44 protein-coding genes, 1 tRNA gene, 1 pseudogene and 1 other annotated feature (1 of these 47 running past the window's edge) are annotated in these 57671 nt (G+C 53.6%); of the genes and pseudogenes, 34 read left to right on the top strand and 12 right to left on the bottom strand.

The features are described 5' to 3' along the window. The 5 genes from EJQ19_RS00325 to EJQ19_RS00305 all read left to right on the top strand — a co-directional run. Positions 1–221, top strand: partial view of an ABC transporter permease gene (locus EJQ19_RS00325; RefSeq protein WP_420901651.1) — the final stretch only. The gene continues 751 nt to the left of window position 1, outside the view; 221 of the gene's 972 nt are visible here — the last part of the coding sequence; its start codon lies beyond the left edge, outside the window; the stop codon is at positions 219–221. Further along, entirely contained in the window at positions 215–1075 is an 861-nt protein-coding gene (locus EJQ19_RS00320) for a carbohydrate ABC transporter permease (protein ID WP_126139220.1), read from the top strand. The genes EJQ19_RS00325 and EJQ19_RS00320 overlap by 7 nt, the downstream gene beginning before the upstream one ends. 103 nt (positions 1076–1178) lie before the next feature. After that, a complete protein-coding gene (locus EJQ19_RS00315) occupies positions 1179–2732 on the top strand; it encodes an extracellular solute-binding protein (RefSeq protein WP_126139219.1) in 1554 nt (517 codons plus the stop codon). A gap of 132 nt (positions 2733–2864) precedes the next feature. Further along, on the top strand, positions 2865–3692 hold the full coding sequence (locus tag EJQ19_RS00310; RefSeq protein WP_126139218.1) for a phytanoyl-CoA dioxygenase family protein: 828 nt from the start codon (positions 2865–2867) through the stop codon (positions 3690–3692). A 26-nt stretch (positions 3693–3718) separates the two neighbouring features. Further along, complete coding sequence (locus EJQ19_RS00305) at positions 3719–4480, top strand: SDR family oxidoreductase (RefSeq protein WP_126139217.1); 762 nt, start codon at positions 3719–3721, stop codon at positions 4478–4480. Positions 4481–4919: 439 nt separating this feature from the next. Here the strand turns inward: EJQ19_RS00305 and EJQ19_RS00300 are convergent, their stop codons facing one another. Next, the gene (locus tag EJQ19_RS00300) at positions 4920–5762 is read right to left on the bottom strand and encodes a sugar phosphate isomerase/epimerase family protein (RefSeq protein ID WP_126139216.1); all 843 of its coding nucleotides are present in this window, start codon (positions 5760–5762) and stop codon (positions 4920–4922) included. Positions 5763–5945: 183 nt separating this feature from the next. Between EJQ19_RS00300 and EJQ19_RS00295 the strand changes: the two genes are divergently transcribed. The 9 genes from EJQ19_RS00295 (at position 5946) to EJQ19_RS00255 (ending at position 18921) form a co-directional block, all read left to right on the top strand. Next, positions 5946–7508, top strand: coding sequence for a response regulator (locus EJQ19_RS00295; RefSeq protein ID WP_126139215.1), 1563 nt, complete (start codon positions 5946–5948; stop codon positions 7506–7508). Further along, positions 7505–9244 carry a sensor histidine kinase gene (locus tag EJQ19_RS00290; RefSeq protein WP_126139214.1) on the top strand — a complete coding sequence of 580 codons (1740 nt, stop codon included), beginning with the start codon at positions 7505–7507 and terminating at the stop codon, positions 9242–9244. The genes EJQ19_RS00295 and EJQ19_RS00290 overlap by 4 nt, the downstream gene beginning before the upstream one ends. A 176-nt stretch (positions 9245–9420) precedes the next feature. Next, complete coding sequence (locus tag EJQ19_RS00285) at positions 9421–10347, top strand: ABC transporter permease (RefSeq protein ID WP_126139213.1); 927 nt, start codon at positions 9421–9423, stop codon at positions 10345–10347. Next, entirely contained in the window at positions 10341–11201 is an 861-nt protein-coding gene (locus EJQ19_RS00280; protein WP_126139212.1) for a carbohydrate ABC transporter permease, read from the top strand. The genes EJQ19_RS00285 and EJQ19_RS00280 overlap by 7 nt, the downstream gene beginning before the upstream one ends. A 38-nt stretch (positions 11202–11239) precedes the next feature. Next, positions 11240–12772 carry an extracellular solute-binding protein gene (locus EJQ19_RS00275; RefSeq protein ID WP_126139211.1) on the top strand — a complete coding sequence of 511 codons (1533 nt, stop codon included), beginning with the start codon at positions 11240–11242 and terminating at the stop codon, positions 12770–12772. A gap of 91 nt (positions 12773–12863) precedes the next feature. Next, positions 12864–14252, top strand: coding sequence for an FAD-dependent oxidoreductase (locus EJQ19_RS00270; RefSeq protein ID WP_126139210.1), 1389 nt, complete (start codon positions 12864–12866; stop codon positions 14250–14252). 41 nt (positions 14253–14293) lie between these two features. Continuing rightward, positions 14294–17104, top strand: a complete 2811-nt coding sequence (locus tag EJQ19_RS00265; protein ID WP_126139209.1) for a polysaccharide lyase family 8 super-sandwich domain-containing protein — start codon at positions 14294–14296, stop codon at positions 17102–17104. A gap of 678 nt (positions 17105–17782) precedes the next feature. Continuing rightward, positions 17783–18301 carry an SAUR-like auxin-responsive family protein gene (locus tag EJQ19_RS00260; RefSeq protein ID WP_126139208.1) on the top strand — a complete coding sequence of 173 codons (519 nt, stop codon included), beginning with the start codon at positions 17783–17785 and terminating at the stop codon, positions 18299–18301. A gap of 17 nt (positions 18302–18318) precedes the next feature. Then, on the top strand, positions 18319–18921 hold the full coding sequence (locus tag EJQ19_RS00255; protein WP_126139207.1) for a PIN domain-containing protein: 603 nt from the start codon (positions 18319–18321) through the stop codon (positions 18919–18921). A gap of 141 nt (positions 18922–19062) precedes the next feature. Here EJQ19_RS00255 and EJQ19_RS00250 read toward each other — a convergent pair whose 3' ends face one another. Then, positions 19063–20988, bottom strand: a complete 1926-nt coding sequence (locus EJQ19_RS00250; protein ID WP_126139206.1) for an arginine--tRNA ligase — start codon at positions 20986–20988, stop codon at positions 19063–19065. A gap of 48 nt (positions 20989–21036) precedes the next feature. Further along, positions 21037–21262: a binding site (T-box leader), on the bottom strand. A gap of 726 nt (positions 21263–21988) precedes the next feature. Further along, positions 21989–23332 carry a S1C family serine protease gene (locus tag EJQ19_RS00245; protein WP_126139205.1) on the bottom strand — a complete coding sequence of 448 codons (1344 nt, stop codon included), beginning with the start codon at positions 23330–23332 and terminating at the stop codon, positions 21989–21991. Positions 23333–23520: 188 nt separating this feature from the next. Between EJQ19_RS00245 and EJQ19_RS00240 the strand changes: the two genes are divergently transcribed. After that, positions 23521–23721 carry a hypothetical protein gene (locus EJQ19_RS00240; protein WP_126139204.1) on the top strand — a complete coding sequence of 67 codons (201 nt, stop codon included), beginning with the start codon at positions 23521–23523 and terminating at the stop codon, positions 23719–23721. A gap of 370 nt (positions 23722–24091) precedes the next feature. Here EJQ19_RS00240 and EJQ19_RS00235 read toward each other — a convergent pair whose 3' ends face one another. Next, positions 24092–24772 carry a TetR/AcrR family transcriptional regulator gene (locus EJQ19_RS00235; protein WP_126139203.1) on the bottom strand — a complete coding sequence of 227 codons (681 nt, stop codon included), beginning with the start codon at positions 24770–24772 and terminating at the stop codon, positions 24092–24094. Between the two features lie 47 nt (positions 24773–24819). Then, entirely contained in the window at positions 24820–25986 is a 1167-nt protein-coding gene (locus EJQ19_RS00230; RefSeq protein WP_126139202.1) for an FAD-dependent oxidoreductase, read from the bottom strand. A 214-nt stretch (positions 25987–26200) separates the two neighbouring features. Between EJQ19_RS00230 and EJQ19_RS00225 the strand changes: the two genes are divergently transcribed. The 10 genes from EJQ19_RS00225 to EJQ19_RS00180 all read left to right on the top strand — a co-directional run bounded on the left by EJQ19_RS00225 (position 26201) and on the right by EJQ19_RS00180 (position 36841). Then, positions 26201–26674: an SRPBCC family protein gene (locus tag EJQ19_RS00225; protein ID WP_126139201.1), complete on the top strand. Its 474-nt coding sequence runs from the start codon at positions 26201–26203 to the stop codon at positions 26672–26674. Beyond that, on the top strand, positions 26671–27183 hold the full coding sequence (locus EJQ19_RS00220; protein ID WP_126139200.1) for a GNAT family N-acetyltransferase: 513 nt from the start codon (positions 26671–26673) through the stop codon (positions 27181–27183). The genes EJQ19_RS00225 and EJQ19_RS00220 overlap by 4 nt, the downstream gene beginning before the upstream one ends. A 257-nt stretch (positions 27184–27440) precedes the next feature. After that, positions 27441–28514: an aromatic ring-hydroxylating dioxygenase subunit alpha gene (locus EJQ19_RS00215; RefSeq protein ID WP_126139199.1), complete on the top strand. Its 1074-nt coding sequence runs from the start codon at positions 27441–27443 to the stop codon at positions 28512–28514. A gap of 36 nt (positions 28515–28550) precedes the next feature. Beyond that, on the top strand, positions 28551–30143 hold the full coding sequence (gene ggt, locus EJQ19_RS00210) for a gamma-glutamyltransferase (RefSeq protein ID WP_126139198.1): 1593 nt from the start codon (positions 28551–28553) through the stop codon (positions 30141–30143). A gap of 572 nt (positions 30144–30715) precedes the next feature. Then, entirely contained in the window at positions 30716–32392 is a 1677-nt protein-coding gene (locus EJQ19_RS00205) for a CocE/NonD family hydrolase (protein WP_126139197.1), read from the top strand. A gap of 26 nt (positions 32393–32418) precedes the next feature. Continuing rightward, positions 32419–33198 carry a cysteine hydrolase family protein gene (locus tag EJQ19_RS00200; protein WP_126139196.1) on the top strand — a complete coding sequence of 260 codons (780 nt, stop codon included), beginning with the start codon at positions 32419–32421 and terminating at the stop codon, positions 33196–33198. Positions 33199–33305: 107 nt separating this feature from the next. Further along, the gene (locus tag EJQ19_RS00195; protein ID WP_126139195.1) at positions 33306–33740 is read left to right on the top strand and encodes a cupin domain-containing protein; all 435 of its coding nucleotides are present in this window, start codon (positions 33306–33308) and stop codon (positions 33738–33740) included. Between the two features lie 34 nt (positions 33741–33774). Beyond that, entirely contained in the window at positions 33775–34974 is a 1200-nt protein-coding gene (locus EJQ19_RS00190; RefSeq protein WP_126139194.1) for an amidase, read from the top strand. A 101-nt stretch (positions 34975–35075) separates the two neighbouring features. Next, positions 35076–35879 (top strand): creatininase family protein, encoded by an 804-nt coding sequence (locus EJQ19_RS00185; protein ID WP_126139193.1) that lies wholly within the window; start codon positions 35076–35078, stop codon positions 35877–35879. 92 nt (positions 35880–35971) lie between these two features. Then, positions 35972–36841, top strand: a complete 870-nt coding sequence (locus tag EJQ19_RS00180; protein WP_126139192.1) for a fumarylacetoacetate hydrolase family protein — start codon at positions 35972–35974, stop codon at positions 36839–36841. Positions 36842–37096: 255 nt separating this feature from the next. Here EJQ19_RS00180 and EJQ19_RS00175 read toward each other — a convergent pair whose 3' ends face one another. Next, positions 37097–37330: a hypothetical protein gene (locus EJQ19_RS00175; RefSeq protein WP_126139191.1), complete on the bottom strand. Its 234-nt coding sequence runs from the start codon at positions 37328–37330 to the stop codon at positions 37097–37099. Between the two features lie 345 nt (positions 37331–37675). Between EJQ19_RS00175 and EJQ19_RS00170 the strand changes: the two genes are divergently transcribed. From EJQ19_RS00170 to cls, 4 genes and pseudogenes are all read left to right on the top strand, one after another. Next, positions 37676–38593, top strand: coding sequence for an aldo/keto reductase (locus EJQ19_RS00170; RefSeq protein ID WP_126139190.1), 918 nt, complete (start codon positions 37676–37678; stop codon positions 38591–38593). A gap of 2101 nt (positions 38594–40694) precedes the next feature. Beyond that, a pseudogene (locus EJQ19_RS32980) lies at positions 40695–40883 on the top strand (DUF2599 domain-containing protein); the annotation flags it as partial. Positions 40884–40915: 32 nt separating this feature from the next. Then, positions 40916–41212, top strand: a complete 297-nt coding sequence (locus tag EJQ19_RS00160) for a hypothetical protein (protein WP_126139189.1) — start codon at positions 40916–40918, stop codon at positions 41210–41212. A 737-nt stretch (positions 41213–41949) separates the two neighbouring features. Then, positions 41950–43398 (top strand): cardiolipin synthase, encoded by a 1449-nt coding sequence (cls, locus tag EJQ19_RS00155; protein ID WP_206438340.1) that lies wholly within the window; start codon positions 41950–41952, stop codon positions 43396–43398. Here the strand turns inward: cls and EJQ19_RS00150 are convergent. Both EJQ19_RS00150 and EJQ19_RS00145 read right to left on the bottom strand, forming a co-directional pair. After that, positions 43393–44025 (bottom strand): hypothetical protein, encoded by a 633-nt coding sequence (locus tag EJQ19_RS00150; protein WP_126139188.1) that lies wholly within the window; start codon positions 44023–44025, stop codon positions 43393–43395. The genes cls and EJQ19_RS00150 overlap by 6 nt on opposite strands. A 164-nt stretch (positions 44026–44189) precedes the next feature. Next, complete coding sequence (locus tag EJQ19_RS00145) at positions 44190–44900, bottom strand: response regulator transcription factor (RefSeq protein ID WP_338143311.1); 711 nt, start codon at positions 44898–44900, stop codon at positions 44190–44192. A gap of 260 nt (positions 44901–45160) precedes the next feature. On the opposite strand from EJQ19_RS00145, the gene EJQ19_RS00140 reads away from it, so the two are divergent. Both EJQ19_RS00140 and EJQ19_RS00135 read left to right on the top strand, forming a co-directional pair. Then, positions 45161–46414, top strand: coding sequence for a GGDEF/EAL domain-containing response regulator (locus EJQ19_RS00140; protein ID WP_126139186.1), 1254 nt, complete (start codon positions 45161–45163; stop codon positions 46412–46414). A gap of 88 nt (positions 46415–46502) precedes the next feature. After that, on the top strand, positions 46503–49709 hold the full coding sequence (locus EJQ19_RS00135) for an ATP-binding protein (RefSeq protein ID WP_126139185.1): 3207 nt from the start codon (positions 46503–46505) through the stop codon (positions 49707–49709). 381 nt (positions 49710–50090) lie between these two features. On the opposite strand, the gene EJQ19_RS00130 is transcribed toward EJQ19_RS00135, so the two are convergent. Next, the gene (locus EJQ19_RS00130; RefSeq protein WP_126139184.1) at positions 50091–50417 is read right to left on the bottom strand and encodes a DUF5658 family protein; all 327 of its coding nucleotides are present in this window, start codon (positions 50415–50417) and stop codon (positions 50091–50093) included. A gap of 210 nt (positions 50418–50627) precedes the next feature. Here EJQ19_RS00130 and EJQ19_RS00125 point away from each other — a divergent pair, with 210 nt between their 5' ends. Then, positions 50628–51506 carry a class I SAM-dependent methyltransferase gene (locus EJQ19_RS00125; RefSeq protein WP_126139183.1) on the top strand — a complete coding sequence of 293 codons (879 nt, stop codon included), beginning with the start codon at positions 50628–50630 and terminating at the stop codon, positions 51504–51506. A gap of 307 nt (positions 51507–51813) precedes the next feature. Here the strand turns inward: EJQ19_RS00125 and EJQ19_RS00120 are convergent. The 3 genes from EJQ19_RS00120 to EJQ19_RS00110 all read right to left on the bottom strand — a co-directional run bounded on the left by EJQ19_RS00120 (position 51814) and on the right by EJQ19_RS00110 (position 54483). After that, a tRNA-Lys gene (locus tag EJQ19_RS00120) sits at positions 51814–51885 on the bottom strand. Between the two features lie 103 nt (positions 51886–51988). Then, on the bottom strand, positions 51989–53545 hold the full coding sequence (locus EJQ19_RS00115) for an ABC-F family ATP-binding cassette domain-containing protein (protein ID WP_126139182.1): 1557 nt from the start codon (positions 53543–53545) through the stop codon (positions 51989–51991). A gap of 182 nt (positions 53546–53727) precedes the next feature. Next, entirely contained in the window at positions 53728–54483 is a 756-nt protein-coding gene (locus EJQ19_RS00110; protein WP_126139181.1) for a spermidine synthase, read from the bottom strand. A gap of 174 nt (positions 54484–54657) precedes the next feature. Here EJQ19_RS00110 and EJQ19_RS00105 point away from each other — a divergent pair, with 174 nt between their 5' ends. Further along, positions 54658–56178, top strand: a complete 1521-nt coding sequence (locus EJQ19_RS00105) for an MDR family MFS transporter (RefSeq protein WP_126139180.1) — start codon at positions 54658–54660, stop codon at positions 56176–56178. 277 nt (positions 56179–56455) lie between these two features. Beyond that, complete coding sequence (locus EJQ19_RS00100) at positions 56456–57445, top strand: aldo/keto reductase (protein WP_126139179.1); 990 nt, start codon at positions 56456–56458, stop codon at positions 57443–57445. The last annotated feature ends 226 nt before the right edge of the window (positions 57446–57671 follow it).

Here is a 57671-nt window from a genome sequence, read left to right as displayed (position 1 = left end):
GTCATATTATGGATGCCGGATTCGATCAGATTTACATTTTGTATAACATTCAAGTATACGCCGTTGCCGATATTTTGGATACCTGGGTGTTCCGGACAGGGCTGCAGCAGTTGAATTTCTCGTTAGGTGCAGCTGTCGGCTTGTTCAAATCGCTGATTGGTCTCGTGCTGGTGCTTGGTTCCAATCAACTATCGAAGAAATGGGGTGAGGGCATATGGTAAGAGGCTGGGAGGACCGAATTGTAAACGCTGTCGTCATCGTTGTGCTGAGTCTTGCCGCTTTGGCAGCCATATTCCCGCTGATGTACGTCGTATCCGTCTCCATCACCCCGTTCTCCGAGGTTTTGAAAAATGGCGGCTTTATCCTGATTCCCAAATCGATTACGTTCACCGCTTATCATAAGCTGCTGACCGAAACGGCAATTCCCCGGGCGTTCTGGGTAACGATTATCATTACGGTCGTCGGCACGGTGGTCAATTTGCTGCTGACGCTGCTGATGGCGTATCCGCTCAGCCGCCGCAATATGCCGGGAAGAAGCCTGCTCCTGCTGATGGTCGTGTTCACGATGTTGTTCAGCGGAGGCATCATTCCGACGTACCTGATCGTCAAATCGTTAGGGCTGCTCGATTCCGTGTGGTCGATGATTTTGCCGAATGCCGTTTGGAGCTTCAATGTGCTCATTATGAAAAGCTTTTTCGAAAATCTGCCCGAAGAATTGTTCGAATCCGCCCGCATGGACGGTGCCAAAGAGTTCCGTATTCTGTGGCAAATTGTGCTTCCGCTGTCCGTGCCTTCGATGCTCACGATTGGCCTGTTCTATATGGTGGGTCACTGGAATGAATTTTTCCAAGCGATTATGTATGTGACCGACCGCAGCCTGTTTCCGCTCCAGGTCGTCATTCGCGAGATTCTGATGATGACGCAGCAGCCGCTTGAAAATGCGGAGAATATGCTCCCGACCGAAACCATGCAAATGGCGGCGGTGGTTGCGGCCAGCGTGCCGATTATCCTGGTGTACCCGTTCATCCAAAAGCATTTTGCCAAAGGCATGCTCATGGGTGCTGTCAAAGGTTGATCCCGTTCGCCAGATGCCCGGGACTGCAGCCTGCGCATTCGGTTACGGCAACATACATGCAAGCAAACTGAATTTTCATTTCTGAAAGAAAGAAGGGGTATCGATGAAAAAGAAACTGCTTGTTCCCGCACTACTTGCCATGACATTTGCAGGAGGCACACTGATTGCCGGCTGCGGATCTTCAACTTCCAGCACATCATCGACGAATACGCCGGCCGATAGCTCCAAAGCGGCCGCTACGACCGCTGCAAGCAGCGGCAAAGCGGTTAAGCTCGACATTATTGAAACCGGAAACGGTCTGCCTTCGCCCGATCAAGACATTATCAAGCAGGAGCTTGATAAAGCGCTGAATACGGAAATTAACCTGACCGTCTACGCTTCCGGCGACGACTACAAGAATCAGGTCAACGTGCGCATGGCTTCGGCCAATTTCCCGGATCTTTTTGCGGTGGACCGCCAGCAGCTCAAGCAATTCTCCGATCAGGGGCTGCTGCTCGACCTCACGCCCTATATGGATAAGCTGAAACAGACGAAGGATTTCATCGGAGACGCCTCGCTCAAGAAGGGGCAGTTGAACGGCAAAACGTATGCGATTTCCAAATCGCCGCAAGTGCCTTATAACACTTACTGGATTCGCAAGGATTGGCTGGATAAGCTGAATCTGAAAATGCCGACAACGCCGGAAGAACTCTATAACGTGGCGAAAGCATTTACGGAGCAGGACCCGGATGGCAACGGCAAAAAGGACACTTTTGGCCTCACCGGAAGCAAATTTGCCGCATTTGAACCGATTTGGGGCGCCTATGGTGTCGCTTATGCGGGCGGTGTCCCCAGCTTGTATGTAAAAGACAACAAGATGGTCAATGCGCTGTATGACCCTAATATGAAAGAAGCGCTTGCCTCCACTCAAAAGCTGGTCGCATCGGGAGCGGTCGATCCCGAGTTAATGGCGAATACAGGTCTTCAGCATCAGCAGAAGGCGATTAAAGGGCAAGCCGGCATCGTATACCTGGACTGGCCGAACGTGACGAAAGATCAGTTCGTCGAGCAGATTAAAGCGGTGAATCCGAATGCGAACTGGGTGCAAGTTGAGGCGCTTAAGGGCCCTGGCGGTCAGTTTGTCAGCGGCTATGATATTGGGGCCAGCGCCGGCATGTACGCGATTCCGAAGTCGCTGGAGAAAAATCCGGAGAAACTGCAAAAGGTGTTCGATCTGCTGAACTACGTATCCGGTAAAGACGGTTCCCCGCTTGTGCAGTATGGCGTGAAAGGCAAGCACTACAATCTGGAAGGCACGAAAGTCGTACCTACCGATCTGATGGGCAAGGAGGGTGGCTACTTCTGGCTATACCAATTTACTGGACGTCCGGAAATGGAGTATCTGACGGTGAAATTTGCGCCGCAGGCGAAATTTATGGAATATGCCAGCAAGCAGCCGCATATCGACGTGCTGAACGGGTTCGTAGACTTCCCGAATGGCTATAACGCTGCCGATGCGAATCGCTACATCGAGGAAGAAATGTCCAAGTTCATCTATGGCAAACGTCCGCTCAGCGAATATGACAGTTTCCTTAAGACACTGGAAAGCTCGATGAACTACAAAACGTATCTGGACGCTGCGGAAAAGAGAATTAAAGAGCTAGGTTACGTAAAATAACGTATAGCTGTGTTGGAGCGTGGAAAGTGAGTGGAAAGTTCTTGAAAAAAGGGCTTTCCTCCTCTTTACAAATAGAATTTACACGTGTAAATTTATAACCAAGAAGTAAAACATCTAAGGAGAGTGGCTGTTATGACAACGCAAACTTTGAACGTACCGGCTTTGATCGAACAATTTCATCGTGATGGGTATTTGATTCTGCGCGGGGTACTCTCGCCGGAGAAAGTGAATCGCTTGAATGCGGCGATTGATCGTATTGTGGCAGGCGAGCCTGAGGCGCTGGCGTACAATATCTACAACAGCGTGGAGCGCGATGATGAAATTGCATCACTTATTGACGAGCCGACGCTGCTGCCGCTGATGGTGGGTCTGCTCGGCTATAACATCCAGCTGCACATCTCGCATCTTACCATTCGCAAGCCGAATCCAAACGATGTGAAGACGGAGTCTCAAAGCTTTATCAACTGGCACCAAGATGGCCCGCATCCGCAATTTCCGAAGCAGAACGGTGTGACCTCGACCTACTACATCAAGACGTGCTATATCCTAAGCGACATGTCGGAGCCGAACCGCGGCAATACCAAAATCATTCCGGGTTCTCACAACAAGCCGTTTCACCCGGGTAACCAGGATGTTCGCGGCGAGGTGGAAGGGGAAGTGCAAGTCTGCGGCAAGCCGGGCGATGTCTTCATTTTCCCGCAAAATCTGTGGCACGCCGGCGCACCGAACCATTCCGAGTTTACCCGCCGCCAACTGTTCCTGGGCTACAGCCCGATCTGGATGCGGCCTATCGACTACCACCAAGCATCGGAGCGCCTGTTAGCAAGTGCATCGCCGTACCGGAAGCAGCTGCTTGGCAGCATCGACAGCAATCCGTTTAAATATTACGTGCCAAACGCGGAGATGGTGCCTTTGAAGGAACTGGCTCAGCCGGAGGGCGGAAAAAGTGTGTACGAATAAAAGTGCGGGTGCGGGAAGAGGCGAAAATGGTGGAATACTTGCAGCAACTGAAAGGAAAAGTAGCTTTGGTCACGGGGGCGTCGCGGGGATTGGGGCGCCACATTGCCACGGCGCTGGCGGCAGCGGGGGCCCGCGTAGCGGTCAATTATGCCAACGCTGCGGGGGATGCGGAGGAAACGGTCCGGCTCATCGCCGCTAACGGCGGTGAAGCCGCGGCCTTTTGCGCGAGCGTAACGGAGCCGAGCGAGGTTGAGGCGCTGGCCGCCCGAGTGGAGTCACACTTCGGGCGCGCCATCGACATCGTTGTCAATAACGCGACAGGCCCGCAGCCGATGTTTACCGTCGAGGACAGCACGTGGGAGACGTATCAGGACCAGCTCGACTTCTTCGTCAAAGCGCCGCTGCTTCTGCTAAAGGCTGTGCTTCCCGGCATGAAGCGCCAGGGAGAAGGGTGCATCGTCAACATCGGCAGCGAGGTTGTCCAGCTTGGCAACGCCAACTTCTCGAGCTACGTCACCGCCAAGTCGGCGATGATCGGCATGACCCGCTCGTGGGCGAGCGAGCTGGGTCCGAGCGGCATCCGGGTCAACCTCGTCGCCCCGGGCTGGATTCCCGTCGAGCGCCACGCCGGCGCCGACACCAGGGGCTACGCGGCGGGCGTCCCGCTCGGCCGCGTCGGCGAGCCGGCGGACATCGCCGCCGCCGTTGTGTTCTTGGCCTCCTCGGGTGCGAAGTTCATCACGGGGCAGTGCCTGTCCGTGAACGGGGGCAACACGTTCGGGATATAGGATTTAAGGCTTTGCGGATGACCGGTCTCCCCTGGGGGAGGCCGGTTTTTTTGGCGAACGAAGCCTGCCTCGTCCCTCCCTACATGCAAAAAGTACAGCTAATTTCCATCAAAACGGTTAATTCGCCGATGATCATGTAAAAACTACAGTAAAAATCCAGCAACAGGCGCTTTTTCATTGGAAATGGGGGGGAGTGCAGCGATTTACCTGTACAAAATACAGGATCTTGGCGGAATCAGCCTATTTTTTGAAAATAAGCTGTAGGAAATGCAGGTTCCCGTAACTCCCCTCCACGACAGCTACACGCGCTGCCGCTTGTGAAGGGCTGCTCATCTCATGAAGCGGCGCCCTTGTCTCATCGTCGAGTGCTGCCAGCACGCTAATCCTGTTTGCGTGTTGCTTCGCAGACACAGACGGCAGTTAGATAAAACATAACGACTCAAGCGCCGCCAGCCCCTAAATAAGGCCCCACAATCCGTCGAACGCGCTCCAGCCCTTCCCACATATCGCCCGGCCCGTCGTAGATCAAGACGTAGGCGCCATCATATCCGCTGGCATGTACGCTGTCCAGACATTGGCGCAGCTCAGCTTCGTCTGGCCGACCTGCTTCGTCATAGTGAGGCTTGACGTGGATCGACCTGCTGTAAGGCGTCGTGGCGGCAATCTCCTCATACTTGAGCGGCCCATGATAATTGCCGAAATCGGTAATCATCGCCACCTGACCGGCTGCCTGCTCCATGACCGTCAAGCAATTCGCGCCGGTGGAGAGAAGCGACTTAAAGTTCTCGGTAACGACCTGGACGCCAATGCGCTCTCCGTATTCGCCGAGCGATCGCAGCGAATGGGCGGAAAGCTGCAGCGACGCTTCGTCAGAAGGGCTTGCTTCCCCTGCGATGATGCGAATTCTTTTCGATCCGCATTTGGCGGCGAGCCGGATCCACTCCTGCATGAAGGCATAGTCGGCAGCACGACGCACTTCATCAGGATGCGTCAGATCGCCGTAATCGAGCAGAATCGTATCCAGTGAAATCCGGGCCGCTGCGAAGCGCTCCCGAAGGTCGTGCAAATACCCGTCGTCTGTTGACGGAAAATGAAAATGACAAAGTTCTAAGGCCTGATAGCCTCTTCGCGCAGCTTCCTGCGGAAGCTCCAGCAGCGAGAGAATCTGCGGTTGATCCTGCTCTTTTACCTCATGCATGCGTGTTTCAGGATTCCATACGGTCCAGCGAAGGGGACCGAGCAGACGATGCAGACTCCAGGTGCTGACGGATAAATAGGACATAGGCACACTCCCTTACAAAATGGTCTTGATATAAGTATTTTACATGAATGGCTAGGACAAGGATAATACATAATCGTGCTGAGTTTATATTGGATTGAGCTACATCTGTAATTCTCATTGTTTTCAATCGGGGGATGGTGTTAAAGTGGGTTCAGATGCACTTGTATAAAGGATTGTGATCCCATGAAAATCATCATTATTGAGGATGAACTGGAAATTCTGCAAGGTATGAAAGAAACGGTCATAGAGGCTGCGGCGGGGAAGCTGGAGATTCTGACTGCTGCCAATGCGGAAGATGCGGAGGTGTTGATTCGTGCACAGCGGCCGGATATTATCGTCTCCGATATTGTGCTGCCTCAGCAGTCCGGCATTGATATGCTGCAAGCGATGCAAATGCCCGATTACGCGCCTAAAATCATTATCGTAAGCGGTTACAGCGATTTTCAATACGCACAGCGCAGCATGCAGTTAGGGGCGATGGATTATTTGCTGAAGCCTTTCTCGAAGGAAGCGTTCTCTACCAAAATTCTGCACCTGCTGGATATGCTGGAGGATGAACGCAAACATCATCAAGAGCTCTCTGGGCAGTTGAAACAGGCTGAACTTGGCAAGAAGCTGCTCAAGGACAAATTCCTGCTCAGTCTGTGCATGACGCCGACAGTCCTGCAGGAGCACATATTTCACCGGCTTCAGATGTGGGAGCTGACCTGGCTGGCCGATACGAATTTTACCGTCATCGCCCTGGATATTGTACGGCAGGATCGGCCCAACCCGCTGGACAGCCAGTCCGATTTGGAGACATTCTCGGTAGGAAACATTACGGAGGAATTGCTGGAAGCTTATCAGCCGTCAGCGTTGTTTAAGAATATCCACCACAATTGGATTCTGATTGTGCCCAGTGAGCTGACCGGGGCGGTTGTCGAGGCGATTCGGGCGGGCGTCAACAAGTATCAGTATTTAACGGTTGGCTTCGGCATCAGCCGGGAGCAGCAAGCGTTCCAGGCGATTTCTACGGCGTACGGGCAAGCTGTCAAAGCGTTGAAAATGGCGCTCATGACACCGGACAGCTATGTGCACAGATACACGGAAGCGTTGTATGCGGACGATGAACCGAACCGCTTGTCCGCGGAGCTTGCAGCCGCCTTGGTGATGGAGGGAGATTTGGAGCAAATCGATACAACGATCGACCTGCTTGTAAGGCATTATGCTACCGCGCAGGAGGTGAAGGACTACCAGGACATTTCTAAGAAGTGTCTGGAGTGGATCTTGAGTTTGCATAGCACGCTTAGGGAGAAATATGGCATTGGACTGAATCAGATTCCTATGGCCTTATGGGAGGAATTGGAGCAATGCGAACGGCTGGAGCAGGTAAAAGAACGGATGCTGCACTACTTGGTAGGAATTGCCAAGAAGGCGGCAGTCAGCCACTCGAATGCCATCATTGCGAAAGCCAAGCAGCTGCTGGAGCAGCAGTTTGCACAGAATATTACGCTGCAAAGCATTGCGGATCAATTGCAGATTCATCCCGTATGGCTCAGCCAGCTCTTTAAGAAGGAGGCCGGGATTAACTTTCTGGACTACGTAACGGACCTGCGTGTGGAGCAATCCAAGAAGCTGCTTCGCGACAGCCAGATGAAAATTTATGAGATTGCGGAATCCGTCGGCTATCAGGATTTGCAGTACTTCGGAAAAGTGTTTAAAAAGCGGACAGGACAGACCCCGAAGGAGTTCCGATACGGAAAATGAATCTATTCCAAAAGCTGCTGCTGCCCTTAATGGCGGCGATACTGATCCCTGTCGCGCTGCTCGGCTATTTATCGTATGAGCGCTCCAAAATGCAAATCGAAGATGTCACTTCCGCCTTTCTGCAAGATAATTTGCAGCATAACACCGCAAAAATTAATGAGTTTCTGGCCGAGCTGGACACGGACGCTTTCCGCGTCATCGCTTCTTCCAAACTGCAGACGATGCTGCAGGGACCGCCGCCGCAGGATTTTTTTCAGGAGACGGAATTTATTAACGTCATGAAAGGAATTACGGAGGAGCTCAAGGGGCCGTTTGAGTTAATGATTTTGCCTAATCATGAGGAGAAATACCCCAATTACATGAACAGCTTCGCCGCATTTGGCCTCGAACTGAACGCCGAGTTGATCTCCAAAGCATACGAATTGGGAGGAAAGCCGTATTGGCTGGTGAAGGGCGACGACAACCATATTGCGACGAATTTGTACTACGTTCGAGGTATCCGGACGCTGACGGATTTTCAAAATGCCGGTGTCATGGTATTTAAAATTTCCAACGCCTGGATCGGCAAACAGTTGATTACGCCGTCGCAATATCCTCGGTTCCGCTTGCTGCTGACCGATCGCAACGCCAATATTTTGACGTACAATCCGGCGGAGAAGCCCGGAAACAGCCTGCCTGCGCCTGCCTCCTTGGGACAAGGGAAGCGCAATTTTGAAACGGAAACGATTCAGGGCAAGCCCTATTATGTCGCTTCGCAAGCCATTGCCGACAGCGGGAAAGAGTTGTGGAATCTCGTGGCGACGATACCGGTCTCCGATCTAACCGACCGGCTGAATGCGATTAAAGCGTTCACGTTCTGGTTGTTTGTTATTTCCCTGCTGGTGATGTTCATCCTGCTGTTTGTGATCGTCCGCCAATTTACCTCGCCGATTCAACAGGTGGTTCGCCACATGCGTCAGGTGCAGCTTGGCCGGCTCGTCTATTTCATGAAATTCGGTGCGCGGAAGGATGAAATCGGGCAGATGGTACGGGGATTTAACGCCATGATCCACGGGATGGAGACTTTGCTCGAAACGACGCGTGAAAGCGAATCGGAGAAGCAGAAACTCCAGCAGCGGATGTTAATTAACCAGATTAATCCTCATTTTCTGTACAACACGCTCGATGCCATTAAGTGGAAAGCGGAATCTGCGCAGGAAGCGAGCATTGCGGAAATGGTGACGACCCTGGCGGATATGCTGCGGTTCAGCATCAATGACGGGGAAGAATGGACAACCATGGAGCGCGAGCTGGAGCATGTGCGCAACTATGTTACGATTGAGCTGCTGCGCAATAATCATGCTTTTCAAGTGCTGTTCCATGTGCAGCCCTCGCTGCTGCAGATGAAGATCTTAAAGCTGCTCATTCAGCCCCTGATGGAAAATGCGGTTAGGCACGGCATGAACAAGCTGACGGAACGCAAAGGGAAGATCATACTGACCATCTACCAGGAAGATCAGGACATGATCATTCTTGTGGAGGATAACGGCAGCGGCTGCGAGCCTGAGCGGCTCATGCCGTATAAATCCGTGTCTTCCGCCCCAGGGGCGGAAGGAGGCATTGGCCTCTACAACGTGCACCGGAGGCTGCAGCTGCATTACGGCCATGCGTACGGCGTAGAGGTGGAGAATGTAGAGCCGTATGGTTTCAAGGCTCAACTGCGGTATCCGATCCAAATCGCCGGCGAAGGCCAATGAGAGATTCAGCCGAAAGCAAGGGAAGCTGCCTTGCTTTTTTGGCATGAAGACAAGCTGAAGACTGCCTTAAAAATGACCTGGTTTTCTTTAATTCTGACCTGTTACCCCCTGTGCCCAAACCCCTTATGATTAAAGTATTCCGAGGAACACATCAGACAGAAGGGAGGAACACAGGGATGCAGCGCACCTATGCACTCACAAGGAAGTTTAAATTAATATGGTCGTTCCGCGTGCTCTACGCGATGCTGCTTCCGGGCTTGGTGTATTACGCCGTGTATCGCTACAGTCCAATGTTCGGCGCGATCATTGCGTTTAAAAACTATAATATTATGCTGGGGGTGTTCGACAGCCCATGGGCGGACCCATGGTACGCGCATTTCAAAACATTCTATGACTCATCTTACTTTTTCCCCTTATTAAGAAATACTTTTCTCATCAGCATCTATAAGCTGCTCTTCGGCATGATTCCGGGCATTCTCCTCGCGACACTGCTTAGCGAAGTCAGGCTGCGCTTCTTCAAACGATTTGTGCAGACGGTTACGTATTTGCCTCATTTTCTCTCCTGGATCATCATTTACGGCATTGCAGCCGCCTTCCTTTCGGAAGCGGACGGATTAATCAATTTATGGGTCAAGGGCCTAGGCGGGGATGCGATTTCCTTCCTGACCTCGACGGCCTGGTTCCGGAGTATCCTGGTCGCCTCGGACGTGTGGAAAGACATCGGCTGGACAGCGATTATCTATCTGGCGGCCATTACCAGCATCGACCCGACGCTGTATGAAGCGGCCCGCATGGATGGGGCAGGCAGGATGCGCATGATTTGGCACGTGACGTTTCCAGGCATTCGTCATGTCATCATTCTGCTGCTGATTCTCAAGCTTGGCCAAATCCTCGATGCCGGCTTCGATCAAATTTATATCATGTACAATGTCCAGGTTTACGAAGTGGCCGACATCATTGATACCTGGGTGTTCCGCACCGGTCTGGAAGAGCTGAACTTCAGTCTCGCTGCGGCGGTCGGATTGTTTAAATCGGTCGTAGGCTTCGCCCTTGTCATCACCGCCAATCGGATCGCTAGAAAATGGGGGGAAGGCGTATGGTAAAAAGTAAAGGAGAAGTGTGGTTCGATATTGGCGTCTATGCGCTTCTCACGCTGCTGGCGTTGTCAGTGATCTTTCCGCTGCTGTATGTCGTATCGGTCTCGCTGACGCCTCTGGCCGAAGTGCTGCGAAATGGCGGGTTTGTCGTATTCCCCAAAAAGCTGACACTGGATGCCTATGCTGCTTTCATCCATGATCCGACGATTCCCAGAGCATACGGAGTCACCATTTTTATCACGGTGGTCGGGACACTGCTGAATCTGATGGTTACGACGATGATGGCGTACCCCTTGAGCAAAAGCCGGCTGCCGGGCAGAAATCTCCTGTTGTTCCTGGTCGCGTTCACCTTGCTGTTCAATGGCGGCGTTGTGCCGACCTATCTGGTTGTCAAAGCAACGGGACTTATCAATTCCCTCTGGTCGTTGATCGTGCCAAGTCTGGTTTGGTCGTTCAATCTGCTGATTATGAAAACCTTCTTTGAAAATCTGCCGGACAGCCTGGATGAAGCGGCTCGCATTGACGGCGCTGGTGAATTGCGCATTCTCAGCCAAATTGTGCTCCCGCTCTCCCTGCCGATTATGGCGACCATCGGTCTGTTTTACGCCGTGGGGCATTGGAACGAATTTTTCCAAGCGATTATGTACGTCAACGACACAAGCAAGTTCCCGCTGCAAGTCGTGCTCAAGACCATCCTGATTAATTCCATGCTCCCGCCGATGGACATTACGAGCGTGCTGCCGACGCAATCGCTGCAAATGGCCGCCGTCGTCCTCTCGGCACTTCCAATCATCGTGGTGTATCCGTTTATTCAGAAATATTTTACCCAAGGCGTACTGCTCGGCGGCATTAAGGGTTAGCCGGATTCAGAATCAATATCGAGAGGGGATCACCTAAAATGAAAAAAATGCTTGCTGCAACCGTATCGACCGCATTGCTCGGCAGTATCCTGCTGGCGGGGTGCGCCGCCAAGACAGACAAAACGCCGGAGGCGTCAGCCAGCGCACCTGGCACGGCCGCATCCGGCAGCCCGGTGAAAATCAATCTGTTCATCAGCGGCTCGAACTATCCCGGCATGGCGGATGATTTTATCCTGAGCAAATTGAACAAGGATCTCAACATGGATTTGCAATTCAATGTCGGGGCAACGGACTATGATCAGCAATTGAATGTCAAAATTGCAGGCGGCTCGGCGCCGGATATTTTCTCGGTCTCCAAGGTACAGCTTGCGAATTATGTCAAACAGGGCATTCTGCTCGACTTGACGCCTTATATGGATAAAATGCCGAACATTAAAGCGAAGCTCAAGGATGTGGATTTAAATAAAGGCAAAGTAGACGGCAAGCAGTATGCCATCGCCAAACGCGCTTATCTGCCGATGTCCAGCTACTGGATTCGGCAGGATTGGCTGGATAAGCTTGGCCTCCAGGCGCCGAAAAACCTGGACGAGTTAAAAGCGGTGGCGAAGGCGTTTACGGAGAAAGACCCGGACGGCAACGGCAAGAAAGATACGTACGGGATTACCGGCATCGGCATCGGTACGCCGGATGCGGTGAACACGCCGAGCACGTTTGATCCGGTTTTCTCCGCATTCGGTGTAGCCTCCCCGGGCCAGTTCATGATCAAGGACAACAAAGTCGTGTATTCCACGGTGCAGCCAGAGACGAAGCAAGCGCTGACGTACATTAAGGATTTGATCAGCGAGGGCTTGGTCGATCCGGAGTTCATGACGAACAAGGGGCTCAAGCACCAGGAGAAAGCATTTAAAGGCCAAGCGGGCATCTTGTATATTAACTGGGGCGAGATGACGAAGGAAGACTATATTGCGCAGTACAAGAGCGTAAATCCCGCTGCGAATTGGGTGCAGATGGACGCATTAAGCGGTCCTGGAGGCAAGTATCAAGGCTATTTTGATATCAGCGCGACGGGCGGACGGTTTGCCGTTTCCAAGGAAGTGGCGAAGGATCCGGCCAAGCTGAATAAGATTTTGGACTATTTTAACTACATTGCCGATGGTCCTGGTTATTTGACGACGATGTATGGGATTGAAGGCACGCATTACAAAATGGAGAACGGCATTCCGGTTGTCACCGACAGCTCCAAAACGGGTTTTGCCTTTAATCATCAGCTAACGGGCCGCGACGAGAAAAATTATTTGAAGGCCAAATTTACGAAGCAGCTTCCTTTCATTGATTTTGCTGAAAAACAGCCGCGCATCGAAACGTATACGGAGATGATTCCGAATCCGGAAGGGGTGTCGGTCAGCGACAAGAACCGTTTTGAGAGCGAAGAGATTACGAAGTTTATTTTTGGCAAAAATTCGTTGGACAATTTCGATGCTTTTACGAAAGCGTTGGAGACGAACTATCAGCTGCCCAAATATGTAGAGCAAGGCACGCTGGTGCTGAAACCGCTTGGTTACATCAAATAGGGATGCCAGGCAAGGAGGTGAGGGTTGGAGCAAGGCTGCGAGAGCTTTCGCTTCAACTCTTTTTACTGTAGAGAGAGGGAGAAGATGAGAGATGAACACACGTGGATTTATTCAGGAAGAGGCGAAATCGGTTCCCGTCATCTATGAGGCGGATATTTGTGTGCTGGGCGGCAGCTGTACAGGGGTTTTTGCAGCGGTGCGGGCAGCCAGGCTCGGCGCGAGCGTTGTCATCGTCGAGAAACAGAACAGTTTCGGCGGCGTTGCGACGTCGGGGCTGGTGAATATTTGGCACAGCTTGTACGATACGACGTTCGAGCAGCCGATTATCGGCGGCCTTACCGCCGAGACGGTAGCGCGGTTGGGCAAGCGCGGAGCGGTAGCGGAAGAGAAGAAGAGCCACTCCGTCGGGTACGTGCTCAATACCGAGGAACTGAAGATCGAGCTGGATGAGTTGATCACGGAAGCGGGTGTGCAGCCGTTTCTGCACACGATGTTCGTCGCGCCTGTTCTGGAAGACGGGCAGCTGACGGCAATCATGGTGGAGAACAAGTCCGGTCGCGGGGCGATCAAAGCCAGCATGTTCATTGATGCGACAGGCGACGGCGACTTGTGCGCACGGTTGCAGCTGCCACTCACGAACGGTGATAGGCGTCAGCCGCCGACGACCTGCGCCAAGATCGGCGGCTGGGGTTCAGGCAGAGGCTTCGATGATGTGACGGGGTTCAACTCGCTGCAGGGGCTCGATTTAAACCAGGCGCTGCTGCAGCATAAGGCGGAATTCGACTTGCCGGAAGGTTTCGGCTGGGGCCGTTTCGTGCCGGGCTCGAAGGACGTGTATATGTATGCCGGCACCAGGGTTTATCATGCCGACTGCCAGGATGGGCTTTCGCTGACGCAAAGCGAGATCGAGGGCAGACGTCAGGTTAGAGCCATCATGGATATGGTGCGCAAGTACGGGCCGGATAATCAATTGACGCTGCTTTCCTTGCCGTCTTATATCGGCATCCGGGAGACCCGGCATATCCACTGCGCGTATCGGCTGACGGGGACAGACGTGCTCCATGGCGTCCGTTTTGATGACGCGATTGCCAACGGCAGCTATCGGGTTGATATTCATCATTCGGATAAGCCGGGGATTACGTTCCAATATTTGAACGGAGAGCAGGCTTACGTACGTCCAGGGTATCCGGTGGAGGTCGGCAGATGGCGGGAAGAATCGGCGGAGAATCCGACATTTTATCAAATTCCGTATCGCTGCCTGATTCCGGGCACATATACAAATCTGCTGGTCTGCGGCCGCATGATCGACGTAGATCCTGTTGCTTATGGCGCTGTACGCGTCATGGTGAATATGAATCAGACCGGCGAAGCAGCGGGGGTAGCGGCATATTTGGCGCTTCGTGCGGAGCGGAGCGTTAGCGACGTGGACCCGCAGGAGCTTCGCGCTGTGCTGCGAGAGGGGGGATCCATCATTTTGTAGGAATGTCACAGGTAAGTTGATAAGAAGAGAGGAGATGCTCCATGGGTAAAGGAAGAGGACGACGGGCAGGCTGCGTGTGCCTGATCATGCTGATGGTCGTTGCACTGATCGGAGGGTTAACGCCGCAAAGCGCGCACGCTGCGGATGAATTCGATGGATTACGTGCCAAATGGCGGGAGATGCTGACGGGCGGAACTGCCTATGATACGGCCGATAGCGCTATTGCTTCGGCAATTGCTGCCATATCAGCGAAAGCCAAGGCGAATTGGGATAGCATGAACAAGACGCCGGCGGAGCCGAATAACTTCTTATGGAATGATCTGACCGCCGGAACCCGCACATCCAGCCAAGTGACCGCCGGATTCCGGCGGATTAAGGAAATCGCGCTGGCGACCCAGACTTATGGTTCTGAATACTATGGCAACACCGCTATGATCGCGGATGTCATTATGGCGCTGGATTGGATGAATGCCAATCGCTACAACTCAACCAAAGCTTCCTATGATAATTGGTGGGATTGGCAGATCGGCGCGCCGACCGCGCTGAACGATACCGTTATTCTCATGTACGACTACCTGACGCCAACACAGATTACGAACTACATGGACGCCGTGAATAAATACTTGCCAGCCGTTAACAAAGCGGGAGCCAATCTGTCCTGGCAAGCGGTCGTTGTTGCGCTGCGCGCGGTCATTATCAAGGACAGCACGAAGCTTACAGCTGCGCGGGATGCCTTAACGACACTGTTTCCCGATGTCGTTTCCGGCGACGGTTTTTATGCGGACGGATCGTTTATCCAGCATACCTATTATGCCTATACCGGTGGTTACGGGGCGAATTTGCTTGTAGATACGGCAAATCTGATGTATCTGCTGAAGGGCTCAACCTGGGAGATTACGAATGCCAATCAGGCCAATGTGTATCAATGGATCTACAAATCGTATCAGCATTTCCTATATAAAGGCGCGATGATGGACATGGTGCGAGGCAGAGAGATCGTCAGGTATACCTCGCAAGACCGGGATGCAGGCCATTTCATCATTCAGGGCGTGATCCGGTTGTCCCAGATCGCACCGGCGGCGGATGCCCTTGCGTTCAAGCAGATGATCAAAGCTTGGATTGGCGCGGAGACGGCGGGGGGAACGAGCAACACCTTTTACACGGATGCGCCGATGAACATGATTGTGCTTGCGAAAGCGATTATGAATGATGGGGGGATCACGGCTGCCAGCGAACTCGTGAAGTACGCGCAATTCCCAACTATGGCACGCGCGGTCCAGCTTCGCCCGGGTTTCGGCTTCGGGATCTCCATGTTCTCCCCCAAGATTCTAAACTATGAAGCGGCGAACAGCGAGAACGCCAAAGGCTGGTATACGGGGCTGGGCATGACGTATCTCTATAACAACGACCTGAACCAGTACAGCGAGGATTTCTGGCCGACCGTCGATTTATACCGATTGGCCGGTACGACAGTTACGACTGATACGTATGTCGCCAGCCAATTTAACACGAAGAACTGGGTGGGCGGAACGGATCTGCTGGGGTTGTATGGCACGACAGGCATGGAAATGAATGTGACCGCTACCTCGAAGAACGCGCCGGTTACGACCAGTACGCTGGCTGCGAAAAAATCCTGGTTCCTGTTCGATGACGAAATCGTTGCGCTTGGCGCCGGAATCACAAGTACAGATGCCAAAGCAGCCGAAACGATTGTGGAGAACCGCAAGTTGAACAGCACAGGCAATAATGCGCTGACCGTTAACGGCACGGTGCAGTCCGCTAGCCTGGGCTGGTCACAAGCGCTGTCATCTGTGAACACCATTCATCTGGCCGGGAATACGTCCGGTGCGGACATCGGATACTACTTCCCGACAGCGCCAACCGTTCAGGCAAAGCGCGAGGCTAGAACGGGCAACTGGAAGCAAATCAAAACGACCGGGGTCACTTCGGGTACCAATATTACGAAAAATTATTTGTCGCTTGCGCTGAATCACGGTGGCAATGCGAATAACCAATCGTATCAGTATGTCATTCTCCCTGGTAAAACCAGCGCCGAGTTAACCAGCTACGCCGGCAACCCGGACATTACGGTGTTGGCCAATACCGCTGATGTGCAGGCCGTGAAGGAGATGACGTTGAATGTCATCGGCTCGAACTTCTGGAACGATGCGATTGCGACCGTGGATTTCATCACCTCGAACAAGAAAGCGTCTGTGATGACCAAGGAAACGTCTTCTGCATTGGAAATTTCCGTTTCTGATCCGACCCAGGCCAATACGGGTACCATTCAGCTGGAATTGAATCGAGCAGCCACCGGCACCATCTCGGCGGATGCCGGCGTTACCGTGACGCAGCTCAGCCCGACGATCAAGCTTAGCGTCAACGTTAATGCCGCCAAAGGGAAGGCGTTTAAAGCTAAACTCGCGTTGACGCCGGCAGCGACGACCGTCATCGTGGATAACGCCGATACCAGCGGCGTCACGCTTGTCGGCGGCTGGGCCATCGGCACGAACCTGACGAACAAATACGGCGTGGATTACATTCACGACGGCAACGTCAGCCATGGCTTGAAGAGCGTCACCTTGACCCCGACGCTAACCGCAGCCGGGACGTACAACGTGTACATGTGGTGGCCGTCCCACGCGAATCGGGCCACGAATGCCCAAGTGGACATCGTGCACGAGGGCATCACCAGCACGGTCACCATTAACGAGCAGGAAATGGGCGGACAGTGGAACTTGCTGGGGACGTACGATTTTGCCGCCGGATCTGGCGGGTATGTGAAGGTGCGTAATGACGGAGCGAACGGGTACGTCACCGTCGATGCGGTTAAATTTGAGCCTGTGCCGTAAGGATCAGGCGTGAAGTGTGAAAGAGGCCTGCGGGCCTCTTTTGTGCGTGGGGGAGGGAGGGGGTGAGAGTGAGTGGAGTCGGAGTCGAGTGAGAGTGAGAGTGAGAGTGAGAATGTGTGAGACCGAGTGAAATTGAGTGGGGTAGAGTGATATAGGGTGAGAGTGTGTGAGGTTGAGTAGGATAGAGTGAGAATGTGTGAGATGGAGTGAGGTTGAGCCGGATTTAGTGAGATAGAGTGAGATTCAGCGTGATTGAATGAGATTAGGCGAGATCGAGTGGAGTTGGCGTGAACTGGTCTGATAGGATGAGATCTGACGGCCTGATGAGAGGGGGATTCCTGTGATTATGCAGGAATTTTACGAAGAAAAGCCGTTTTTATCCAGATGCCTGCGAAAAAGCAGGTTTTCATATCGAATTTGTTCCAGGAGCGGGCTTTTCTCCAAAATGCCTGCCTAATCGCAGGTATTTCCTCGAATCCGGAGGGGAGCGAGGAAAATTCCTGCTTTTTCGCAGTTTTAGAAAGGCCAGTGTATAGTTAATTAGGCGAACTTGTGTAGTGCCCACTTTGTAGCGATAAGGTATTGTTTAGCGAAATGTGAATATACTAATAAAGTTCGAAATGTTCTATTTGTTCCTTTTGTTCTTTGATGAATTATAGTAAGATGGAGGTGAGGAGGATGATTCAAATGCCTGGTGTACTGAGTTACGTTACACTACCCGATGCTACTGAACGTACATTTACCAATAAGGACGCGCAAAAATTTGCTAAAATCAGGTTGCTTCAACGCGCACTTGATGTAGAGGCAAAAATCGCTTCACGTGGACTTTCAGATACGGATATCATGGACATAGAGAATGCCATTCAAGCACTCGACGTAGCACCGTTTATTGAAAGTGAAGAGAAGGAACAGCTAATCCCTGAGTTCTTAACGGTTCGTGATGTGAGTCTGATAACGGGACTTGCACCACAGGTTGTTCGTCGACATCTCCAAAATGGAAAGTATGAAGGTTTTCAAAATGCCGGTGAAAATACGACATGGCACGTTTACCCAACTCAATTCTTGACTCACCCTAACTGGCAAAAGTTTCTGAAAGAAAGAGAGAAAGGATTCGAACATTCGAAGCAAGTTGCCAATCTTGCACTAGAACTCTTGGAACTTGAACCGCCAGCTGATGCAAATGACGCTGCTAAGTAGGGAGAGATACGATTTAGATGTCAGAGCCAATTGTTTTTATGCCAGACACGAATATGTTTCGCGATTTTGTTAATGGCAATGCCAATCAAGCAGACCTAAAACGGGCGGCTCACGATTTCTGGCGTAGTACAGCTGCGTTAGCCGCTCTTAATCAAGCTGAAATTAAAATACCAAAAGAGGTGGAAACTGAACTGAGGGTTCAAATGCATACGTTCACCTCGACACAGCATAAGAACATACTTACAAAAATTTTGAATCAAAATGTTATCGTTGATTTCCCATTACCAGTAGACTTAGAACGCGAATTGCGTGAGTTCACCAATTACCTCAGGGATCCTAATCATTTTAACCAAACTATAATACGTCATCCTCATTACGGTTTGAATTATCTTCAGGCTTCGGATGCACGTATTCTGGTAACTGCTTATAAGTATGACGGTATTTTAGTGACTCATAACATAAAAGATTTTCTCATCTACGATGTGCTGTTTGAACCTGCAGAAGAAAAATTGTATGACTACGTAAACAAACGCTACGTTAAGATTCCTCCTGCAGGCAGAGCATTAATCGAACAAGATCGCTGGTTCCAAAAATTGAAGCAAGATTTGATTAACTTGTAATTTTGATAATACAAAGTTGCCTTGTGGCGATTTTTTGCCCAGAATAGATGCGCTTGCTTTTATTTGGTAAGCATCAACAGCCCACATCCTGTGATCAGGTGTGGGCCGTTTGACATTTCCATGGAGTAGCAAAGTCTGCCCCTACATCCGGCTCGGCGCCGGAAGCCCCAGAACGCCCAACGCATCGGCCATGGTGGCCTGGAATTTGGCCGTCAGCCACAGGCGCTGCGCCTTGCTCTCGGCGTCAGCCTTGAGGATCGGGCAGGCGCCGTAGAAGTTGTTGAACAGCACGGCGAGCTCGTGCGCGTAGCTACACAGCGTGTGCGGCGTCAGCTCACGCGCCGCCGCGGCGAGCCGGTCCGGCCAGTCCGCGAGCTGCTTGAGCAGCGCGTGCTCGGCCTTCTCCGGCTCGGCAAAAGCCGGCGCCGCGAGCGGCTCCACCACGCCGGCTTTGCCCAAAATGCTCGCCGCCCGCGCATGGGCGTACATCAGGTACACCCCGGAATTGCCCGTGACCTCGGTCGCCTGGGCAATGTCAAATACCACCTCCGTCAGCAAGCTGAACCGGAGGAGATAATAGCGGATCGCCGCGGCCGCAATCTCGCGGCTTGCAAGCCCTTCGTGATCGGAGCGCTTCGCGTCGATCACGCCCTCCATCCGATCAAGCAGCTCCGCCACCTTGATCCCGATGCCCTGCCGCCCCGACATCGCGTAGGACGCTTTACCGGCGGAGGTGTCGAGGCCGAGCTCCTGCGCAGCCGCAGGGCTGAGCGAGACGACACCGTAGCCCACATGGCGCAGCCGCTCCGCCTGCGCCGCATAGCCGAGCACCGCAAGCGCCTGCTTCACCATCGCTTGCGGGTACGACTGCCGGTGATCGATGACATTGATCACCATGTCCGCACGGCCGAACGGCGCCGCTTCGCCGGTCGGCTGCGTGCTCCACACTTCCGCTTCAAAGGGTTGATAGCGGAAGTCTATACCGAGCACACCGAATTTCCACAGGTGGTACGCGATGTCTTTGGCGGTGTAGGTCAAAATCCCATTGGACCGCACCAGCACTTTGTCCTTGTGATAGGCATCGCCCGCACTGTCGGTGCCCTCAGCTTTATCAGCCGCACCCGCGTCTGCCGCCTCGGCCTCCGTCTCTCGCAGCACCCAGCAGCCGGCCAGCTTGCCGTCCGTCTCCAGCGCAAACTGCGGCGTCTGCCGCAGCAGATCGAACGCCGCTTGCCAGAAGCCTTCGCGCACGATCCGGCTCTCCCAGACGAGCAAATCGTACTTGATGCCGAAGGCGCGCATCTCGGCCAGGTGCTCGCGCACGATGCGCTCCGCGACGAGCAGTCCGAGCCAGGCGACATTTCCTCCGCCTTCCTCCAGCGCATGCAGCACGCGCGTCCGCTCCTCCAGCAGCGCCGGATTTTCTCCATAGGCTTTGTTCACCGCAGCATACGTATCCCAGCAAAAATCCCCGAACCGCGCATGTTCGCCATCCAGCTGCACTTGCTGCAAGCCGACGACAGTATCCGCCAACTGATTGCCCAGATCGTCGATGTAGTTATGCACCTCAACCTGATTGCCTGTACGGCGCAGCAGCCGCGCCAACGTATCCCCGATGCACGAATTCCGTAAATGGCCGATGTGCGCGGACTTGTTCGGATTGATCGACGTGTGCTCGATCACGACCTTGCCGTTCTGAAAGGGCTGCGTGGCCGAGGTCGCACCAGCACCAACACCTGCCTCACCGCCAATTTCAGCCGCAGCCCACCGTCCCCAGTCCACCCACAAATTCAAAAACCCCGGTGCCGCCACCTCCACGCGTTGAATCACCTTCATCAATTCCGCGTCCGCCTCCATCTTGCTCTTCAGCGCTTCGGCAATGTGCAGCGGCGCCTTACGCAGCAGCTTCGCGAGCTGCATCGCGATATTCGTGGCGTAATCGCCGTGTTCGAGCTGAGCAGGCTGCTCAATTGCAATCGTCAAATCCGCTGGACATGGCAGTCCCAGGTCGCTGAACAAACTTTTTGTGCATTGGTCAATACTCGTCGAAATCGCTGCGCTAATCATGCGTGACCATCCCCTTTTTTATGAAAATAAAAAAAGCCCTCGTCTCTAATAAGAGACGAAGGCTCGGTGCATTCGCGGTACCACTCTTGTTGCTAAGCCGATAGGGCTTAACCACTCGTCAGCGTAACGGGCTGAGCCGTGGCGTCCTACTCCATCGTTCGTTCGGAGGCCATTCTCATGGGTGCGCTTCACGAAGTCACGTTGTACCGGCTCCCACCAACCCGGCTCGCTTGAACAACCATCACTTTGCTACTCTCCCAGTCATCGAATTGTCGATATATTCTAAATATTATAGACAATTACTACGAAAAATCAATACCCTGAATGATTAACCGCGATGGAGATTAAGTGCATGTAGGATGAACCCTATTTAAAATATGTGTAACTACTTATATTCCATTAGCACAAAGAGGCTTGTGAGAGCCTTAATAGCAGGTAAGTTGAATGAGAATTCGCCAGAAGGCTGATTTTAGGCATGGAACATGGGGAGAGAGGAACCCAGAAAGCCTTCAAATTGAGCATCAAGCCTGCAAAAAAGCAGGAATTTTCCTCCTTCTCTTCGTGATGTGATCATATTCCTGCGAATCTGCAGGCATTTATGGCGAGAATCGCCTTTTGTGGCGAGTTTGGCTAAAAAACTGCTTTATTGCAGGCATTTTAGAAAAAGCACCTCTTTTGTAGAAAGTTCCTGCCTTTTCGCAGGAATTCGTCTCCCGCCGCTCTACGCCCCGATAAGTAGCTGAGTAGTAAAATATTAAGGAATCGTCCCCTTCCGAGACAACAAACTGGTTAACGGTAATATTTAATGCTTCGCTCTATATGCACCGTTTGGAAGATGCGGCACGATTAGAGCTGTTGCATGTGAAATTAGCGAAGGCGGTTCTTGCTTTTGAGCTGAAGAATTGAGGCGTGGTTCTATCGCACAAAAGCAACCTTGATCGGCGCCCGCCTCTCAAGGTTGCCTTTTAGTACGCTTGGCAGCTTGCCAAGGCTAACTCAATTATTGCTGCTGCTGAGCTTTGTTGCGATCACCCACATTGACCGTCACATCTTGGGCTTTGCCGCCCCGAACGATCGTCACCTTCAAGCTGTCGCCGACTTTCGCGGCTTGGACGAGCTTCGTTACCGCATCCGGCGTAGCCGTTGCTTGGCCGTTGATCGCCGTAATGACGTCATAGGTCCGGATGCCTGCCGCATAGGCCGGGGAGCCGAGCTGTACGTCTGCGACGAGTGCGCCGTCCGTATTTTTAAGCTGGAGATCGTTGAGGACATCGTCCGTCACCGCTTGCAGGCTCACGCCCATGTAAGGGGAGGCTGCTTTTGGAATCTCGACGCCGTTCTTCAGGTTATCGAGGACTGCCGAAATCGTGCTCGTTGGAATCGCAAAACCGATCCCTTGCGCCTCGGAGTTCACAGCGGTATTAATCCCGATAACTTCGCCTTTCATATTCAGCAGCGGTCCGCCGGAATTGCCCGGATTGATCGCCGCGTCGGTTTGGATCAGGTTTTTGTAGTTGCGAGTGCCTTGCTCGTCGTCGATCGAGATTTCACGGCCTTTGGCACTAAGCAGACCCGCAGTGACGGTATAGTCAAAATCGTACGGATTCCCGATCGCGACCACCCAATCGCCGATGCTGGATTGATCGGAGCTGCCGATTGTCAGCGCCGGAAGCGCCTCGCTGTTTTCGATTTTCAGCACGGCCAGATCGAGGTCGTAACTGCTGCCGAGCAGCTTCGCTTTGAACGGCGTGTCGTACCCTTGCACAGTGACGTCGATTTCGTCAGCGCCATCGATCACATGCTCATTGGTTAAAATATACCCGGATTTATCGAAAATAAACCCGGAACCGATTCCCGCGGGCTGCAAGCTGCCGCTGCCGGAATCCTGCTTCGCGCTGCCGTCGTTCTGGCCGAAGAATTGGTCAAAGAACGAGCTGCCGCGGCGGGATTGCTGCTGGGTCGCTTTGACCTTCGTCTCGATTTTCACGACGGCTTTGCCGGCCTGAGCCGCAATGGTGGAGATGTTGTTCGGCCGCGAGGTATCCAGCGAGGCGGTTGTGGCACCGCCGTTATTCGTGATCGAGGCGGATGCCGCTGTGCTTGCGGCGGTTTGGTGCTCGCCGCCGGTGAACAGGTTCATTTTGTCCGACGTGAACATCAGACCGGAGACGACGAGCGCGCCGGCCATGAAGGCGGCGAAGACGCTTTTGACATTCGTTCCGCGGCTGGAGCTTTGCGGCTTCGCTTCAAAGAAGCGAGGTTCGGAGATGACGATGTTTTTGCGAGCTTCTGCTTGCTGCTTCTCTGTATCTTGAAATTGATTATCGTTATAGTTGTTATCCATGTGAATCCCTCCTGGGTTGGTTGAATGCGTGCCGATAAGTGAGTGTGTTGTCTTGCTGATGTCTCTATCATGAACCTTCAAACTTAAATGGATCTTAAACGTGCCTAAACCTTACTTAAATAGTTACTGGGAATAAAAGGGGATTTCGGGGGTTTTGCTGAATAAGAGATTAAAAGGGGGATAGAACCATGGCATGGATTACCTTGCTCGACCGCGATCGGCTTACGCTTCGACTGGACGAACATGATCAAAGCTTGATGCTGGAAGTGAACGATGGGGGCATCTCGCCGACCTATGTGACGCTGCATCTCGATCGCTCGGAGGCAGGGGTGCTTGAAGACGCGCTGCGTGCGTATCGGATAAAAATAGGGGAGAACTTGGAAGAGTAGCTGACTCTTGTTGTATCGTGCTGTCCCAAGAAACAACAGCAGCCACGTAGGCAACGCAAAAAAAATCCACCGTCTGCGGTGGATTTTTTTATCAAGCAACTCATCGTTAACGGTTGCCACAGCTCCTATTTGGCAATAAACGCCGCTTTTCCAAGGCTAACGGTTGCAGCAGAGGCTATTTGGGTCAAATCGGCCAGATTCCGCTCGTTTTGGGCAAATAAGCCTGTCACAACCGTTACGATTTGAAATACGTCTTTTAAGCAAAATAAGCGCGGTGGCAACCGTTACACATTTTCCCTAGCTCAAAATAGCAGGCTGCCGACGAAATAAGACATCGGGGATTTCTTATTTTGCGAAAGATCAGGCTTCCTCAGCCCTCTTTCTTCATAATCCCTTGCAAAATCACATCGAGTCCCCAGCGGAAGCGCTCCATGCCGTCGACCGAGCCCGAGATCAGATCGGCATGCGAGCTCGCGATGCGTGGATACTGCTGCGGGTCCAACGCTGCCATGGCGGCTAGGTGCGTCTGTATGGTCGTCCCCCGGGCATCGCGGGAGGACTGCTCGAACGCAACCGAGGTTGCGTAAAGCATGAGCAAGTCCACGCCCCAAGCCGCGGACAACGATGAAACACCGCCTTCATGCAAGCATTGAAGGAGATATTCCGTGAACGCCAGGGCATGCGGGCCGACGGATACGGTCGTCAAGGCGAGCTCCGCAACCCCTGGCGCATCGTACAGCGCGAGAAGATAGGAGCTCAGCGCATCGAACAGTCTCGTTTGCCAGCTGCCCGCATCGGAGGCAGGCAGTGCGATACCGGCGAGCCCGAGATCGAGCACATAGCTGCTCAGCTCCTGCATATTCGCCACATAGACGTAAAGGGAGGAAGGGCCGGTGTCCAGCGCTTTGGCGATTTTGCGCATGCTGAGTCCCGCGGAGCCTTCCTTTTGCAATAGTTCCAGGGCCGTCGCCACGATGAGCTCTCTGCTCAAAGGGTCTTTGGCCGGCCGCGCACGGCGGCTAACAATGGTACGAGTCGGTTGAGTAGTCATACTTTTCTTATAGCACACTCGCCACGGATAGTAAATCCGCTGTTCACTTAAGCTTCCAACTCGTGAAAAGATGCCATCAGTTTTTTCAAGTTCTCCGCGGCATTCTCACCAAAAATTAACTTCAAATTCGCGTCGGAACTTTCCGCCGATTGGGAAGAATACGCGTACATCGCTTGCTCGTAGGCCTGCAAGGCTTCATTTATATCTTCATGCTGTAAGATCGCCATGGCTAATTCTTTCGCGTCGAGCATGGCGAGATTGACGCCTTCCCCGGCAAAAGGGGACATCAGATGCGCCGCATCCCCGATCAGCGTCACGCCCGGTTTGTGCTTCCACTGAAGACCGACCGGGAGCATATAAATGCGCCGTGGCAGCAGCGTGTCTTCCGCACATCGGATGTAGGACTTCAACGTGTCATGCCAGTCACTGAACAGAGCCTCCAGCTGCGCCTTCGCCGCCTCCGGTTGATCGAACGGAATCCCGCAGGTGTCAAGCCAGTCCCGGTCGGCCTGGAAGGTTAGATACACCTTGATGCGCCCGTCGCCGTTCAATTGCGCAAGAATCCCGTTGTGATCCGCGAGGGCAAAGAGCTTGCCGCGGCCGTTAAAAGCAGCCAGCTCCGGATGCTGCGCCGCCTGGACATTGAGCTCAATCATGGTGAGCCCGGTATAAGCTGCTGCGGCATCTGTCAAAAGCGGCCGAATCTTCGAGAACGCGCCGTCGGCCCCGACGACCAAATCGGCGATGTCTTCGTGCCCATTTTCAAAAACCAGCTTATGCGTCCCGTCTTCCAAAGGAATCGCTTCATTCAGCTTGAAGCCGTATTTGATGTTGTTTGGATCCAGCTCGTTAAGCAGCAGGTCGCACAGCGTCCCTCGGTCAATCTCGGGCCGATCTCCGGCTTCTGCTTCGTTTGCGACTTCATCCATGTACAGAGTGCCGGCTTTATCAAAAAGACGAAAATCTTCGCCCTCATAGCGAGCCAGCGCATGAAAAGCCTCATAGAGCCCGGCTTCCTGCAGCGCGAGTTGGCCGGAATCGTGGTGAATGTCCAGCGAGCCGCCGCGTTCGCGGTTCGGATTGTACGTTTCGCGTTCGTAAATCACGGATGCGATGCCGTGCCGTTTCAGAATCAGCGCCAAGGTAAGCCCGCCGGGGCCGGCACCAATAATGGCGATGCGTTTGGATTTCGTGGAATCGGATGTATGTGTCATAGCAGATGCACCTCTTCGTTATAGGTTGGGATGGCTTGATCTAGTTATATCATAACGAATGGTGTTCGTAAAGAACAATGTTCGTTATGATATAATATCCCGCATGACACCGTGATTAAGCCCTTGCAAGCTTGCCGATTGCGGGCAGCGGGCGTAAGATGAAGCAAGAAGGCTTGGCCAATTCGTTGCTGTACCGCAGCTGGGAGGAAAAATCGTGGCACGCATAGTGGAAGAAATCATCGTGAAAGCCCCGATCGACGTCTGTTTCGATGCCGCGCGGGACATTACCTATCATGGGCAGACCGTATGGCCGTGGACCCAGGAACGGGCGGTTGAGGGCAGAATACGGGGACTGATTGAGGATGGGGAGACCGTCACATTCGAGGCGAGACATTTCGGTATCAGGCAGCGGCTGACGGCCAAGGTGACGTCCATGAACAGGCCCACATCGTTTGTCGATGCGATGACGAAAGGAGCTTTCCGCCATCTGACGCATACCCACGAGTTTGCAGAAGCGGCGGAAGGTACATTGATGCGGGATATCCTGGATTTTAGCTCGCCGTATGGCTGGGTGGGACTTGTATTTGACAAACTGGTCCTGGAGAGGTACATGCGGGCTTTCATCCGGTATAGACAGCGGGCACTGAAGCGGGTCATCGAACATCAGAAAATGGGGCGTACATCATGACAAACAGCTTGGAATTTGTTGACATGGAGGAACGGCACCTGCCGAGCGTGCAGGCGATTTATAATTATTACGTGGCGAATACCACGATCTCGTTTCATACGCAAGCGCAGACCCTGGAGGAGATGCGCAAAAACGTCATCAATAGCAACCCGCGGTACCGGACGTATGTCATCGAGCGTGAGGAGGCGGTCATCGGCTATGCGCTGTTTACGAAGCATAAAGATAAGCAAGCCTATGACACGACTGCCGAAGTGACGATCTATATGGATCCGAATCATGTCGGCCAAAAGATCGGCCCCGAGGTGCTGGCTTTTTTAGAGGGCAAGGCGCTGGAGCTGGGCTTTCATGCTTTGGTCGCCACCATTTGCACGGAGAATGAGCGCAGCATTCGGATGTTTGAGCGGAGCGGGTATGTGCGCTGTGCGCTTTTTAAAGAAATCGGCTTCAAGTTCGATCGTTGGCTGGACATTGCAAGCTATCAGAAGATCCTGGGGAATGCCCGCCAATAAAAAAGCGCCGCTCAGGGCGATCATTGAATAAACATAAAAACAGCTGCTATCTCATAGAGAGGGCAGCTGTTTTTGCGCTGCCATCATCGTACCATACCTCATGCGGCTTTTGACAAAAGATCGTGATCGCAAACAACTATGTGCATGGCTCTTTGTGTGCCGGCATAAACCCGTCTCCGATGCGTAGACAGGGGACTTGGCGTGCTTTTAGAATACGGAATATAAAGAGAACGTAAAGCCAGAGGAGGAGCATTGCCATGCTGCAAACGGAGCAAAACGTACTGCGCAAGTTCTATTATCCGGTCATGCCGATCGGAGATTTGAAGGAAGGGCCGAAGTCGATTCAACTCTTTGGGGAGCCTGTGGTCGTCTGGCTGGATGAACAAGGCAAGCCGGCGGCCGCCATCGACCGCTGCTGTCATCGCACCGCAAAATTGTCGCTCGGTGAAGTCCGTCAGGGCTGCATCGTCTGCCCGTATCACGGCTGGACGTTTAACCGTGACGGCAAATGCACGTATTTTCCGCAATCGCAGCTGGATAATCCTCCGAAGGTCTACAAAATTAAATCTTTCTACTGTGAGGAAAAATACGGCTATGTCTGGATCGCACTTGACGAGCCGCTTCGCGGAATCCCAGAGTTCAGTCGTTATGGCGACCCGGGCATTCGGCAAATTCACCAGTTTCACGAGGTGATCCATTGTTCCGCGCTTCGGCTGATGGAAAATTCCTTCGATACGGCGCACATCGCGTTCGTTCATCACAATACATTCGGGGACAATCAGGACCCGATTCCGCCGGAATTTGAGCTGGTGCCGAATGAGACCGGCTTCGATATGTACTACGATGTGCCTGTTACCAACAAGCTGAATAAGAACATCAAAGCGATCAATGTCGACGGCGATACGACCGTTCGCAAAGTGCATGGCACGTGGCACATGCCGTTCATCCGCCAACTGGACATGACGTACCCGACAGGGCTCGTGCACTCCATTATCACTTGCGCAACGCCGCGGGATGACCATTCGTGTACGTTGATTCAGTTCGTTTTCCGCAACGATACGGAAGCGGAAGTTCCGGCTTCCACGATCATCGCGTTCGACCGGGCTGTCGTTGATGAGGATATGGTGATCCTCGAATCAACCGAATCCAACGTCCCGCTGGATCTAACCCTGCGGATGGAGACGCATATGCACGCGGATAAACCGGGGATTCTCATGCGGGAAATGCTGCTTAAGCTGCTCGCCGAACACGGTGAGAAGGAATCGCTGCCGCAGCTCCGCACACCGCAGGTGTATGAAATGAAAATAATCGAGCGTGTGGCGGAAGCCTAGAGCGTTATTTATTAAAACAACAGGAGGGGCCGCCCTATGCAGCAGCCGATGATTGGAACAAAAACCATGGTGGTCTCGCCGCATTATCTGGCATCGGCTGCGGGGGCCCGCATGCTTGAGCGGGGCGGCAACGCGTTTGACGCCGCTGTCGCGGTCAGCGCCTGCCTCGCCGTCGTCTACCCGCACATGACCGGGCTCGGCGGCGATTCCTTCTGGCTGATGTACAGTCAGCACGACCGCGCCGTCCGCGCCTACAATGCCAGCGGCCGGTCCGGCTATCGGGCCACCCGCAGCTTTTACGCCGGGGAGGCCGCGATCCCGCAGCGCGGCGTGCGCAGCGTCGTCACCGTGCCGGGCATGGTCGACGGCTGGGACGCGGTGCTGCGCGAGTACGGCACGCTGCCGCTGGCCGAGGTGCTGGCGCCCGCGATCGGCTACGCCGAGCACGGCTTCCCGCTGTCGCGGGACCAGCACCGCAATACCGCAGAGCGCCTCGCCGTGCTGGCGGCGCTGCCGGAGACGGCCGCCGTGTACTTGCCCGGCGGCGCGGTGCCCGCGCAAGGCGCGCGCTTCGTGCAGCGCGACCTGGCGCGGACGCTGCGCACGCTGGCCGGCGGCGGGCGCGACAGCTTTTACAAAGGCGAGATCGGCGGGCGGATCGCCTCGTTCTTGGCTGGGGAAGGCGGACTGTTGACGCCTGACGATTGGGCCGACCATGCCGGGAACTGGGAGGTTCCGCTGCATGGCACGTATCGCGGCCTTGATCTCTATCAAGTGCCGCCGAATTCCCAGGGATTTACGGGGATTATGACCCCGCAAATCCTCGAGAACTTCAACTTCGGAGCGCAGGGGGGCGGAATCGCCCACGGCTCCTTCGACTATTATCACCTTCAAGTGGAGGCGTTGAAGCTGGCTTTTCAGGATCGGAACCGGGTATTGACCGATCCGGCGTTTGCGAGCATCCCGGTCCAGGAGCTCATCTCCAAAGCATACTGCGACTCGCTCGCTGCGCGCATCGATCCGAAGCGAGCCAGCGCGCTCAGCAGCGCGCCGGTCGGCAGCGACACCGCGTATGCGGCGGTCGTGGACGCGGCCGGGAACAGCGTGTCCTTCATCCAGAGCCTCTACTTCGAATTCGGCTCGGGCGTAACGGCGGGGGACACGGGGGTTTTACTGCAAAACCGCGGTTCCTTTTTCTCTCTCGATCCCGGTCACGTGAATACATTGGAACCGCGCAAGCGCACGTTCCACACGCTGATGCCCGCCATGGCGATGAAGGCCGGCGAGCCGTACCTTCTGTACGGGACGCAAGGCGGCGAGGGACAACCGCAGACCCAGTCGGCGCTCCTAACGCGCATCGTCGACTATCGCATGGACCCGCAGCAGGCCGTCAGCGAGCCGCGCTGGGTGTGGGGCCGCACCTGGGGCGCTGCGACACAGGAGCTTAAGATCGAGAGCCGCGTGCCGGAGGCGGTGCGGGTCGCGCTAGCGGACGCCGGGCACGACGTCCGCACCGTCGGCGCCTACGACGGCGTCGTCGGCCACGCGCACGCGATCGTCATCGACGAGCGCGGCTTCCGCAGCGGCGGCACCGACCCGCGCTGCGACGGCCAAGCGATCGGCTGGTGATGCTGGTGATGAGGGAAGATGGGAGAGGCCGGTCGTGTCGTGGCTTTTCATCTGTGCCGGCGCGAATCCGTGGCGCGCGGTGTCGCCGACGCGTGGCGGGGGTCAAAACCTCACACCTGGCTGAAGCGACTACCTGCAATTTGTACATCTAATTTCGGCGATTGCGGGGAGTTAGCGGCAAAGACCTGTATTTCCTACATCTAAATCCGGGCGAAAGTCGATAAATCAGGCGATTTGGGTGGAATGAGGGCAATTTTAATGTAGTTTTTGCAGGTAATCGCCCGTTTTTCTGAATTTCCTCCAAATTTGATGTAATTTTTACAGGTAGCTAGTGGTGTGGTGAGGCGGTCGGCGACAGAACAGACAGTCTGGTGAAGCGTGCGGAGGAAGATGTGGGGAAGGCGACCCAGCAATCAAGCAACTAAGCACCCGAGGCCCCGAGCGACTTAGCAAACAAGCAACATAGCACCCGAGGCCCTGAGCGACTTAGCAAACAAGCAACATAGCACCCGAGGCCACAAGCAACTTAGCAATCAAGCAACTAAGCAATCTACGCAAGGAGGCTTTCCATCATGCGTTTCGGCGATGTTATGCTTCAGCGCCGTGTTCCGTGTGTGATGCGGGACGGTGTGACCTTATATGCAGATATTTATCTCCCTGAGGAGACAGGGGAGTATCCGGTGCTGCTCATGCGGCAGCCTTACGGGCGCAAAATCGCCTCTACCGTCTCCCACGCCCACCCCGTTTGGTACGCCAAGCAAGGGTACATGGTCGTGGTGCAGGATGTGCGGGGGCGGGGCGACTCCGAAGGAGAGTTCATCCCGTTCGTGCACGAGGCAGAGGACGGCTACGACACGATCGAGTGGGCGGCGAAGCTGCCGAATGCGAATGGCAAGGTCGGCATGTACGGCTTCTCCTACCAGGGTATCGCTCAGTGGGCTGCAGCAACCTTGGCGCCACCGTCCCTGGTGACGATCATTCCGAGTATGACGGCTGCGGACATTCACCGCTGGGCGTATCCGTACGGCAGCTTTTCGAGCGGGATGCTGACGTGGGCGTTCCAGCTCGCACGCGATTCGGCGAGACGAGCCGGCGATGTGTCAGCGGAGCAGGCGTGCACGCAGATCATGAACAACCCTGACGGGATCGTGCGTCATCTGCCGTTGAACGACCGACATCCGATCCTTGAAAAATACTGCCCGGCCTACTTTGACTGGGTGAATCATCCCGAGTACGACGACTATTGGGCGGGCCTCAACTGGCTTCCCGCGTTCCAGGCAAGTCCCATCCCGACGTTTCATATCGGCGGATGGTACGACTTTCTGCTGGATGGGACGGTGCAGTCCTATCTCGCACTGCAGGATCAAAGCCGCACGCCCGACCTGTTCCACCGCTTGGAAATCGGCCCCTGGGTCCACATCCCGTGGGGGCAAAAGGCCGGCGGCCTCGACCACGGCCCAGACGCCGACGGCGACATGCACCGCAAGCAGGTGCGGTGGTTCGATTACTGGCTTAAGGGCGAGCGGACGAACGGCCTCTATGAGGAGCCGCCCATCCGCTACTTCGACCTCAGCAGCCGTGCCTGGCTGGAGGCGGATACCTTTCCAGCCGAGACAACCGGCCGGAAGTACTACCTCACTGGCGGCGATAACCCCGCCAATGGCACGCTCGGCGGCGGCCTTCTAACGCCGCACCACACCAAGCTCCATCCGCAGCGCACGCCGGATGTCTATGTCTACGACGCCCGGCTGCCGATGGCCCTGCCGGGGTATGCCCCGCTCGACCGGAGCGCGATTCAGGATCGCACCGAGATCCTTGTCTACACGAGCGAGCCGCTAGCCGATAGCTTACTTATCTTTGGCTCGCCCAAGCTCTGCGTGGCGGTGCAATCCATGGACGGCCCGACCGACGTCGTGGCGATGCTTTCGCTGGTGAAGCCCGGCGGCCAAGCGCTCTTCCTTTCGGTCGGTCGCGCGGAGATCGGCACCGATCCCGATGCGGACGGCTGGCAGCACGCCGAGATCCAGCTAAGGCCGATCGGGCTGACCTTCCCGCCGGGCACGGCGCTGCGGCTGGAGCTGACCGGCAGCGCGTTCCCGACGCTCATTCGGCACCCGAACAGCGTGGGGATGAACCTCGCGCACACGGTCGATGACAGCCGCTTGGACATCGCGGTCGTCGCGGTGGCCAGCCAACCCGGCCTGGTATCTTATCTCCAACTTCCGGCCGTTAACGCCACTAGTGGTTAACCATATTAACGAAAAGAGGGTTGTCCATGAACCGCTTAGGAAACCGCAAGCGAGGCTGGCTTGTGACAAAGGAGCATGTGGATCTGCGCAGATCCGCCTATAACGATGCCCGAGCAGCGGTCTCTTTCGCCGCCCAGCCGCAGCAGCTGACGCTCGACCTGGAGCGGACGGCGATCATCGTCGTGGATATGCAGAATGATTTTTGTACGCCGGGCGGTTGGCTGGCCGGCATCGGGGTGGATACCGCCCCGCTGACACGGCCGGTGGCGCCTCTGAACCGCCTGCTTCCCGTGCTGCGCACAAGCGGTGTGCCGGTCATTTGGCTCAATTGGGGCAACCGCCCGGACCGCCTCAACCTAAGTCCTTCTGTGCTCCACGTCTACAACGGAGACGGAGAAAGCACGGGCATCGGCGATCCGATGCCAACGAACGGCTCGCGCGTCCTTGAAAAAGGCAGCTGGGGCGCCGCCGTTGTCGACGATCTCACGCCAGGGCCGGAGGACATTTATGTCGATAAGTTCCGTATGAGCGGTTTTTGGGATACCCCCCTGGATAGTATCCTGCGGAACCTGGGGGTGGATACGATCCTTTTTGCCGGCGTGAACCTCGACCAATGCGTCATGCACACCCTGCAGGATGCGGGATGTCTGGGGTACGATGTCATTTTGCTGGAGGATTGCTGCGCGACCAGCTCACCGCAATATTGTGCAGATGGCGCGTTGTACAACGTTAAACAATGCTACGGTTTTGTCGCCGACTCGGCGGCGCTGCTGGAAGCAATCACATTTGGAGACTTTCCGAAATAAAGTACCGCTAAATTTCAGACAAATCGCCGTGGAACAAGGAGACTTTGCCTGAAAATAAGGCGGTAATTTCGGAAAGCTCCATTAGACACGAGAAAGGTGGCCAAACCATGAGTATACCAGGATTGATTGCAGGTCATTTCACCGCTTGTCCCGTTCACAAAATTTCCGCAGCGGATTCCAATAAATTTGTTCTGCTTTGCGATGGCACGCAGACGTCGTTTGTTTCTGTCGTCGAAATTTTCGACGAAGGCGGCCAGACCCCGCCAAACGAGCACTCCGGCGCGGTGGAATATTTTTACGTGCTGCATGGGGAAGGCATTGCGGTCGTAGGCGATCAGGAGATGGGGATTAAGACAGGCTCTTTCTTCATCGTGCCGCCGGGCAACAATCATCAGGTGCGCAATACGGGCGCAAGCCGGCTTTACGTACTCACGACGATGATACCGGATGAGGCGTTCTCTGATCTAATCAAATCGGGACCTGTGGCAGAGCTCGACGAAGCGGATTTGGCCATTTTAAACGGGTTACAGTTGGCAAAATAAATAAAAGCACCACGACGAGATAGAGGTGATGGAGATGGCGGACCGCTGGAACGCATACGTCAAAGAGGATTTCATCATGGAACCGCTCGGCACAGGGAGACTGCAGGGATTTTCTTTTGCAGTCAAAGATGTGTTCGGGCTCACAGGCTGGACGAATACGGCGGGGAACCCCGATTGGTACCGGACGCACGGCCCTTCTGCCGGCAATGCCGCCTCCATTGATCTTCTGCTGAGGCAAGGCGCAACGTTACACGGCATTACACATACGGATGAACTGATGTTCAGTTTAAATGGGGAAAATCACCACTACGGCACCCCCGTCAACCCCCGGGCGCACGATCGCGTTCCCGGCGGTTCGTCCAGTGGTTCGGCTGTTGCTGCGGCAGCGGGCGGGGTGGATTTTGCCATCGGAACCGATACGGGTGGGTCGGTGCGTATTCCTTCCGCCTACTGCGGGCTCTATGGGATGCGCCCGACGCATGGGGCCGTGTCGATGGACGGGGTTATCCCGCTGTCGGCCAGCTTTGACACGGTTGGCTGGATGACGCGTAGCTCCCGAATGCTGCTGGACGTAGGAGAAGCGCTGCTGCCCGCGCCGGCCGATAACCGGGAAGACGAGGACTTCGGCTTTCGCCGGGTTATGTTCGGCAAGGATGCCTGGGAATTGACGGATGCCCGCTGCCGGCAAGCGATGGAAAGCTGGCTCTCCGGGTTTGGCACCCCATGGGAGAATGCCGAATCCCGCATCATTGCGCCGGCGGGACTGCAAGCTTGGTTCCAAACTTTCCGCACGATTCAAGGCTTCGAGATTTGGCAGCAGCATGGCGAATGGATTACGGCGGCGCAGCCGCATTTTGGCCCGGGCATTGCCGAGCGTTTCGCTTGGTCTTCGACGCTGTCACGCAGCGATTTTGAGGCTCAGCTTGTGAACCGCGCGCTTGTACAGGATACGATGGAGGCGCTGCTCGGCGAGGACGGTCTGCTAGTGGTGCCGACGATCCCGTGCGGCGCACCGATGAAGGGAATGAACGGCGATGTGCTGGAGGACATCCGCATGCGGACGATGCAACTTTCGTGTATTGCGGGGCTGAGCGGTTGTCCACAGGTAACGGTGCCGGCCGGTGAGGTGGACGGTGTGCCGATCGGGATATCTTTTATCGCAGGCAAAGGGTTGGATGTACCGCTCTTGCGCTGGGTGCACAGGCTGACGGGTACGCTGCAGCCGACAGTGTGAACAGGGTAAGGACTTGGCGGTTGCGGCATAGAGGGGAGTCCGAATTGAGAAGGGCTGTCCGCCGCACAGCTGTGGATATACAGACAAAAGGAGTGGAGACGATGTTTACACGCTATGAAGGTAAGGCCTGGGAGGAGCGATTTTTGCCCCGGCTGACGAGCAAACAGGTCAAAGAGCTGCCGAAGGATGACGCGTTGGTCATTTTGCCAGTCGGCGCTGTGGAGCAGCACGGTCCGCACCTGCCGGTCATGACGGACACTTTGATCGGGGAAGCGACATTGACAGCGGCGCTGGAAAAACTGGAGGCTGCTGCGCAGGTTTGGCTGCTGCCGCCGGTTTCGTACGGCAAAAGCAACGAGCACCTCGGCTTGCCCGGCACGATTTCGCTCTCTGCGGCGACGCTGCAGGGGATCATTCTCGACATTGCGGACAGCTTGCATCGCAGCGGTTTTGAGCGGCTGCTGCTGTTCAATACACATGGCGGCAATGTGGATTTGCTCAACATGGTGTCCCGGGAGATTCGGATCCGGAACGGGATGACCGTATTTTATTTGAGCCCAAGCAGCCTCGGCGGCGCCGAAGGTTTGATCGATGCAGAAGAGCTGGAATACGGCATTCACGGCGGCGATTATGAGACTTCGCTCGTGCTGTCGATCAAGCCGAACTGGGTGCAGCAGCAGCACGCTGTACGTGAAATCCCGCAGATGAGCGGGTACGATTTCCTGACCATGGAGGGCAAAGTCCGCTTCGCATGGCACATGTCGGACATTTCCACGAGCGGCATTGCCGGAGATGCGACGGTGGCGACGGCGGACAAGGGCCGTATCATCATGGATTGTGTGACGGATACGTTGGCTAAGGCATTGACGGAGCTGTGTACCTTCAAGCTGCGCGGTGGGGTTTGACCGCCGCCATGCGCCGTCGAAGCAATGTGCGCCTAGGATTTGCGTGTTAGTATGCACCCCCCCTAGACGTGCGAGAAAGTGAGGTTTGTTGTATGAAACTTACGACATTGCGGCAGGAAGGTCACGAGCAAGCTGCCATCGTCGAGGCAAACGGCGGCGTGCTGCTCGAGACGGTCAATCGTGCGACGGGCAGCTGTTGGAGCTTGACTGTAACGGAGCTGCTGGAAAAAGAGGAACTGGCGGAGCTGACCGCTTGGTATGCCGGCGGAGGGGCGGCGATGGTTGCCGGGCTGGCAGCGATTCCACCGGCCCGGATGACGTACGCGCCTCTGCTGCGCAAGCCGCCCAAGATTTGGGGCATCGGCGCCAACTACCGTGAAAAGGCGGTCGAAATGGCCGTGACGCCGCCGGACGGGGAGCCGATCTGCTTTATGAAGCCGACGACCACGCTCATCGGTCCCGGCGAGGCGATCGTGCTGCCGAACGGAGTGGAGCGCGTCACCGCCGAAGCGGAGATCGCGATCGTGATCGGCAAGCGGTGCAAGCATGTGGCCGAGAGGGACGCGCTGGGCGTCATCGCGGGCTTCACGCCGTCGCTCGATATGACGGCGCAGGACATTCATGCGCGCAATCCGCGGTTTCTCGGCCGGTCGAAGGCGTTTGACACGTTTTTCAGCTTTGGGCCGGAGTTGGTCACGCCGGACGAGTGCCCGTCGGCCGCCGACTGGCCGGTCGAAACGTGGCTGAACGGCACGCTGGCCTTCAGTACCGACGTGTCGCGCATGATTTATACGATACCGTACATCGTATCGTTTTTCTCGCAGTTGATGACGCTGGAACCCGGCGACATCATCATGACCGGGACGCCGGGCTCTGTGCGGCTGGCCCCTGGCGATACCGCCGAGTGCCGCATCGGCGGCGGGTTCGCCGTGCTCCGCAACCCGGTGGTTGCGGAGGTGTGATCGCGGACGGCTCCCGGGGGAGCGGCCCTTTTCGCCGCGCATGGGGAACCGCGAAGGCCTTTGGATATCTAGCCTCATGCCTGCAAAAAAGAAGGAAATTTCCTTTTTCCCTCTTGATTCGAAGAGAAGCCTGCACAATGGCAGGTATTTTGGGTGAGCACCAATGTTGTCAGGTTAAGGAGCGAGGTAACATAGAGAGCTAGAAGGTGACAAGCCGCCAGCAAACTGGCTTGGTGCGTTCACAAACTGGAAAACCTACAGTTTATTTCCTCTAAAAATGGCTTCCATGCTCAATGAACTGGAAAAGCTCCAGTTCATTTCAGCCATTTGAAGCAAATTTCCCCTGTAAAGCCAAATAGACTGGAAGAATTCCAGTTGAGCACCCAAATTAGGGCGAAAACGCAAAAATGAACGGGAGAATTTCCAGTTCATTTGATGCGTAGCGTACAGATGGGCGACGGCGAGGGCTAAACGATGAACGACTGGCACCGTGTCCGCCTCCTATGTCATGTTAAGCGTAAGACAGCCGTAATGGGGACTGCTTTACGCTTAACCTGACAACATTGTGGGTGAGCACTCCCTTTTTAAGCGAGGTTTGACCTGAAAACCTGCCGACTCGCAGGCATTTGGTGAAAATTTCAACTTTTGTGGAAAAAGCCTGCCTTTTCGCAGGAAAGTACCTTTCCTAACGGTCTCATAGTTCCGCGTTCGCATCCAACTTCACTCGCGTTTGAAATCCTCCTCTCAAGTGTGGGACAATAGGAGAAACGCCGGCTTGGCGCCGATAAGAGGGCGGCAGGCCCGGCAGAAAGACCTTGAAGGAGGAAGACAGCAGTGAGAACAATTGGGCTAGGAACAAGCGGGCTGCAAGTGCCGGTCGTGGCCGTCGGCTGCATGCGGATGAACGCGCTGGAGAAGCGGGAGGCGGAGGCCTTTATTCAAACCGCGCTGGAGCAAGGCGCGAATTTTTTTGATCATGCGGACATTTACGGCGGGGGGCGCTCGGAAGAAATTTTCGCTGACGCCTTCGGCATGAACTCGAACAAACGCGAAAGCATCATTCTGCAATCCAAATGCGGCATCCGCAAAGGGATGTTCGACTTTTCCAAGGGGCACATCCTGACGTCGGTGGACAACATATTGAAGCGTCTGCAAACCGACTATCTCGACGTCCTGCTGCTGCACCGCCCAGATACATTGGTGGAGCCTGAGGAAGTGGCGGAGGCGTTCGACACGCTGGAGCGCGAAGGCAAAGTGCGCCATTTCGGCGTATCGAACCAGCATCCGCTGCAAATCGAGCTGCTTCGCAAATACGTGAAGCAACCGCTGGTTGCCAACCAATTGCAGCTTAGCATCACGAACGCGACGATGATCACGAGCGGCTTCAACGTGAACATGGAGAACGCAGCTGCGGTGAACCGCGATGGCGGCATTCTCGACTACTGCCGTCTGCATGACATCACGATCCAGCCGTGGTCGCCGTTCCAGTACGGCTTCTTCGAGGGCGTGTTCCTCGGCAGCGACAAGTACCCGGAACTGAACGCGAAGATCGACGAGATCGCCGCAAAATACGAAGTGACCAACACGACGATTGCGATCGCGTGGATTTTGCGCCATCCCGCGAAGATGCAGCCTGTCATCGGCACGATGAATGCGACTCGCTTGCAGGAGTGCATCAAGGCCAGCGACATTCAGCTGACGCGTCAGGAATGGTACGAAATTTACCTCGCTGCCGGCAACGTGTTGCCGTAAGGCGGATGAACGTCTGCACATAGAATTAAAATAACCGACCCCGAAAGGGGTCTTTTTATGCAATTGTGGCAGTTGAAGCGTCTGTACGGCACAGGAGTGCCCATCCAAGAAAAGGTGCGAGGCGGCTTATTCTTGCACCACCTGCATTTTCTACATCAAAAAACGGCGATCCGGGCAAATTTGGAGGAATTTCGAGCAACCTCCTTAGAGATAGCGAAAGCAGTGCTATGAGTGTTCATTGGAGTTAGATGAGCCCTTGATTGGAGAATACATGGGAGGACAAACAACAGTAGAAACCAGGAGCAGCTTTCTAAACGTATGGTGCGCGAATATATTTGGAACACCTATAGCGAGCAAATACGGAAAGAGGCTATTCTGGAAAGCATCCGGCAACACAAGTGATATTTAAGCTGCAAGGATACTAAAACCCTCTGTAAAAAATGTGCTTTTATGTGAGATAGGAACGGTATGAAACTGTGTGACCATCGAAAACCACATTATCACAAGCGTTATAATGATAAATGCTCCGAGTGCATCAAAAAAGAAACCGGTAGCAAAGTTGAAGAAATCGGCTTATATCGTATGATACAGGCTGCATAAGCAAATAACCAAGGGTCACGGTTCCCAAAACGCATAACATTAATATTCACATTCACAATTCTGCTAAATACCGAAGATTCCGGGTCACAATTAAGCCATTTCCCTTTCTCAAGAACCGCCGCGAGGGTGTTTTTGTCATGGGGATGGCAGGAAATAAATGGTATAAAGTTGAATATTCATCCCCTAACAAAGAAAAGGGGCGCATCCGTCCACTATGTCAAAAAAATAATAGCGTTGCTGGCAGAGGTCATCCTGACCGGGTTATTATCCGTATGTGACCAAATGAAGAAATCAGCGGATCCACACCGGCTGTTACAGTTACCCAATCATCAGCCACTCCGTCTCCATCAAACACAGCACCCACCACGACCTCAACCCTACTCCAACCCTACTCCGGGTCCGGATTCGCATAAAGGCTATGTACTGGCGACACCAAGCCAAGTTGCATTCATTCGCTGGACGGAAAAGGACAAATAGCTTTCAGGGCAGCTGCAGATTGCTTGTCATACCTAGTAATGACGGAAAACTTAATACAGGGTACCACTAACAAAACGCGAAAAACGTACGTTAAGCGATATATTTATTTCATGAGCCGAACCTTCCGGACGCTAAGGAAATCCGGCTCATCATTTTTTCCAACATTAGGAGCTACTCCAAGAGTAAGATTCGAATTTATGGGAAAATAGTACTATTTTCTGAAACAGTTGATACTCTTCGTACGTCATATATGTTGTAAATAGGATTTTTTACCAGGTGCTACTAAGGGAGGAGGGCCGAGAGAAGATCCATTTAATAAGAACTTTAAAAATTAATTCGCAGTCTAAATCTATTAGTATCGGAGGTTAACTATCTATGCAATTCTGTTAGGACTATCCCTGACTGTTGTCACTGCACTTCCATTCTCGGTTTCTGCTTCGGATGTTACAGCTCATCCTGAGCCATCAAAGAATGTACAAAATGTAAATATTGAGCAAGAAAATAGCATTCAAGTTTTAACACCTAAAGTTAAAACTGAAACAGCACAGTTATTCGATTATCAGCAAACAAAAGATAAAAGCACAAAAAAGCACACTTTTAAAGTTATTTCTTCTGCTGATGACACTATTATTGAAATTCCATTTGAATCTAAAAACGGAGAATACTTAAAATTATATAAAAATGAAGAGGGAAATACGAGTAATGTAGGAAATATATATAATAAAAATGGTAGATCTATTGGAATATTTTCTGTTAATTTTGTTGATAAACAAAATACAGAAGATTTAATTACAAGTATCGATGCTAATACTTTGAAACTAAATGTAAAAGGTACTAGTAGCACTGAACCATATGCAATCCAGTTAACAACAGAAACTACTTATTATTCAACTTATTTCGATAGTTTTGCATGGATAAATCGAGGTGGTACTTATCCAATATCTTTAAGTTTAACTCATACCAATTATTTTTATGAAGGGCCAACTCATGGGATACTGGTGTAAGAGGCGTAGACGCTTGGGATAAAGTTGTAGCTGTTCATAGTGGGAGTCCGAATTGGAGTAATCCAGGCGGATTGGAAGATCAATTTATGTGTCATGTTTACCATGCTGCATCTAAAAATCCTTGGAATATTGAACCATCAAGACCTGACGTAAGTTTTATTGAGACTGAACTTAATGCATGTAACCCTGGATCGGGTATATGGGATTAAAATAATCTGTAAAGGATGTAGGAGAAAAATGAATGCACGAGATATTTGATTACTTCAGACCAATTTATATTTCCCTTGTTATTATTCTAACAATTTTACTAGTAAATATTATTTTTAAAAAGAATAGATTAGAATTATTTAATGGATTTGTAATAACAGCTATTTCATTAATTAGTTTAATCGCCTCTATTTATATGACTTATCAAATTGGCATTTTTGCTGACGAACTATCAATGGGTGGCGATCCTGTTTCCGTTTATATGTTCATTATAATAGCATTACTGTCCATAATTAATATTGTTGCTTATTTTTATAAAAAACGTTCATGATTGTAAGTGACAGGTGAAGTGTTAAGTAACCAATGGTTCAAACGACTCAATTTGTGTTTACATTCTATTGACCAATGGAACAAAGATTTTGAACAAATTCGATAGAGAGTAGAGCGGTAGTCCATGACTTGTTCTCGTCATGGCTGCCGCTCTTCCGATTTTGGTTAAGAGTAGAATACTCCGGAGCAGATCTGATAATATATCTATATCCCCATAGCGCTTGCATAAACAAGCCGGATTTCCTTAGCGTATGGAACCTCCAGCTTGTTTAAGATATTTTCGCTTAGCGTACGTTTAACGCGTTTTGTTGGCGATACCTCATACAGTACAATACCTACTATAAGCAGTTGAAAGCAGACGCTGCAGTACAACCAATTGATTCCAGCCAATTAGCAACAGTTTACAGCGACTTTGCAACTATGAATAGCGATATAGCCAGTATTCAATCGAACAATGCTTCTCTGCAAAGTGATACAACCTCATTCGGTTTACTCATTTCAGCCGTTCAGCGGCGGCTGCAGAGTGTTCAGGATTCCTGGAATACCGGAGAGCCCAGCTAGTTGTCTGGTGCATCAATCATCTGCCGAGGAATGCATGCGTGTATAGAGAGTCGCGTATAGAGGCTCATGTACAATACTAATAATTTCCATCCCGCTGGGCACCCTAAGCTCATCACCTGCCCCTAAAGGGGGTTGCTCAGCGCACTTTGCATCCTGACAAGCGAGGGATCGGTCTTCATGCCTGTTCATCTTTTTCTCCCAGGGCTTTCCATGTTCGATTGGATATCCGCTATCAATATCGTGTTTGCCTTGATCGTTGTGTTTCTCGAGCGACGCCAAGCGAGCATTACTTGGGCATGGCTGCTTGTGCTGATCTTTTTCCCTGTGCTTGGCATCCTCCTCTATATCTTCCTAGGTCAAAGCCTCACGAGGCGCAAAATTTACAAGCTTAAAAAGAGCACCCGTCTCCGTCTGCAAATCCGCCGGCAGCAATCGCTGCTCAGCCAGCAGGAGGTGCTCGCGGCAAGTAAGCTTCACCACGATCAGCTTCAGCTCATTCGGCTGAATCTGCAGGGCAACGGTGCGCTGCTGACGCGCGATAACGACGTGACGCTGCTCGAAGACGGCGCAGCCAAGTTCGACAAACTGTTCCAGCACATCGCAGAGGCGAAGTCGCATATTCATCTGCTGTACTACAAGTTCAGCCGCGATGCGCTGGGGCGTCAACTGCTGGAGGCCCTTACGGAGAAGGCCCGCCAAGGCGTCAAGGTGCGGGTCATTTACGATTCCTTGGGCACCTCCAGCACCGCCAAACGATTCTTTCGGCCGCTGCGCAAGGCGGGCGGAGAGACGGCATCTTTTTTTCCGCCGGTCGTGCCTTGGATCAATTTCCGGATGAATTTCCGCAATCACCGCAAAATCGCCATCATCGACGGGCGCGTTGGTTTTATCGGAGGATTCAACATTGGTGTGGAGTATCTCGGGCAGAACCCTGATTTCGGCTATTGGCGCGATACGCACCTCATGCTGGCAGGCGGAAGCGTGCTGCAGCTTCAGCATCAGTTTGTGCTCGATTGGAGCATTGCCGCGAAGCGTTCGATTCAACAGGAGCCAGGGTTGTTTCCCGATGAGCCAGGACTGGGAAGTACAGCGGTACAGATCGTCGCCAGCGGGCCCGATTCGGACGTGCTTCACATCCGCAATGCGCTTACGAAGATGATCTACGCCGCGCGCAAAAGCATCTACATCCAAACGCCGTATTTCGTACCGGACGAGAGCATGCTGACAGCGCTCAAAATCGCGGCTGCCTCGGGTGTCGATGTCCGTATCATGGTACCGTACAAAAGCGATCACAGGCTGGTGCAGTTGGCGACCAAGTCTTATCTGGCGGAAGTGGTGGAGTCGGGAGCGACGGGCTACCTCTACAGAAACGGCTTTCTTCATGCCAAAACGGTGGTCATCGACGGCCGCATGGCCTCGGTGGGGACGGCGAATCTCGATAACCGCAGCTTTTCGCTCAATTTTGAAGTTACGGCTATCTTGTACAGCGAAGTGAAGAGCCGGGAGCTTGAGAGAAGCTTCGGCCGCGATGAAGAGGCTTCTGTACCGTTCAATCAAATTTACAGACGCAGCTGGTGGCTGCGTTTGTGCGAGTCGGCGGCGAGACTGCTCTCGCCGATTTTATAGCTGCTGCGGGGCCGGACCGTAGGGCATGAATCTTGGCGCGCCGGACTTGATGAGCGCTGCCAGGACGATGCAGTTTGACGCGAGCGAACCGCGCATCCAGGCCGGACTGAAAGGGGAGTTGGCTTCCAGCTCCTCCAAGGGCTGGAGGGCGATCTTCTGCGCAAATGGAATAAAATCATGGCGTAGGCAGTACAGCCCCTCTTCCAACTCTATTTGGGAATGACGGAGTAGAAAGGACGTCTTGCCTATAAAAACAAAGGAGCCGAGGCTGGTTGGAAAACGGCAGGACAGCCACTTAATGCAGGTTGCGATTTGGCGATGATGCGGAGCTTGGAGCAGATCGAATTGCTGATTCAGGTCGGAGAGCCCGCTTGAAATATAGTAAGGCGTGTCGTTGTTCACGGTGAAAATCTGAATACTGTTGTCTCCGGCATGTATGACATCGAGTTCGCGGGGGAGTTTCATGGCGGCGATGGCTTGCTTGACGAGCTCGGTTTCTTCTTTCTGGTACATCGTGCGATAAGCGCTTCGTAAATGATGGGAAACGTCTTCGCTACGCCCAGATTTCGCGCGTTCCTGTGCAAGGAGCTCGCTTAATTCAATCACGATCTTATCGGTTTGCATCATCGTCCCTCACCTATGTCTATGGTCGGCGCTGCTTGCAAAACAGTGCTCAGACTCAATATCTTATAGGAGGAATTGTGGAAGGTCAACCAATTTTTTCTAAATTTTAAATTAAAAATTGCCTCAAAAAACCCAATCCATATGGACTGGGCTTTTGGACACCTATGTTAAATCACAAATTTGTAGCCCACACCCCAGACGGTCTTGATATACCGTGGTTCCTTCGGGTTGACTTCAATTTTTCTCCGTAAATTCGTAATATGTACGTCAATGGACCGTTCGTTGATATACGAGTCAAATCCACGCAGCGCATTAATTAAATCCTCGCGCCGATATACCCGTTCCGGGTGCTCTATCAACAGACGAATGAGCTCGAACTCGGAGAACGTCATCTCGATCGACTCGCCGCGCACATGCAGCGTCCGCTTCTCGACGTTAATTTCCAGTTCAGCCGGAGGCACGGTAATTTCCTGGCGGGCCGGCGCAGCTTCCTGGCGGGCTGGCAGCTCGCGCTTAAAGCGGCGCAGCAGCACCCCAATGCGAGCTTTCATTTCATGCATGGAGAACGGCTTGCAGAGGTAATCATCGGCACCTACAGTAAACGCTTCAATTTTCTCGCTGACCTTGGAATTGGAGGAAATAATAATGATGGGAACCGGCGTCAAGCTTCTTAATGTGTTGCAGAGCTCCGTTCCTTCATAATCCGGCAATACCAAATCTAGCAAAATCAGATCCGGATTAAATTCTGAAAGCGCACTCATTCCTTCCTGACCGTTCAGACAGCGATGAACCAAGAACCCTTCTTCGGTTAAGTACATGCAAATCATTTCGCCAATGATATCGTCATCTTCAATTAATAATATCTTGTCCAATGTCATTGTCCCCCTAACAAACGCATAGTCTAGTCCTACTTAATAATCCTGAAGAGGGAGCTCTGGCGCTAATAATTTACTAATATTTATATTATACGATGTCGAAATTTAAGTGTAAATCATTTTAAACGACTTTATATAGAAAAAATATTAGCAAAATATTAGTGAAATTTCCCCGGGAAATTCATGCCGAGTTGGCAAGTTACCTAATAAGTGGAAGGTATACTGGTGTACATAGAGAATTTGCGCGAAAAGGTGGCGGATGCATGAGCCTGATAGACAGGTATGGAGTGCTAGTCATCAGTGACTCTGAACAAGTTCAAGGGGTCATGACGACTATTCTGGGGACGGATCGACAGTTTCAACTCGTAGGCATTTCGGCGCACGGCAGTTCGGTACTGGAGGAAATCTGGCGGATGCGTCCGGATTTGATCATTTTGGATATGGAGCTGTTAGGCGGGAGGGCGCTGCCCGTGCTTCAATTGATTATGGATCATAGACCTACTCCGGTCGTGGTGCTTTGTACACTCGCCTCAGAGGCGTCCATGCCTACGATTCAAGCAATGCGGCTGGGCGCAGCGGATTATTTCCATAAGGAGATGCTGGAGGAGCGGGGCGGACGCGGGATGAACGACTATTTCCTGGAGCGCTGCAAAGTGGCCGTTCAGCAAGGCATGAAGAGCGTGCATCAAGCCAGCGGCGAATCGGCAGAGCGAAATCTAGCGAAGTTTCAGGAGGAGCAGCGGTTTCAACGACGAATGGCCATCGAATTTCAACTGCGCAAAGCGATTCTGCAGGGGGAACTTCGTATTGTCTATCAACCTGTGGTTGATTTAAACACTTCGTTGATGGTCGGGCTCGAGTGCTTGATCCGCTGGCATAACGCCGAACTGGGCGAAGTCTCTCCATCGGAATTTATTCCGATTGCGGAGGAGACCGGCGTCATTCACGACATCGGCGAGTGGGTGCTGCGTGAAGCATGCCTCCAAAATAAACTATGGCAGGACGCTGGGCTCCCAGCCATCTTCGTGGCTGTGAACGTGTCGCGCTGCCAATTCAATGACCCGCGCCTCAGCGGGATGATTGAGGACATTCTTCGTGAAACGGGACTTCAGCCAGGATATTTGGAGCTGGAGATTACGGAGAGCCTCAGTATGGACGCGAAGCTGGCCGAGGGTGCGCTGGCAAGCTTGAAGCGATTGGGCGTTCGCATCGCGATGGACGATTTCGGTACGGGCTACAGTTCGTTCGGATATTTGCGTGATTTTCCCATCGATAAAATGAAAATTGACCAGTCCTTCATCAAGGGGCTGAAGCATAGACACGTCAATGCTGTCATTGTGCAAACGATGATCACGATGGCCCAGCACTTGGGGCTGGCGGTCGTGGCCGAGGGCGTGGAGACGGAGGAAGAATTAAACATTTTAAGGGAATACGGCTGCCGTTACGTACAGGGCTATTATTTCAGCAGACCGGTCGAATTCCAACAGATTGAAAATATGCTGGTACATTTGAGCTAATCGGGCCTCGGTATGCTAGCGCTTTGGATGATGTAAAGATAATGGAGTGATTCTTCTGCTGCGTGACTTTTTAATCAATGTGGTCATCATGACTTTTTTTGTACTTTTTGTAGAGCGGTTGTTTCTATATAAAAAACTCAAGCAGAAATCCACCTGGTCATTCAAGCTTTATGTTGGGCTTGCGCACGGCGCGCTTTGTGTATTGATCGGTCAGTTCAGCACGCAGCTTGCCCCGGGGCTTAGTCTGAACCTGCGCGGCATTGGACTGCTGCTGTCGATGTACGTGGGCGGTTGCTTCTCATTCGCGCTGACACTGGCCAGCATGCTGCTCGGCAGATTCGTGCTGGGCGGCTCGTTAACGTTAATGCAGATGAGCATCGCCATCGGTGCTGCAGCGGTTGCCGCGCTCGTGCTGGCCAAAATGCGGGTGCGGGAGCCGTGGCTGAGATGGCTTTATGGTGCGCTTAGTTATTTGATTATTTACGGTTTGAGCATCTTGGTTGTATACCGACCTAGCTTGGATACGCTCATTCCCTATTCCTGCTATCAAATGATGTGCGCCGTTGTCGTGGCGTTGTTTCTAAAGTTTTTTTACCAGGACCAACAGTATAAACGGCAGCTTCAACTGGTGGAGCAGGAACTGCAGGATATGCTCCGGTTCCAGTCGGGGTTTTCGTTCAAGGTGATCAAACCGAAGGACGAGTTTATCTATGCCTTGGTGGAAGGGCAGCTGCTGGCGCAATTGGGTTGGAAGTCAGCGGATTTTACTGGCAAAAGCGTTCGTGAAGTCACCGTTTTTTCGAAAACGCTTGCAGAAAAGCTGGCCGCCAATTATGAAAAAGTGTGGCACGGCGAACAGCGGCTGATGTATGAGTATGACATCAACGGGCACACCATTCTGGTAAGCCTTCAGCCTGTGAATCATGATGGGACGGTGAGCGAGCTGATTGGTTCTGCCTGTGATGTGACGGAGCACCGGGCGGCCCAGATCAGCATGCACGCTAGAGACGAGCAGTACAGAACGTTAGTGGAGAATTCCGAGGATTTTATATGCCGTTTTGAACTTGACGGCACATTGGCTGCGGTCAACAGTAAGTTTTATCGAACATATGGGTTTACGGAAGAGCAGGCCATCGGTCAACCGTTGACGATGCTGGTCCGAATGGACCCTCCCGAGCTGTGGGAGAGCATGTTCGAAAGCGCCATTTTGGAGCGGTGCACGAAGCAGTTCAGCGTTCATTTACTGGATCCCGATCAAACTAGGCGTGCCTACAATGTGACGTTGTCTCCTTTATTTGGAGAAGGGGGGCGGGAAGTTGAAGGGATGACCTGTACGATTCACGATGTGACGGAATTGAAAAGACGCGAGGAGGTCGACCAATCCAATCGGGCCAAAATGGAATTCCTGGCGAGAATGAGCCACGAGATTCGAACGCCGCTGAACGGCATCATGGGACTTTCGCTTCTCCTGCAGCGGACTGAGTTGACAGCGCTTCAGCAGGATTATTTGGGCAAAATCGACACGTCCTCGCAGGTGCTGCTTGCGACGATTAATGATATTTTGGACTTTTCGAAGCTGGAGGCGGGCAAAATGCCTGTGGAGAAGGTCGACTTCTCCTTGGAAGCCTCGCTGCAAAAGGTGGCGGACCTCGTCAGCGTCATGCTGGATAAGAACCGGCTTCCGTTCTTGTTCGATACGCCGGTCAATCTGTCCGCGCCGGTTAGCGGCGACCCGTTTCGTCTGGAGCAGGTGCTGACGAACCTGGCGAACAATGCGGTCAAGTTCACGGAGAAGGGGCATCTGCGGCTGCGCGTGTCGCTGGAGGAAGAGCTGCCGGAGGGGTATATCGTACGGTTTGCTATGGAAGATACCGGCATCGGGATTGCTAAAGAGGAGCTTGCCCGGCTGTTCATGCCGTTCTCGCAAGCGGACACCTCGACAAGCCGCAAGTACGGCGGAACCGGCTTAGGGCTTGTCATCTGCCAGCATCTCGTGCAGTCGATGGGCGGGATGCTCCGGGTCGAGACGGCGCCGGGGGTGGGCAGCTGCTTCTCGTTCAGTCTGCTGCTGGAGAAGGCAAAAGCGCCGCAGGAGAAGCTGCCGGCTTTAGACGGGGTGCCACTGGCCGGAAGGCGGCTGCGCATAGCGTCGCCAGTGGAAGTGACGGCAGGACATTTGGCGGAGATGGCGGCCTCTTTGCAGGTGCAGGCGGAGCTTGCAGCGGATGTGCAAGCGCTGCTAGCTCTGCATGCGGAAGATGAAATCAGCGGCTCCTACCCGGATTATGTGCTGCTTGATCTGCACGAGATGAACGAGGACCGCTGGACGGCCATGCTGCAAGCAATTGACCGCTCGCGGACGTTTATCGTCGCGTATACGACGCTGGAAGGCCGGGAGTGGCTGCTCGAAGAGCCCGCTGAGCGGCAAGCGGATGCGGTGCTGCTCAAGCCGGCCGGCCGATGGATGCTGCAGCGGACGCTGGCGGCGCTGGCGGCTGTGCCGCTGCCCGAGGCGAGGCCGTTCGTGGAACGGGAGCCGGCACAGACCGAGAAGCCGGCAGCGGTGTCAAAGGGCAGCGTGCTGGTCGCGGAAGACAACGAGATCAATCAGCTGGTCATTTCCAAGCTGTTGGAGAGTTTGGGCTACGACGTTGTCATGGCGTGCAACGGGGAGGAAGTGCTAGCGCTTGCGGAGACGCAAGCCTGGCGCATGATTCTGATGGACATTCATATGCCGGTGATGGATGGCTATGAAGCGACACAGAAGCTGAGGCAGCGCAAAGCGATGAACCGTGTCCCGATCGTCGCGCTCACCGCCAACGTGTTGATGCAGGACCGGCTGCAACTGCTTAAGCTGGGCATCAACGACGTGCTGACGAAGCCGGTAACAGCGGAGCAGGTGGCCGCGATGCTGGATAAGTGGCGGGATTTGAGCTGGCTGACCGAGACGCCGGGCATCGGCGGCGCGGAGATGCTGCGCAGCCTGGATCACAAAGTACATATCATCGAATACCTGTTGGAGAAATTCAGACAGGATTACGCTGATTTTGCCGAGCAGTTGCTGCCGTTTCTCGTCGAGCAGGACCTGGTCTCCGCTCGTCGGAAGGTGCACACGCTGAAAGGCGTAGCCGGCAACTTCTACGCGAAGGAGCTTGTCGCGGAAGTGCTGATGCTGGAGCGGGAGTTGGCGGGCGGCATCCAGATGGAGGCGTGCCTCGCTCAAGCTGCGCGCGTGCAGCAGGCGATCGACGTCATCGTCGGCGGACATGCGCGGGTAGCGGCGGCGAAGGAGTAGGAGTAGGAGTAGGAGTAGGAGTAGGAGTAGGCTAGGACACCAATTGCATATTGCTTATAGCCCCGCATAGAACCCGCGTCGCAGATTGCCTGTGGCGCGGGGTTTTTATGTTGGGACGGCGGGGGACTCGCGGGTTAACGGTTACCAGCGCGCTTATTCCAATGAATAAGCGGTATCCCGTCAGGCTAACGGTCGCTGTGGAGGCTATTTAGGCGAAATGCCCAAGTTTGGACGGGGATTTGGGGAAATAAGCGCCATGGGAACCGTTAGCTTCAACAATCAAGCGATTTGAGTCAAATAGGCGTAATGGCAACCGTTAGACACAGTAGACATGGCAGCCATACCCTACCCTGGCAGCCCTAACGCGGCAGCCATAATCCCCTACCCATGCGCCGCCAAATGATTGAATGCCATCGATATCCAGACGACATGGTAAACATTGACCGCCCCGTAGAGAATGACCGTTAGGAGCAGGGCGGGGTGAACCCATGTTTTTTGCCGAATTCTGGGGTGAATGATCATGAGGGCTAGCGGGAACACGAGCTTGATCGCGTAATACCCAGCTACATGCCACTCATAGATGGAGCGGATCAGTGGGTTCATTTCCTCGATAAACCGGAGCTTCAGTCCCATATCCGTAAACAGGGCGTCACTTAGGCAGAGGAGCAGGAGGCATAGCAGGATTTTATTTTTCAACAGCATGGTCATAGCACGCATCCTCACTTTCCATTGTTCCGAATACAGGCAGATGGAGGCAGGAGTGTCATTATTGATGTTGATACATATTGTATCAAATATTTGGGCGACATGTCTAATTCAGCATAAATTCCTTACCCTGCTAGAGAAACAATTGGGAAGAGGAAGCGTACAATGGGGTGCTGCTGAAAAGAATTGAGATACAGTTGAAAGGAGCACTGCATGGGAGAATATGAGTGGGACAGCAAGATCGCGTATTTAAGCAAGACCAGAGAGCTGTATTACAATGATGATTACTTGGAGTTTCTTGTGAGAAGCGTCTGGAAGATCAATGCTCCGGTTCGTATCGTCGATTTTGGCTGCGGTTACGGCTACTTAGGGACCAAGCTGATGCCGCTCATGCCGGAAGGCTCGGTCTATACGGGTATAGATGCTGGCCGCCAATTAATTGCGCATGCGGAGACGATTTTTCGGGAGGCGCCGTATCCGACCCATTTTATCTTAGGGGATATTCGGGAGCTGGAGCTGGAAGAAACGTACGATCTCGCTGTCTGCCATGCCTTTCTCTTACACATGGAGCAGCCGAAGGACATCCTCCGCAAGATGATCGGCTGCTTGCCGAATGGAGGGCGGATCATCTGTTTTGAACCGCACTGGATATCCACAATGGCGAATTATTACGTCGATGGCCATAGGCACTCGGACTTTGTTCAGATGGGCGTGCTCCAGAAACTGTTCGAACGAGACGCGGAGCGCTGCGGGAAGGACGGGAACATCGGCATGAAGCTGCCTGTTTACCTGAGCCAGTTAGGTGTGAAGCGCATTGAGTGCAGAGTCAGCGACAAGGTGAATGTGCGGGATCCTGATGCGATAACCGGGGAGGCGGAGGACCTGTATGACGCGATAAAAGAAGACGGATTCGGGGCCGATCCAGGAGAAGAAGAGGCGTTCGTCGCCAATTTAGTTCGCCGGGGTGTCTCGCACGAAGAGGCTCACGCAGCCTATAAATCGGAGGCTTACTCGTCCAAAATCTTCCAACGCGACGTTCCCCTGACGTATGCCGCAACGATGAAAATTACGACCGGTGTGGTCGAACGGTAGATGATTGAAGGCAGCTCAAGACGGGTGGTTGTACTGTCTCGGGCTGCCTTTTTGTTGCTAAGCCGCATGGCTGCGCTTTTTGGTGGACGATCCGGTGAGTCTGGCGATCACAGTGACCACGAAGCGGTCGACCGCATCTATTTGCTGGCAAGCGCACAGTCACAACGAAATAAGAGTGGTTTGCCACTCTTATTTTCACCTAAACCGCCGCCGCGCGCCTATCGGGCCGCAATTGAGGGGGGATCCTCTCCCCGTTGATATGAAAAAAACGCTCCCCTAACAAGGGAAGCGTCATTCTGCATTCAGATAGGCCCGGTGGGGGTCGAACCCACAACCTACCGGTTAAGAGCCGGTTGCTCTGCCATTGAGCTACGGACCTGAATAGACTTATTCTACCACGCAGGTCAGGCAGGGTCAACGTTTACGTCAAAAAAAGCCTGCCCACCGCACCATAGCGGTGCGAAGGACAAGCCTTACCGTTGCTAGAATACTTTCGTTGTCCACGTCTCGCAGTTCCAAGTATCCGTCACGACATCGCGATAGAATTCCGGTTCGTGGGAGATCAGCAGAATGCTGCCTTTGTAAGCTTTCAGAGCGCGTTTCAGTTCGTCCTTCGCATCAACGTCCAGATGGTTCGTAGGCTCGTCGAGCACGAGCAGGTTCGTCTCGCGGTTGATCAGCTTGCACAGGCGGACTTTCGCTTTTTCGCCGCCGCTCAGGACGACGATTTTGCTCTCGATATGCTTGGTCGTCAGACCGCATTTGGCAAGCGCTGCGCGCACTTCGAACTGCGACAGGGAAGGAAACTCGTTCCACACTTCTTCAATACAAGTGTTGTTATTCGAGTCTTTGATTTCCTGCTGGAAGTAGCCAACCTGCTGGTTTTCGCCTCTTTGCACGGAGCCGGAGATCGCCGGGATCTCGCCGAGGATGCTGCGCAAGAGCGTCGTTTTCCCGATGCCGTTGGCGCCGACGAGGGCTATTTTCTGGCCGCGTTCCATGCGCAGATCCAGCGGACGGGACAGCGGGCTGTCGTAGCCGATGACGAGATCTTTCGTTTCAAAAATCAACTTGCCGGACGTACGTCCTTCCTTAAAGTTGAACTGCGGCTTCGGTTTCTCCTTCGCCAGCTCGATGACATCCATCTTGTCGAGCTTCTTCTGTCTGGACATCGCCATGTTGCGCGTCGCGACGCTCGCTTTGTTGCGGGCAACGAAGTCCTTCAGGTCCGCAATTTCCTGCTGCTGACGCTTGTAGGCGGATTCCAGCTGCGCTTTTTTCATTTCATGCACTTCTAGGAAGTGATTGTAATCGCCGACATAGCGGTTCAGCTCTTGATTTTCCATGTGGTAAATCAGGTTGACGACGCTGTTCAGGAACGGGATGTCGTGGGAAATCAGAATGAACGCATTCTCATACCCTTGCAGATAGCGCTTGAGCCACTCGATATGCACTTCGTCAAGATAGTTGGTAGGCTCGTCGAGGAGGAGGATGTCCGGTTTCTCAAGCAGCAGCTTCGCCAGCAAAACCTTCGTCCGCTGCCCGCCGCTCAGATCGTGAACGTCCTTGTCCAGCCCGATGTCGGTGAGGCCCAGACCGCGCGCTGTTTCTTCGACTTTGGCATCGATCATGTAAAAATCCTGATTCGTCAGAGTATCCTGAATCGTGCCCACGTCCTCGAGCAGGCGATCCAGCTCTTCTGGCGAGACTTCGCCCATGCGGCCGTACATGTCGTTCATTTCTTGTTCCATGTCGAACAAATATTTGAATGCGCTTTTCAGCACGTCGCGGATGGTCATGCCTTTCGTCAACACCGCATGTTGATCCAGGTAACCGACGCGCATGCGCTTGGACCATTCCACTTTCCCGTCGTCCGGTTGCAGCTTCCCGGTAATAATGTTCATGAAGGTCGATTTGCCTTCGCCGTTCGCGCCAATCAGCCCGATGTGCTCGCCTTTCAGCAGGCGGAAGGATACATCGTTGAAGATCGCACGATCTCCAAAGCCGTGACTAAGTCGTTCTACATTTAATATGCTCATGAATGACACCTTTTCCTTATACATTTTCCTACATGTATTTTATTATAAACGGCCTTAACCAAACAACTCCCTAAATTAAACAGTGTCCAGTAAAGTTTAAGTATAACGATTTTCTGGTGTTGAGGCGCAGGCGACACTTTGTTACAATCCCCAATGACAGCTCGTGGGCCAAAAGAGAGAGCCTATTTCCCGTCCCGGATCACGTAGCCCATCTCGAGCTTCGTTTCGATGAAACCTGCCATGCTGCGCGGTTCGCAATGTAAGGGATGAGCGGCAGCGGCGAGAAGGACGTTGTGACGACTTATGCTTGCGCGCTTGTCCTCTGAGGGCAGGATGAACGCCACCACATATGGAAAAACAGCCTCAAGCGTCGTTCCGACCGCACACAGCCCAGGGTCCTGCTTGCCTCGGCCCATCAAGTTGATGAGCATCGCGCCTTCCGGGGACAACTTCGCACGCGCTTCTTCAAAAAACTCCAGCGACGTCAGGTGCGATGGTGTGCCTTTCGCGGTGAAGGCATCGAGCACGAGGCCGCCGAGGGAGGCGTCCGCTTGGGCCTGGAGCAGCCTGCGGCCGTCACCGACGAGGACGTTGTTGTAGGGATAGCCGAAGAATGTCCGGCTGATCGCGGCTATTTCCGGTTCCAGCTCTGCGACCGTGCAACGGTTTTCAGGCAATTGCCGGGCAATCGTGCCGATACCGTGGCCAATGAGGAACACCCGCTCATCGTTCGGGATATTTAAGGACATTAAATGAAGGATTGCCCTCGGATACTCAAACAGCACGCGATCCGGGATTGCGAGATCCATCGCGCCCTGCATTGCCTGATCCCCGAATTCCAGGAGGCGAAAGCGCCCTTTTTCCCCGTCCCATTCATTGGTGTCATAGACGGTGATGTCTTGGCCGGAACTGGGCTTATGGAACAACACTTCACGCATAGCAGCTTGCCTCCGATAAATAAGTATGTTTGCAGTATACCACAGGTGCGCCGTCTCGTTCTCGAGACCGAGTTCAGGTTGGAACCGCCGCCTGATGAGTGCAGGAGAAGTCTGGTTTATACTCGGAATGTCGAGTTCAATATGATCAACGGAAATGGCGTATAGGAGGCTATTATGACAAAGCAGGAAAATAACAAAACGCTGGTACTGATCGGCCTGTTGCTGGGGCTGATTTTCTCGGAGCTGGACCAGACGATCGTATCCACTGCGCTGCCGACCATTATTCGTGAGCTGCATGGATTGTCGCTCTACGGCTGGGTCGCGGGGATTTACATGCTGGCGATTACGATGTTTATGCCGATTTTCGGCAAGCTGGCAGACATTTATGGACGGAAAAAGATTTATTTAAGCTGCATCGTCCTGTTCTTGACGGGGTCCGTGATCTGCGGCCTTGCGAATTCGATGACCGTGCTGCTGATCGGCCGTGGCGTGCAGGGGATCGGCGCCGGCGGGCTGATGCCGTTAGCCATGTTAATCGTCGGCGACACCTTCGCGCTGGAGCAGCGGGCGAAGCTGCAGGCCTTAATCGGCCCGATGATGATTTTGCCGCAGCTGCTGGGACCGACGCTGGGCGGGTATTTTGTCAGCCACTTAAACTGGCACTGGATTTTCTTGATTAACATCCCGATCGGTGTGTTCTCCGCCATCATTATGGTCAAAGGGCTTCGGGAGTCGCGCAGCGACGAGAAACGGTCAATCGACTGGGCAGGCGCTTTCACCCTGGTGCTCGCCATGTTCTCTCTGCTGCTGGCGCCGGTGCTGATCGATGTTAAAGGCTATACGTGGGGGTCGCCGATCATTGTGGCGCTGCTGGCCGCGTTCGTATTATTAACGGCATTATTTATTCTAGTGGAACGCAAGGCCAAAGAGCCGATTATTCCATTGGCCTTGTTCCGGAATCGCTCGGTCGTCGTACTCTCGATCATCGTATTCCTGACCATGTTGGGCGTCATGGGCGGCATTTCCGGCCTCCCGTTCTTCGCGCAAATCGTCATGGGCATCTCGCCGACGGCATCCGGTTACTTGTCGCTGGCTTTCATGGCGGGTGCTATCCCGGCAAGCATGCTGTGCGGGAATTTGATTACCAAGGTTGCTTATAAAAACCTGTTTGTCGTGTCCTTCATCTTCCCGATCGCCAGCTACATCATGTTTGCGTATCTGCAAGTCGATACGACGGTACTGTACGTCATTGTGGCCAGCTTCATTCTGGGTCTCGGCATCGGCGTCCTGTTCGGCTCGGATAACCTGATCGTGCAGGAGTCCGTGGCCAAAGAACACACCGGTGTCGGCGTCGCCACCGTCCAATTGTTCCAGGCGATCGGCACGACGCTCGGGTTCAGCATTTTCGGCAGCCTGCTGTCGCGGAACATCGCGTCCGGGCTTGAGGGAATGTCTGACCGCTTCCCCGCGGGATCGGCGGATAGCATCAAGAACGGCGGCCTGCCTAGCGGCCTTCCGGCCGATCTGGTGCTCTCGATCAAAACCGTGTTTACGGACGCGTTTCAGCATATTTTTGCGATCGGGATCGGCTTTGCGGTCGTCGCATTTATCGTGTGCTTCTTTATGAAGAAAGAAGTACTCAGCTCGAACAAGGAAGAGCACGGCACAGCGGCAAGTGAGACAGTTAGTGCTTAAGATAAGAACCAGTGCCCTGACGGGTGCTGGTTTTTTTCGTGCAGAGGGTCGGAGGGGCAGGGACATTGTGCATTTGCCGAATACGTAGGTGGTGTGCGATACAGCCGAGGCGTATCTTTTTTGTTCCGAAGGCGAATGAGGAGAATTTTGAACCGGATCTCCGCCCTTCCGGCCAAGCTGCACGTAGAACGCTAAGCAGGATTGTTCTACCTGAGCTTGTATGTTGTATACTAAGGATATAAGCATCAACCACAGGTAAAGGGAACGGTGACAAGGGATGACGGTTACATGGCAATCGCATTTGCGGCAACTGGGCAGCTCTACGCTGGAGCTCTCGCCGCTAGGTCTCGGCTGTTGGCAATTTAGCAATGGGCATGGGATGGTCGGCAAGTTTTGGCCGGTGTTGAGCAAGGCGGATGTAGGCAAAATCGTGCAAACCTCCTTGCGCGGCGGCATCAACTGGTTCGACACGGCAGAGATTTACGGCAACGGCCAGTCGGAGCAAATGCTGGCGGAAGCCCTCCGCGACGCAGGGCCATTGGCCGAACGTGCGCACGTCGCCACCAAATGGTGGCCGATCCTGCGTACAGCCAGCAGCATCTCGCACACCATCGACGAGCGGCTGCGGCTGCTCGAGAACCGGCCGATCGAGCTGCACCAGGTGCATCAGCCGTATTCGTTTTCGACGGTGCGTGCGGAAATGACGGAAATGGCAAAGCTTGTGAAACAGGGGAAAATCCGCAACGTCGGCGTCAGCAATTTTTCCGCCGCCAGCATGCGCGAAGCCGACCGCGTCCTGCGTGAGCATGGCTTGCGGCTCGCCTCCAATCAGGTGAAGTACAGCCTGCTGGACCGCCGAATTGAGCGCAATGGCATTCTCGATGCAGCCAAGGAGCTCGGCATCGCGATCATCGCATATTCCCCGCTGGAGCAGGGGATTTTGAGCGGAAAGTTCCACAAGCGTCCTGAGCTCGTGAAAGCCATCACAGGGCCCCGCAAATGGTCGTCCGCCTTCCGCGCGTCAGGGCTTCGGCGGTCCAAGCCGCTCATTGACGTACTGGAGGAGCTGGCTGAGTACTACGACGCTTCTCCGACGCAAATCGCGCTCAACTGGATGATTCATGCGCACGGGGACACCGTGTTCGCGATTCCAGGCGCGTCCAAGGTGCACCATGCCGAGGAGAATGTCAAGGCGATGCAGTTCAAGCTGACCGAAGCTGAGCTCACGCGGATCGGTGACGCGTCGTGGCAGGTGTTGGGCGGGTGAAGAGGGCTGCTCCCGTGGGTGAGAGGATGGAAGTGGGAGAGCTGCTTGCTTGTCGTAGAGTCGCAGCCTGGATATCGTGTGACCCGATAGATCAAGGCCTTCGATCTCTGTTGAGATCGGGGGCTTTTCAGCGTGACAGCAAAGTTTAGTTTCGAAATGCAGTCAGCAACGGCTTGTCCAGTTAAGGAGTGTGTGTCTTTTTTGCTGTTCTGTCAAGAAAGTAGAC

Source organism: Paenibacillus whitsoniae, assembly GCF_003955665.1.
Lineage (GTDB): Bacteria > Bacillota > Bacilli > Paenibacillales > NBRC-103111 > Paenibacillus_E > Paenibacillus_E whitsoniae.
Note: the sequence above shows the minus strand (reverse complement) of the source record. Positions and strands in the feature narration are given on the sequence as shown.

Bases quoted from the DNA above. Each gene is read 5' to 3' on its own strand.
- ggt (WP_126139198.1), top strand. From the start codon at position 28,551: ATGCAGCAGCCGATGATTGGAACAAAAACCATGGTGGTCTCGCCGCAT.
- EJQ19_RS00215 (WP_126139199.1), top strand. From the start codon at position 27,441: ATGCTGCAAACGGAGCAAAACGTACTGCGCAAGTTCTATTATCCGGTC.
- EJQ19_RS00150 (WP_126139188.1), bottom strand. From the start codon at position 44,025: ATGATGCAAACCGATAAGATCGTGATTGAATTAAGCGAGCTCCTTGCA.
- EJQ19_RS00160 (WP_126139189.1), top strand. From the start codon at position 40,916: ATGCACGAGATATTTGATTACTTCAGACCAATTTATATTTCCCTTGTT.
- EJQ19_RS00270 (WP_126139210.1), top strand. From the start codon at position 12,864: ATGAACACACGTGGATTTATTCAGGAAGAGGCGAAATCGGTTCCCGTC.
- EJQ19_RS00200 (WP_126139196.1), top strand. From the start codon at position 32,419: ATGAACCGCTTAGGAAACCGCAAGCGAGGCTGGCTTGTGACAAAGGAG.
- EJQ19_RS00275 (WP_126139211.1), top strand. From the start codon at position 11,240: ATGAAAAAAATGCTTGCTGCAACCGTATCGACCGCATTGCTCGGCAGT.
- EJQ19_RS00320 (WP_126139220.1), top strand. From the start codon at position 215: ATGGTAAGAGGCTGGGAGGACCGAATTGTAAACGCTGTCGTCATCGTT.
- EJQ19_RS00285 (WP_126139213.1), top strand. From the start codon at position 9,421: ATGCAGCGCACCTATGCACTCACAAGGAAGTTTAAATTAATATGGTCG.
- EJQ19_RS00300 (WP_126139216.1), bottom strand. From the start codon at position 5,762: ATGTCCTATTTATCCGTCAGCACCTGGAGTCTGCATCGTCTGCTCGGT.
- cls (WP_206438340.1), top strand. From the start codon at position 41,950: ATGCCTGTTCATCTTTTTCTCCCAGGGCTTTCCATGTTCGATTGGATA.
- EJQ19_RS00230 (WP_126139202.1), bottom strand. From the start codon at position 25,986: ATGACACATACATCCGATTCCACGAAATCCAAACGCATCGCCATTATT.
- EJQ19_RS00140 (WP_126139186.1), top strand. From the start codon at position 45,161: ATGAGCCTGATAGACAGGTATGGAGTGCTAGTCATCAGTGACTCTGAA.
- EJQ19_RS00195 (WP_126139195.1), top strand. From the start codon at position 33,306: ATGAGTATACCAGGATTGATTGCAGGTCATTTCACCGCTTGTCCCGTT.
- EJQ19_RS00260 (WP_126139208.1), top strand. From the start codon at position 17,783: ATGATTCAAATGCCTGGTGTACTGAGTTACGTTACACTACCCGATGCT.
- EJQ19_RS00100 (WP_126139179.1), top strand. From the start codon at position 56,456: ATGACGGTTACATGGCAATCGCATTTGCGGCAACTGGGCAGCTCTACG.
- EJQ19_RS00130 (WP_126139184.1), bottom strand. From the start codon at position 50,417: ATGACCATGCTGTTGAAAAATAAAATCCTGCTATGCCTCCTGCTCCTC.
- EJQ19_RS00250 (WP_126139206.1), bottom strand. From the start codon at position 20,988: ATGATTAGCGCAGCGATTTCGACGAGTATTGACCAATGCACAAAAAGT.
- EJQ19_RS00105 (WP_126139180.1), top strand. From the start codon at position 54,658: ATGACAAAGCAGGAAAATAACAAAACGCTGGTACTGATCGGCCTGTTG.
- EJQ19_RS00190 (WP_126139194.1), top strand. From the start codon at position 33,775: ATGGCGGACCGCTGGAACGCATACGTCAAAGAGGATTTCATCATGGAA.
- EJQ19_RS00315 (WP_126139219.1), top strand. From the start codon at position 1,179: ATGAAAAAGAAACTGCTTGTTCCCGCACTACTTGCCATGACATTTGCA.
- EJQ19_RS00305 (WP_126139217.1), top strand. From the start codon at position 3,719: ATGGTGGAATACTTGCAGCAACTGAAAGGAAAAGTAGCTTTGGTCACG.
- EJQ19_RS00145 (WP_338143311.1), bottom strand. From the start codon at position 44,900: ATGACATTGGACAAGATATTATTAATTGAAGATGACGATATCATTGGC.
- EJQ19_RS00255 (WP_126139207.1), top strand. From the start codon at position 18,319: ATGTCAGAGCCAATTGTTTTTATGCCAGACACGAATATGTTTCGCGAT.
- EJQ19_RS00220 (WP_126139200.1), top strand. From the start codon at position 26,671: ATGACAAACAGCTTGGAATTTGTTGACATGGAGGAACGGCACCTGCCG.
- EJQ19_RS00280 (WP_126139212.1), top strand. From the start codon at position 10,341: ATGGTAAAAAGTAAAGGAGAAGTGTGGTTCGATATTGGCGTCTATGCG.
- EJQ19_RS00135 (WP_126139185.1), top strand. From the start codon at position 46,503: ATGACTTTTTTTGTACTTTTTGTAGAGCGGTTGTTTCTATATAAAAAA.
- EJQ19_RS00295 (WP_126139215.1), top strand. From the start codon at position 5,946: ATGAAAATCATCATTATTGAGGATGAACTGGAAATTCTGCAAGGTATG.
- EJQ19_RS00110 (WP_126139181.1), bottom strand. From the start codon at position 54,483: ATGCGTGAAGTGTTGTTCCATAAGCCCAGTTCCGGCCAAGACATCACC.
- EJQ19_RS00180 (WP_126139192.1), top strand. From the start codon at position 35,972: ATGAAACTTACGACATTGCGGCAGGAAGGTCACGAGCAAGCTGCCATC.
- EJQ19_RS00235 (WP_126139203.1), bottom strand. From the start codon at position 24,772: ATGACTACTCAACCGACTCGTACCATTGTTAGCCGCCGTGCGCGGCCG.
- EJQ19_RS00290 (WP_126139214.1), top strand. From the start codon at position 7,505: ATGAATCTATTCCAAAAGCTGCTGCTGCCCTTAATGGCGGCGATACTG.
- EJQ19_RS00205 (WP_126139197.1), top strand. From the start codon at position 30,716: ATGCGTTTCGGCGATGTTATGCTTCAGCGCCGTGTTCCGTGTGTGATG.
- EJQ19_RS00240 (WP_126139204.1), top strand. From the start codon at position 23,521: ATGGCATGGATTACCTTGCTCGACCGCGATCGGCTTACGCTTCGACTG.
- EJQ19_RS00265 (WP_126139209.1), top strand. From the start codon at position 14,294: ATGGGTAAAGGAAGAGGACGACGGGCAGGCTGCGTGTGCCTGATCATG.
- EJQ19_RS00125 (WP_126139183.1), top strand. From the start codon at position 50,628: ATGGGAGAATATGAGTGGGACAGCAAGATCGCGTATTTAAGCAAGACC.
- EJQ19_RS00310 (WP_126139218.1), top strand. From the start codon at position 2,865: ATGACAACGCAAACTTTGAACGTACCGGCTTTGATCGAACAATTTCAT.
- EJQ19_RS00245 (WP_126139205.1), bottom strand. From the start codon at position 23,332: ATGGATAACAACTATAACGATAATCAATTTCAAGATACAGAGAAGCAG.
- EJQ19_RS00115 (WP_126139182.1), bottom strand. From the start codon at position 53,545: ATGAGCATATTAAATGTAGAACGACTTAGTCACGGCTTTGGAGATCGT.
- EJQ19_RS00185 (WP_126139193.1), top strand. From the start codon at position 35,076: ATGTTTACACGCTATGAAGGTAAGGCCTGGGAGGAGCGATTTTTGCCC.